Source organism: Deltaproteobacteria bacterium (assembly GCA_005879535.1).
In the GTDB taxonomy this organism is placed as follows: Bacteria; Myxococcota; Myxococcia; order Myxococcales; family 40CM-4-68-19; genus 40CM-4-68-19.
Genome location: VBKI01000032.1, coordinates 1 through 42,130, shown reverse-complemented (window position 1 = coordinate 42,130; position 42,130 = coordinate 1). Strand labels below are relative to the sequence as shown.

Annotated in this window: 31 protein-coding genes and 1 pseudogene; 12 read left to right on the top strand and 20 right to left on the bottom strand. The window is 68.5% G+C overall.

The window, feature by feature from the left end; genetic code table 11:
- Both E6J58_02050 and E6J58_02045 read right to left on the bottom strand, forming a co-directional pair.
- Nucleotides 1–1,279: hypothetical protein (locus E6J58_02050; protein ID TMB42316.1), on the bottom strand; the 1,279-nt coding region annotated here is incomplete at its 3' end.
- Nucleotides 1,276–4,230, bottom strand: coding sequence for a penicillin acylase family protein (locus E6J58_02045; protein TMB42315.1), 2,955 nt, complete (start codon nt 4,228–4,230; stop codon nt 1,276–1,278). The genes E6J58_02045 and E6J58_02050, both read right to left, overlap by 4 nt.
- A gap of 94 nt (nt 4,231–4,324) precedes the next feature.
- Here E6J58_02045 and tesB point away from each other — a divergent pair, with 94 nt between their 5' ends.
- From tesB to E6J58_02030, 3 genes are all read left to right on the top strand, one after another.
- Nucleotides 4,325–5,200 (top strand): acyl-CoA thioesterase II, encoded by an 876-nt coding sequence (gene tesB, locus E6J58_02040; GenBank protein ID TMB42314.1) that lies wholly within the window; start codon nt 4,325–4,327, stop codon nt 5,198–5,200.
- A 9-nt stretch (nt 5,201–5,209) separates the two neighbouring features.
- Nucleotides 5,210–6,961, top strand: a complete 1,752-nt coding sequence (locus E6J58_02035) for a DUF885 domain-containing protein (protein ID TMB42313.1) — start codon at nt 5,210–5,212, stop codon at nt 6,959–6,961.
- A 723-nt stretch (nt 6,962–7,684) separates the two neighbouring features.
- Complete coding sequence (locus tag E6J58_02030; protein TMB42319.1) at nt 7,685–8,080, top strand: LysM peptidoglycan-binding domain-containing protein; 396 nt, start codon at nt 7,685–7,687, stop codon at nt 8,078–8,080.
- 3 nt (nt 8,081–8,083) lie between these two features.
- On the opposite strand, the gene E6J58_02025 is transcribed toward E6J58_02030, so the two are convergent.
- Entirely contained in the window at nt 8,084–8,869 is a 786-nt protein-coding gene (locus E6J58_02025; protein TMB42312.1) for a hypothetical protein, read from the bottom strand.
- Between E6J58_02025 and E6J58_02020 the strand changes: the two genes are divergently transcribed.
- Nucleotides 8,868–10,643, top strand: coding sequence for a DUF885 family protein (locus tag E6J58_02020; GenBank protein TMB42311.1), 1,776 nt, complete (start codon nt 8,868–8,870; stop codon nt 10,641–10,643). The genes E6J58_02025 and E6J58_02020 overlap by 2 nt on opposite strands.
- A gap of 126 nt (nt 10,644–10,769) precedes the next feature.
- A complete protein-coding gene (locus E6J58_02015; protein ID TMB42310.1) occupies nt 10,770–11,246 on the top strand; it encodes a CHRD domain-containing protein in 477 nt (158 codons plus the stop codon).
- Nucleotides 11,247–11,663: 417 nt separating this feature from the next.
- Here the strand turns inward: E6J58_02015 and E6J58_02010 are convergent.
- From E6J58_02010 to E6J58_01980, 7 genes and pseudogenes are all read right to left on the bottom strand, one after another.
- A pseudogene (locus tag E6J58_02010) lies at nt 11,664–12,116 on the bottom strand (Rieske (2Fe-2S) protein).
- Nucleotides 12,064–12,573 carry a hypothetical protein gene (locus E6J58_02005; GenBank protein TMB42309.1) on the bottom strand — a complete coding sequence of 170 codons (510 nt, stop codon included), beginning with the start codon at nt 12,571–12,573 and terminating at the stop codon, nt 12,064–12,066. The pseudogene E6J58_02010 and the gene E6J58_02005 overlap by 53 nt, the downstream one beginning before the upstream one ends.
- Nucleotides 12,574–12,673: 100 nt before the next feature.
- The gene (locus E6J58_02000; protein TMB42308.1) at nt 12,674–16,396 is read right to left on the bottom strand and encodes a tetratricopeptide repeat protein; all 3,723 of its coding nucleotides are present in this window, start codon (nt 16,394–16,396) and stop codon (nt 12,674–12,676) included.
- Complete coding sequence (gene bcsZ / locus E6J58_01995; GenBank protein TMB42307.1) at nt 16,375–17,463, bottom strand: cellulase; 1,089 nt, start codon at nt 17,461–17,463, stop codon at nt 16,375–16,377. Before bcsZ ends, E6J58_02000 begins: the two co-directional genes overlap by 22 nt.
- Complete coding sequence (locus E6J58_01990; protein TMB42306.1) at nt 17,460–19,517, bottom strand: cellulose biosynthesis cyclic di-GMP-binding regulatory protein BcsB; 2,058 nt, start codon at nt 19,515–19,517, stop codon at nt 17,460–17,462. The genes bcsZ and E6J58_01990 overlap by 4 nt, the downstream gene beginning before the upstream one ends.
- The gene (gene bcsA, locus E6J58_01985; GenBank protein TMB42305.1) at nt 19,514–21,634 is read right to left on the bottom strand and encodes a UDP-forming cellulose synthase catalytic subunit; all 2,121 of its coding nucleotides are present in this window, start codon (nt 21,632–21,634) and stop codon (nt 19,514–19,516) included. The genes E6J58_01990 and bcsA overlap by 4 nt, the downstream gene beginning before the upstream one ends.
- Nucleotides 21,618–22,352, bottom strand: a complete 735-nt coding sequence (locus E6J58_01980; protein TMB42304.1) for a hypothetical protein — start codon at nt 22,350–22,352, stop codon at nt 21,618–21,620. Before E6J58_01980 ends, bcsA begins: the two co-directional genes overlap by 17 nt.
- Before the next feature lie 166 nt (nt 22,353–22,518).
- Here E6J58_01980 and E6J58_01975 point away from each other — a divergent pair, with 166 nt between their 5' ends.
- The gene (locus tag E6J58_01975) at nt 22,519–24,069 is read left to right on the top strand and encodes a hypothetical protein (GenBank protein ID TMB42303.1); all 1,551 of its coding nucleotides are present in this window, start codon (nt 22,519–22,521) and stop codon (nt 24,067–24,069) included.
- Between the two features lie 211 nt (nt 24,070–24,280).
- On the top strand, nt 24,281–24,571 hold the full coding sequence (locus tag E6J58_01970; GenBank protein ID TMB42302.1) for a hypothetical protein: 291 nt from the start codon (nt 24,281–24,283) through the stop codon (nt 24,569–24,571).
- A gap of 181 nt (nt 24,572–24,752) precedes the next feature.
- On the opposite strand, the gene E6J58_01965 is transcribed toward E6J58_01970, so the two are convergent.
- From E6J58_01965 to ilvB, 10 genes are all read right to left on the bottom strand, one after another.
- The gene (locus tag E6J58_01965; protein TMB42301.1) at nt 24,753–25,403 is read right to left on the bottom strand and encodes a superoxide dismutase family protein; all 651 of its coding nucleotides are present in this window, start codon (nt 25,401–25,403) and stop codon (nt 24,753–24,755) included.
- 58 nt (nt 25,404–25,461) lie between these two features.
- Nucleotides 25,462–26,361: a branched-chain amino acid transaminase gene (locus tag E6J58_01960; GenBank protein TMB42318.1), complete on the bottom strand. Its 900-nt coding sequence runs from the start codon at nt 26,359–26,361 to the stop codon at nt 25,462–25,464.
- A 95-nt stretch (nt 26,362–26,456) separates the two neighbouring features.
- Nucleotides 26,457–27,440, bottom strand: a complete 984-nt coding sequence (locus E6J58_01955; protein TMB42300.1) for an NADP-dependent ketol-acid reductoisomerase — start codon at nt 27,438–27,440, stop codon at nt 26,457–26,459.
- Nucleotides 27,418–29,178, bottom strand: a complete 1,761-nt coding sequence (gene ilvD, locus E6J58_01950; protein ID TMB42299.1) for a dihydroxy-acid dehydratase — start codon at nt 29,176–29,178, stop codon at nt 27,418–27,420. The genes E6J58_01955 and ilvD overlap by 23 nt, the downstream gene beginning before the upstream one ends.
- Nucleotides 29,178–30,254: a 3-isopropylmalate dehydrogenase gene (gene leuB / locus E6J58_01945; GenBank protein TMB42298.1), complete on the bottom strand. Its 1,077-nt coding sequence runs from the start codon at nt 30,252–30,254 to the stop codon at nt 29,178–29,180. The genes ilvD and leuB overlap by 1 nt, the downstream gene beginning before the upstream one ends.
- Nucleotides 30,251–30,823 carry a 3-isopropylmalate dehydratase small subunit gene (leuD, locus tag E6J58_01940; GenBank protein TMB42317.1) on the bottom strand — a complete coding sequence of 191 codons (573 nt, stop codon included), beginning with the start codon at nt 30,821–30,823 and terminating at the stop codon, nt 30,251–30,253. Before leuD ends, leuB begins: the two co-directional genes overlap by 4 nt.
- A 5-nt stretch (nt 30,824–30,828) precedes the next feature.
- The gene (gene leuC, locus E6J58_01935; protein TMB42297.1) at nt 30,829–32,259 is read right to left on the bottom strand and encodes a 3-isopropylmalate dehydratase large subunit; all 1,431 of its coding nucleotides are present in this window, start codon (nt 32,257–32,259) and stop codon (nt 30,829–30,831) included.
- Nucleotides 32,246–33,829 (bottom strand): 2-isopropylmalate synthase, encoded by a 1,584-nt coding sequence (locus E6J58_01930; GenBank protein TMB42296.1) that lies wholly within the window; start codon nt 33,827–33,829, stop codon nt 32,246–32,248. Before E6J58_01930 ends, leuC begins: the two co-directional genes overlap by 14 nt.
- A gap of 29 nt (nt 33,830–33,858) precedes the next feature.
- Nucleotides 33,859–34,428, bottom strand: coding sequence for an acetolactate synthase small subunit (gene ilvN, locus E6J58_01925; GenBank protein ID TMB42295.1), 570 nt, complete (start codon nt 34,426–34,428; stop codon nt 33,859–33,861).
- The gene (ilvB, locus tag E6J58_01920; protein TMB42294.1) at nt 34,428–36,176 is read right to left on the bottom strand and encodes a biosynthetic-type acetolactate synthase large subunit; all 1,749 of its coding nucleotides are present in this window, start codon (nt 36,174–36,176) and stop codon (nt 34,428–34,430) included. Before ilvB ends, ilvN begins: the two co-directional genes overlap by 1 nt.
- Before the next feature lie 242 nt (nt 36,177–36,418).
- Here ilvB and E6J58_01915 point away from each other — a divergent pair, with 242 nt between their 5' ends.
- The 5 genes from E6J58_01915 to E6J58_01895 all read left to right on the top strand — a co-directional run.
- The gene (locus E6J58_01915) at nt 36,419–37,900 is read left to right on the top strand and encodes a serine/threonine-protein kinase PknK (protein TMB42293.1); all 1,482 of its coding nucleotides are present in this window, start codon (nt 36,419–36,421) and stop codon (nt 37,898–37,900) included.
- Complete coding sequence (locus E6J58_01910) at nt 37,809–38,393, top strand: hypothetical protein (protein ID TMB42292.1); 585 nt, start codon at nt 37,809–37,811, stop codon at nt 38,391–38,393. Before E6J58_01915 ends, E6J58_01910 begins: the two co-directional genes overlap by 92 nt.
- Before the next feature lie 293 nt (nt 38,394–38,686).
- Entirely contained in the window at nt 38,687–39,934 is a 1,248-nt protein-coding gene (urtA, locus tag E6J58_01905) for an urea ABC transporter substrate-binding protein (protein TMB42291.1), read from the top strand.
- A gap of 1 nt (nt 39,935) precedes the next feature.
- Nucleotides 39,936–40,967, top strand: a complete 1,032-nt coding sequence (locus E6J58_01900) for a hypothetical protein (GenBank protein TMB42290.1) — start codon at nt 39,936–39,938, stop codon at nt 40,965–40,967.
- On the top strand, nt 40,964–42,130 hold a 1,167-nt coding region (locus tag E6J58_01895), incomplete at its 3' end, for an urea ABC transporter permease subunit UrtB (GenBank protein ID TMB42289.1). The genes E6J58_01900 and E6J58_01895, both read left to right, overlap by 4 nt.

The window sequence follows — 42,130 nt, the reverse complement described above, 5'->3', positions numbered from 1 at the left end:
CGATGGACGCCCCCGTCTTGTCCTTCACGCCGTCGGAGATCACCACGGCGTAATCCGTGTTGTCCTTCAGCGGCCGCGTGCGAAAGACCGACGTCGGGTCCGCCGCCGTGGCGCCGGCGGGCTGCAGCGCGATGGCCGGCGAGAAACCGGACTGCGTCACCTCGACCGGCTCGGTGATGTAGGTCGTCGGACTGACCTGCACGGGCGCGCCTGACGTCGGGATCTCCCAGAGCTGCACCGTGCTCGAGGTCACCGTGCTGGCGGTGATCAGGTCCGAAGTCTGCGCCAGGATCATTCCGGTGGTCGAGAAACCGTCGAGCGCCGCGAACCCGGCTGCCGCCGCGCTCGAGCACGCGCCCTGCGCGCTCAGTGTTCCCCCGGCGAGGGTGCACGCCGCGAGCGGCGTCAGCTTCCCCGTCGATGGATCGCGGAGAAGATCGATCGGGAGCGGGACGATCCCGCGCCCCGGATCCACTTCGACCACCGTCGCGGTGACGGGCGCGACGGTGAAGGCCGTCAGCGCCGCGAGCTCCTCGTGCGGGAAGACCTGGTTCACCGCTGTATAGACTCCGCCCAGGGTGTAGGCGTCGATGAGCGCATTGAGCTGCGCCGCTGCCGCCTGCGCTTCTGCTTCCGACCCTGTCTGTGCGCGAATGGCCGCGAGATCCTGATCGGTGACCAGCTTGTGCCCCTGTGCGACGAAATAGAACGTCGGCGCGGCGTGGATCTCCTCGCCCTCCTTCGTCTTGACCCCGTTGGGCCCGCCGCGAAGGCCGACGACGTACTGGCCGGGTGCCCAAGGCGCGCGATTGCGGTTGTGGATGCTGAGGACGCCATGATCTCCGGCAGAGACGTAGTTGGCGTCCGTGATCGGATCGATGGCGACGAGCCCGCCCGACGTCGCCGTCTTCAGGAACACGACCAGGTTCCCCGCGTTCACGCTCGCCGGGTCGAAGGTGGGGGCAGTTTTGGTAGCGACTCCGCTCTGTCCGACGGTGGTCTTGACCAGCGAGATGGTGACCGGCAGCTCCTGGTCGCTGGGAAAGCCTCCCTGGGAGTTGAAGAGATTGAGAAGCTCCTGCTGCGCCGCGGGAAGGGCCGGCGTTCCGGGAGGAGCCGGCGCCCGCGCGAGGTCGTTCGGAAGCGGAATGCTCGCAGTGGTCGGATCGAAGACCGCCGTGACGGCGGGCTGTGCCGCCGTCTGCGGAACGTTCCCAGGCTCGCCGCAGGCGGCCGCGAGGGCGAGTACGACGAGAGCGCGCGTCTTGGGCATGGTCATGGGGCGGTGAACCTCTGCGTGGAGAGGCCCTTGTTGTCGACCTGGTGTCCGTAGAGGAAGTCGAAGTACTGGTTCAGCACGTACATGTTGAGCAGCGTCAGCGTGTTCGTGAGCACGGCGGGGGCGTCACGCTCGGGACCCGGAAGCTGCATCTTCACCTGCGCGTTGGCCGCGGCCGGATCCATGACGGAGATGAACCGCAGGTTCGATCCGCTCGAATAGGCAAACGCCAGCGGGCTGGACTGCGAAGAATTCGGATTGCCGACGTCCACCGTCAGCGCGCCGCCAGGACGCGCATACGGACCGCCCGAGAAGGCGCCGGCGATGAGCGGGGCCGCCGCGCTCTGCGTCGTCAGCGTATGCACCCTGCCCCAGAGCCACTTCGTCGTGTCGGTGCCGTAGGCCGTCTGCAGCGTGCCGTAAGCGGTGAGGAGCGCCGTAATCGCCTGCTCCTGACAGGTATGGGCCTTGGTCTTCGACGGATCGAAGGTCCTGTCGACGTCGTCGCAGAAATGCGTGTCCGACGACGGCGTCGCCGCCTGGAGCATGTAGAGGATGGCGCGAATCTCCGCGCCGGTATTGCCGGAGAACGACTGGCCCGTCGCCGCCGAGACCACGGCGAAGTCGTCGTCGAAGACGTTGTGCAGCAACTTCTGTAGGAAGGTGTGGAAGAGAAGGCAGGCAGCGGAGTCCCTGAGCTGCGTGGCATCGGTGACGGCCGCGCTCTTCGGATCCATTCCCGTCAAACCCGTGGGGCAGTCGTAATTATCGCTTCCCCATTGCGTCAGCAGGCCGCGCGCGCTGGTGTAATTCACCTGGTTGACCACCGCCGTGGACGGGTAGAGCGGCTCGAACAGCTTGGCGAGAAGCACGGCATGATCGCTCTGGAGCTTCTGGATGTCGTCCAGCGAGACCTTGCCGCCGCCGGTGGTCTTCGTGCGCAGAACGTCCGCGATGCGCGCGTAACGGACGTCGGTGGGATCGGACCAATCGAAGCTGAGGTAGGAATACAACGACGAGTCGATAGAGCTTCCGAACGGGCTGAATGTGTGACCGGTGTACCCTGCCGGATCGCTGTTCGCCGTTGCGTAGTACCCCTTGAAGGGATTGACTCCCCTCGGCAGCTGGTTGTCCGGCACCCAGCACGGCCCGGGAACCGCCGGCGCCGTCACGCAGTCCGCGCCGCTGCCTGCGCCCCATTCTGCAGTTCCGTCACCGGGAAGCGGCAGCCACGGGAAGCGCGTCGTGGCCCACGGACGCAAAGGTACGATCGCGTGGGGGTCGTAGCCGATGTTCCCGGCGTCGTCAGCCAGGACGAAATTCTGCGCGCCGACAGAGTAGTTTTTCAGAGCGGCAAACGCGCTGTTCCCGGCTGCCGAGAGATCGCCCACAGCGTCGGCGTTGTCGAGATCGAGAAATGCCTTGATGTCCTGGGTCGTCTCGTGGCCGGTCCAGCGCATGCTGATGACGTGCGTCGAGTCTACCTGCGCGATGATCGGACCGTGCTGGCGCACGATCAGGACCTGGAACGGAACGTCCGAGCCGCCGCGGACCTTGATGGAATACGTGGCCACCGCAAGTGGCACGCCGTTCACGCACGGCACGGGCAATCCGCAACTGGCGAGCGTATCCTGGTACAGATCGGTTACGTCGTAGCCCACGACGGTGGCCCCCCAGGCGACGTGCTTGCCCCTGCCGATCAGCGCGCCGGGAATGCCGGGAAAGGCGCCGCCCAGGAGATTGAGACCGCTGCTGTCGCTCGCGGTCAGGCCTGCCAGATGGAACAACGGCGGATACTGCAGCGACAAGTGGGGATCGTTCGCCACCAGCGCCTGGCCATTCGCGGAATGCGCGGCATCAACCGCCCAGTTGTTCGAGCCCGCTCCCTCGCTGATCGAGCCGAACGTGGCTTTCATCTCGCTCATGCGGCCATGGATTTCGGCCAGGGCAGGCAGCCACGCCGTGAGGTCGCCATTCATTCCCGGCGCTGGCCGAGCGGGAATGTGCGGTACCGAGGAGTCGTCCGGCGCGAGCGTGAAGCCCTGGATCGGCTGCACCGGGCGGATGTACGCGTTGATCCGCCCTTGTTCGGGATGGATGACCGAAAACGTCTGGCCAAAGAGGCCATACGCAGTTTCCTCCTCGATCGTTTCCGAGAGCTGGAACTGCTGCAGCCGGCCAACGGCGAGCGTGTCCTCGGGCAACCAATCGAGGATGTCGTTGGGCGTGATGGCCGCCGAGATCTGGGCATACTCCTGCGGCATCAACGCGACGTTCTGCTTGAGGAAGGCGATATAGGCGTTCACCCCGCTGGCGAAGGCGTCCAGCTTGGCCCTCGTCGAGGCGTCCAGCGCTGCGACCAGCTTGTTCTCGATCCGATTGGCGTCCCGCGTAACGAACAGGGTGAGGATTTGCTTGTCCTGTCCGAGCTGCACCGAACCGACCAGCTCGGCGAGCTTTCCCCGCGCGATCCGCCGGAACAGATCCATCTGGAACAGCCGGTCCTGTGCCTGGATGTAGCCCTGCACCGCGTAGCAGTCGTTCTGGTTCGCGCAGAAGATGTGCGGGATGTCGTACTGATCGTACGTCACGTCGACGTTCCCGGTCAGGCCAGTGACGGTGTGCCCCGGAAGCGCCGTGCCCTGCGTGGTGAACGTCACGGTCTTCGTCTGCCCCCGCGCCGCGGCGGTGACCGTCACCGGCTGCGTCGAAGGCGGCGGGTGGTACACCACCGACGGCCCCTTGTCGCCGGAGATCGTTCCGGGAACGGTGGTCGACCACGTCACTTCGTTGGCGAGCTCCACCGGCCCGGCGGTGATGGTCACCGGACCGGATGCGGTCTGGTTTCCAGACGGAGTGATCGTGAGTGTCGGCTGAGGCTCGCTTCCCGCGCAGGCAGCGAGGACTGCGTACACCGCCGCCAACATCCGAGTGCGCATCGACGTCTCCATGAAAGTGGGGCTGCAGGAGTGGCCACAGAACTGTCGGGTTCTCTCCTTTTCCTTGGAAGTCGCCCGGTGTCAACTATCGTAGGACAATGTTCCGATGGACCCCGCGCTCGCCGACCTGATCCGCCAGCTCGATCTCGAGCCGCTCGAGGTGAACCTCTTCCGCGGTCAGTCCAGCGATCTGGGCGGAAAGAGCGTCTTCGGCGGCCAGGTCATCGGACAGGCGCTGGTGGCGGCGACGCGCACGGTGGAGGGCCGCGCCCCGCATTCGCTGCACGCGTATTTTTTGCTCCCGGGCGACATGGCCGCGCCCATCGTCTACGAAGTCGATCGGATCCGCGACGGACGCAGCTTCACGGCAAGACGCGTGCAGGCCATCCAGCACGGCCAGCCCATCTTGTCGATGCTCGCTTCGTTCCACGTCGCCGAGCCCGGGTTGGAGCACCAGGACCAGATGCCGCAGGTGCCGCCGCCCGAGTCGCTGCCCACCAGCGAAGAGACCCGCGATCGCTGGTTGGCGGAGTCAGGCGTGGAGCTGCCGGAGCGCTTGCGTGAGACGCTGCTGCGGCCGCGGGCGATCGAGTTCCGCCCGGTCCATCCATGGAACCCGCTCAAGCCGCGCGTCGCCGAGCCGCGCCAGGCATTCTGGCTCCGGGCCGTGGACCGGATGCCGGACGATCCGCTGCTGCACACCTGCATGCTGACCTACGCATCCGACTACAATCTGATTCCGACCGCTCTCCGTCCCCACGGTGTCAGCTGGATGCGCGGGGAGACCATCCTGGCGAGCATCGATCACGCGATGTGGTTCCACCGACCCGCGCGCGTCGACGAGTGGTTGCTGTACACGATGGACAGCCCTTCCGCGCAGGGCGCGCGCGGCCTCGCCCGCGGCTTGATCCACGACCGCGCGGGACGGCTCGTCGCCAGTGTCGCGCAGGAAGGGTTGATGCGGCGGGTGACGCGCAAGTAGGGTGCGCGGATGCTCGCTCTCGTTCTCGTTCTCGCCGCCGCTACACCCTTCCAGGAATCGCTCGCCGAGCTCGCCCGCAGCAAGGCGAAGGACCCGCAGAAGCTCCACCGGCTCTTCGATCTGGCGTGGCAGTACGACAACGCCGAGCATCCCGAGCTCGCGACCTCGCGCGGCGTCGCCGGTTACAACAACCGCTGGACCGACGAATCGCTCGAGGCCATCGAGCGACGCAAGCACGAGACGGTGTCGCTCGGCCAGGCGCTCTCCGCCATCGACCGCAGGAAGGTCGACGCGCAGGATCAGGTCAACTACGACCTCTTCCGCCGCGACGTCGACGACGACCTCGCCGCGCAGCGCTTTCCCCGCGAGCTGCTCGCCATCACGCAGCTCGCCGGACCGCAGTACCTCTCGAGCACGCTGGACATCATGCCGGCGCGCACCGCGCGCGACTACCAGGACATCGTCGCGCGCCTCGACGCCGTTCCGCAGCGCATGGCGCAGGTCGAGGCGCGACTGCGGCGCGGAGTGGAGACTGGCGTCGTCTCCCCTCGCGTGGTCCTGCGCGACGTCGCCGCTCAGCTCGATGCGCAAACGCCGGAGGATCCCCTGCAGGCCCCTCTGCTCAAGGCGTTCGCCAAGCTGCCGGAGGGGATTTCCGAAGAGGCGCGCACGGACGCCGTGCGCATCTACCGCGAGAAGATCGTCCCTGCGTACCGGAAGCTGCGGGAGTACTTCGTCTCCGCATACCTGCCGCACGCCCGCGAAACCGTTGCGCTCTCGGCGTTGCCGGAGGGCGTCGACTGGTACCTCGAGCGCGTCCGGCGCGAGACCACCACCTCGCTCACGCCGCACGAGATCCACCAGCTCGGCCTTTCCGAGGTGAAGCGGATCCGCGGCGAGATGGAGAAGGTGCTGGCGCGCGTCGGCTTCAAGGGGACGCTCGCGGACTTCGCCACTTTCCTGCGGACCGACGCACGCTTCTACTTCACCGATGCGCGCGAACTGGTCCGCGAGTACCGCGACATCGCCAAGCGAATCGATCCGGAGCTGACCCGCCTCTTCGGCAAGCTCCCGCGGCTGCCCTATGGAGTCGTGGAAATCCCTGCTTTTTCAGCACCTTCGCAGACGACCGCGTACTACCGCCAGGGCTCGCCGGAGGCGCATCGGCCGGGAAGCTACTTCGTCAACACGTACAAGCTGGATACCCGACCGAAGTGGGAGATGGAGGCGCTGACGCTCCACGAGTCGGTGCCGGGCCATCATCTGCAGATCGCCATCTCCCAGGAGCTCACGTCGGTGCCCGAGTTCCGCAAGACGTCGCGTTACGTCGCCTTCGTCGAAGGCTGGGGGCTGTACGCAGAGAGCCTCGGGCCGGAGCTGGGGATGTACCAGGACCCCTATTCGCAGTTCGGTCAGCTCACTTACGAGATGTGGCGCGCGATCCGTCTCGTGGTGGACACGGGGATGCACGCGCTGGGCTGGAGCCGGGACCAGGCGATCGACTACTTCCGCCAGAACTCCGCCAAGACCGAGCACGACATCGTGGTCGAGATCGACCGCTACATCGTCATGCCTGGCCAGGCGCTCGCATACAAGATCGGAGAGCTCAAGCTCAAGGAGCTGCGAGCGCTTGCGTCAAAGGAGCTGGGAGCGAAGTTCGACGTGCGCACCTTTCATGACGCAGTGCTCGGGAGCGGCGCGCTTCCCCTTGACGTTCTTGAGGAAAATGTTCGCGCGTTCATCGCCCAACAGCGGCGATGAAGGAGAAGCTGGACGCAAGGCGGGGTTTATCCGGTATGCTATGCCGCAATGCGACTCGCCCTTACTGCGCTCATTGCGCTCACGGCCGCCGCCGCTTCCGCCCAGGAAGGTGTCACCGCGACGGAAGGGGATGCTCCAGAGGAGGCTGAATCAGCGACGGCAGAGCCGGTGGGCCCTGCCCTCCTCTATACCCGGGAGCTGACGGACCAGGACCTGGCGCGAAAGTTCCGGGACGACCTGGCCTCGCTGGGCAGCGTGTCCATCGGCTTCGCCGACCGGGGGCGGGTGCTGAATGCCGTGCAGATGCCGCAGGATCCAGCCTGGATCGTCGAGCGGCCGAACGTCGCGTACGCGACGCGGGAGACGATCGACGCGCTGGCGCAGGTCTTCCGGTCCGTGCACCGCCGGTTCCCCGCCTCGGCGCCCGCCCGGCTCAGCCACGTGGGAGCCAAGGATGGCGGAAATCTGAGGCCGCACCGATCGCACCAGAGCGGCCGCGATGCGGATATCGGGCTCTTCTATCGGGGAGATCGCATCCCGCCGCGCGGTGTCGCCCGCGAGAGCGTGATGGATCCGGCGCGCAACTGGGCGTTGCTCCGGGCGCTGATCACCGAGACTGACGTCCAGCTCATCCTCGTCGACAAGCGGATTCAGGCGGTCCTGATCCGGTACGCGCTGGCCATCGGCGAGGATGCGCGATGGCTCGGGCAGATCTTCGGGCGCATCGTCAGGCACGCACGGAGCCACCGCGATCACTTCCACGTCCGGTTCTACGCGCCTCGTTCGCAGGAGCTGGGCCGGAGAATCCAGCCGCTGCTCGCGCTAGGCCCGGACGACAACGTGGTCCTCCACCTGGTGCGTTCGGGGAACACGCTCGGACAGCTCGCGGCGCGCTATAAGACGAGCGTCGTAGCCATCCGCAAGGCGAATCGCATCCAGGGGCGATCGGTCTTGCGGCTCGGGCAACACCTGGTGATTCCAGTGCGCAGCAACTGCACGGTCTGTCCGCTGCCCCCGCCGCTGGCCATCCCGCCGCGCTTGCTGCCGCCGGAGCGTTCCTCCAGCGTGGCGCAGTCGTGGGTGGGCGGGATCAACCCCGAGATGGCAACGGCCGAGTAAGGGCTAAAAGGCCCATCCCGCGCCGGCGGTCAGACCGAACAAACCAAAACCGTCGCTGAGGAAGTCATATCCGATCTGCGCTTGCGCCGAGAGATTGGGGTGCAGCTGCGGCAGCGGGTAGAGCACCGTTCCCATCAGGCCCACGCCGACCGGAGTCGGAGCGCCGCTGAAGGTATTCGGCATGAACGCAAAGGCCACGCCGCCGAGGAGCTGGACAGGGCCGGCCCTGTCGTAGCGCACTCCGGCACCGAGCTTGATCGGGAAGATCGTGCCTCCGGTCGGGAATCCCAGGGCGACGTCCCCCCAGGCGATCAGCGGCAGCTCGGGCGTCAGCGAGATCAGGCTGACCGCGCCGCCGGCGTGCAGGCCGAAGGCGCCCGAGCTGTTGCCCGCGCTGACGTTGTAGAACCCGACTCCGCCCCAGCCGATGTAGGGCGTGCGCCTGGTCCCGGCGATCAGCGATTCCGTCGGGGCGACCGAGCTCGCCGCGTCGGAGGCGGCCCTCGATGCGCGCTTGACGCAGGTGCCGTTGGAGCACACCTGCCCGGAGCTGCAGTCTGCGTCCTTGTTGCAGGAAGCAGCCTCTGCCGCCGCGCTCGCGAAGAGCGCCGCCCCCAGCGTCACCGCGGAGATCGACTTCCAGGTCATTCGCCCCTCCCTTTCGGCGCGAGGATTGCGCCCGACACCCAATAAATGACTGGCGGTGAAACTCCAGTTCCATGTCGGCCCGTCGTCCGCGAGTGTGCATCGGCGAAATGCCGGGCGGGCTGCTTCGTATCGAGACCTCATGCCCAGCGCTTTCGTCCTCGTCGCCGTCCTCGTCGCCCAGATCGCTCCCGGCACCGTCGATTCCCGGCGCCAGCAGCTCGCCGACCTCTTGTCCGAGCACTGGGAATACACGATGCGGACCAATCCGGAGTACGCATCGGTCCTGGGCGACAAGCGCTACAACGACAAGATCACCGATTTCTCCGAGAAGGCGATCTACACGGACATCGAGGCGCAGACGCAGTTCCTCGCCCGTTTCCTCGCCGTCGGCGTGCAGGGATTTCCCGAGCAGGAGGCGCTCAATCACGCGCTGATGGTGCGGCAGATCCGGGTGCAGCTCGAGGGAGTGCCGTTCAAGGACTGGGAGATGCCCGTCTCGCAGTTCGGCGGCATCCACATCAACGCGCCGCAGCTCGTCTCCGTCCTCTCCTTCGAGACGGTGAAGGACTACGACGACTACATCGCCCGGCTCCGGCTGCTTCCCATCGCGTTCGCGCAAATCACCGAGCTGATGCGCAAAGGCGTCGACGACAAGCTGGTGCCGCCGCGGATTTTGCTCGAGCAGGTGGCGCGGCAGTCGGCGAAGATCGCCGACGCCGAGCCGGAGGCGAACCCGTTCTTCGAGCCGGCGAAGAAGATCCCCGCGGGCTTCCCCGAGGCGGACAAGACGCGCATCCGCGAGCAAATGCTGGCCGCGATCCGCGACGGGATCCGGCCCGCGTACCAGCGCTTCACCAAGTTCGTCCAGGAGGAGTACGTCCCGAAGGGCCGCGCGGAGCCTGGCATCTGGGCGCTGCCGGACGGCGCCGCGCGCTACGCGTACGCCGTCGAGCAGTCGACCACGACGAAGATGTCGCCGGAGGAGATCCACCAGCTCGGCCTGCGAGAGGTCGCTCGCGACCGGGCGTTGATGCTGAAGATCGCGAACCGGCTCGGCTACAAGGATCTGAAGTCGTTCGACGCCGCCATCGCGAAAAACCCGGATCTCCATCCGAAGTCGCGCGAGCAGATGCTCGAGCAGTACCGGAAGTACATCGATCAGATGTCGGCGCGCTTGCCGCAGTACTTCGGGCGGCTGCCGAAGGCGAAGGTGGAGGTGATGCCGGTCGAGCCTTACCGCGAGAAGGAAGCCTCGGGCGCGCAATACGTCGACGGGACGCCGGACGGCAAGCGACCGGGCCACGTGATGGTGAACACCGGCGACTTCGAGAAGCGAACGACCGTCGACATCGAGACCACCGCGTACCACGAAGGCGTTCCCGGGCATCATCTTCAAGTGTCGATCGCCCAGGAGCTGCCGAGCTTGCCCCCCTTCCGGCAGCACGCGTTCTACGTCGCGTTCATCGAAGGATGGGGCCTGTACTCCGAGCGGCTGGGACAGGATGCGGGCTTCTTCCAGGATCCGTACAGCATGTACGGACACCTGCAGGACGATCTCTTGCGCGCGATCCGGCTGGTGGTGGACACAGGTTTCCACTTCAAGCGCTGGACGCGCCAGCAGGTGGTCGACTACTTCCACGCCAATTCCGGCATCGACGAGCCCACGGTGCAGAGCGAGACCGACCGGTACATGGCCTGGCCGGCGCAGGCGCTGGGATACAAGATTGGCCAGCTCAAGATCCTCGAGCTGCGCGATCGCGCGAAGAAGCAGCTGGGGGCGCGCTTCGACATCCGCGGCTTCCACGACGAGGTGCTGGGCGGCGGCGCCATGCCGCTGGACGTGCTGGAGAAGCGGGTGGACGGCTGGATCGCCCAGACCGGCCAGGCCGGGGTCTCGGGCACTGCGCTTCACTAGCCGGCCGGGGCGGTATCCGAATGGCGAGATCCGCGCCAGAATGAGCCGCATTAGCTTTTCCTGGGAACCTGCGGACCCATCGCGCACTCCAAGTGTCCGAGGCGGTTCGCACCCCGAGGAGAGACCATGAAAACGGCATTGATTTCTGCAGCCTGCGCGCTGGCGGCTTGCGGAGGGTCGTCAGGGCCAGCCACGAAGTTCACCGCGACAATGAGCAGCGCCAACGAGGTTCCGGCTTCGCCTCATCCGAACGCGTCGGCGACGGGAAGCGCGACGTACACAGTCAGCGGCTCGACCGTCAGCTACACGGTCACGTTCAGCGGTCTGTCGGGGAACGCCACCATGGGCCACATCCATGTCGGCACCTCGACCGAAGGCGGTACGGTGGTAGTGCCATTCACGCCGCCGGCCGCCACGTCGGGAACCTTCACCGGGTCGTTCACGGGTTCCGACGTGCGGGCGGGGACCACGCCGAGCCAGACCATCGTCGCCGGCGACATCAACTCGATGCTCTCCGCCATGCGCGCCCGCGGCACGTACACGAACATCCACACCAGCTCGAATCCGGCCGGCGAGATCCGGGGACAGAACCAGCCCCAGTAACCTCCCTCAGGCGCGGAACGTGGTGGATACGGTGACCGTCGTGCCGTCGAAGGCCACTACGTACCGGAGTAGGCCTCCTCCCGCCGGGCCCTGCACGAATCCGCCGGCGAGATTGAAGATCGAGCCGTGACACGGACAGTCCAGCTCGCCGGCTCCGGGCAGGACGGTGCACCCGAGGTGCGTGCAGATGGCGTCGATCGCCGCAACCGCATCTGGCCCGCTTTCCAAGGGGAGGCGGGTGATGAGCAGCGGGCTGGGGAATCCGGTCGGACGGCCGGCGACGATGCCTCCCACTGTCGCCAGGGCGGGAAAGTCCGCGATCGCAAAGCTGAACTCCCCGTCGCTGACGCGGAGATCCTTCAAGGCGCCCGTGCCGGCGAAGAGCTGAACGATGAGGTTCCCCTGCCCGTCGGGCGCCACCGGATAGGTTGCGAGATCGCTCTGTGCGGGAGGATTCAGGACGGTCCCGTCTCCGGCAAAGCGGGAGCCGTGGCAAGGGCATTCGGCCTCGCGATCTTCCGGGACCCACGCGACGGAGCAACCCTCGTGCGGACACGTCGCTCCCAGCGCGACGAAACCGGTACCAGTATTCGCGATCAGATATCCCCCAGGCTCGCCCAGCGGCTGGGCGATGACGGCGCCGCCGGCGGTCGACAACTCGGACGCCTGCGCCAGCGGGATCGTCACATCGCCATCGACCGGCGCGGGAACGCTGAGGGAACGGTTGGGCGAGATGCGGCGCACGCAGCCGACCTTCGCCGCCAGGGAGACGAGCGCCGCGGTGCGGATCATCGATCTTCGCGAGAAGTCGGCCATTTCAGTTGTCCGGGGCCCCGCTTTGGATCCACTGCTCGATCGCCGCCAACGCATCCGCGCACGTCGAGCCCGGCGCGTCTGCCGGCTGGCCGCCTCCGTACGTCGGATCGAGTGCCGAGGTCAGGCGCAGCTTGGTGAGCAAGAACGAGCCCTGCGGATCGCCGGCCTTCACCAGCACGAGTCCGCGGGCGCTTCCCAGCTGATTCGCGGCCGACGCGTTGACGAGGTTCGCATACGGGTGTCCGAAGAAACTCGGCCCACTGTTCACGTTCGCTGAGTCCGTGGCGTGGCAATTCAGCTGGCGGACGCCGCAGCCCACCTGGATGAAGTGCAAGTTGATGCTCGAGAACGTGGGCTGCAGAACGGGGCAAGTCCTCGTCCCTTCGATGCATGTGCCCTGCGCGCAGAACGCGGGCTGGGCGCAGTCGGGATCGATGGCGCACTGCGCCCGATCGACGCCGCCGATGCATCCGGCGACGAGAAGCGCGGCGATGGGGACGCGCAGCAACATCGAGCGCGCATATTAATGCGCACTCTGCGCGCGCGCCGGAGAATGAATGCGCTCCAGCGTAGGCGCAAAGCCGCACCTTCGGTGCGGCAGCGCCTAACCGTCAGAGTCCGGCGGCGCGCAGGACGACGCCGGCGCGAACTTCCTGGAACTCCGGCGCTCGCTGCACCGCGCCAGAGAGGCCCAGCTCGAATCCTCCGCCGAGGCCGATCCCGAGAAAGGCGCGCCCCGTGAACGAAAATCCGCCCTCCGTCTTGCCGGCATAGAACCCGCTGTTCGGATCGAACGGCAGGATCGGCGCGTGCGCTTCCTGGTACCAATCGTAGCCGGGCTCCGCCGCGGCGTCCCACCTCACCGCTCCCGGGTGTTGCCAGCGGAGGACGCCGGCCCCGTGGAAAAAACGCTGCGGGCTGAAGTAGCCGCCGTTGCCGAAGGTGAAGAAGCGCTGGTTGTTCTCGAACGCGAGCGCGGTGAAGGCCGGACCGAGCCGGAACTCTCCCAGCGGACCCGCTCCGAGCGCCAGCTCCGCTCCGCCGCCTCCGGCGAAGCGCCGGTTTTCGAGCACGCGCAGGCCGATCAGCCGTCCGCCTTCGCCGTACGCGTAGATCGACCCGATGCGGCCGTTCACCGAGAGATCGAGCCGGCCGCCTTGCAGGAGCACGCCGCCCCACAAAGTCCCGGTCGCCGGATCGCGGGCCGCCGCCATGGAGACGAAGCTGTCGGTGACGCTGCGGCTCGACCCCTCTGCCGCGACGAAGAGCGGACCCATGTTGCCGCGCAGTCGTACGCCGCCCACCGCCGCGAGGATGGGGAACCCGAGCGGCGTCGCACCGACATCGGCGACGAGATGGCGGCTCTCGAACGTCGCATGGAGCTCCGTTCCCAGCGCCCGCTGCGGGCCGGCGCCGCCCACCGCTCCGGTTCCGAAACGGGATCCCGCCGAGGCCGATACGGATCCCGCATCGAGCTGGACCTCGGAGATGCGCAGCGTGAGCCTGCCGGACAGCGCGATGGGCACCTCGACGTTCGCGGCGCCGCGATATTCGCTGAGCGCGCTCAAGCCCGGCTCACCCTTGCGCTGCCGGAATCCGACGTCGCCGCCGATGGCGGGGCGATGGCGGCTCTCGATACGCTGCATGTCGCGGGCGATCTCCGAGTGCAGGACCTCGGGATCGGTCCGCGCGGCGAGCCGCGGCGTTCCTTCCGGGTTCATCCCGCGGCCGATTCCTTCCTGCGGAATCTGCGTGGTCCGGAACACCTCGCTGCGCGCCAGTGCCGAGGCGCGGCGGAGCAGGCGCATGGCCTCGGCGTCGTCGCCCTCGCGTTCTTCGAGGTGGGCGGCGAGCTGCAGGAGCCTGGGATCGTCCGGTTGCCCGGGGGCGGTCGCGCCGCGCAGCAGCCCTCGCGCCTCGTCCACGTCGCCCCGCGCCAACGCCGTGTCGACTGCGCCTCGCAGCGCGTCGCCGTCGTTCGGAACCGCGCGCAGCACCTCGAGGTAGAGGCCGTGCGCCGCGTCCATGTTTCCCTCCTGCTCCCGGGTCCGCGCCAGCGCAGCGAGCAGCAGGGGGTCGCGCGGATAGTCGCGCAGCGCCGCGGACAGAGCAGCTTCCGCTGCGCGGAGATCGCCCTGCTCGCGCTGGCGATCGGCAAGCCGGACGGCATGAGCGACGCGGAGGTCGCCGAGCGAGCGGCGCTCTGCCGGCGTCAGCGAGGGATCCCGATCGAGGCCGCGCAGGATCTCTCCGAGGAAGGCGTCGTCGTCCGAGTCGAGCAGGGTCGAGGCGAGCTCCAGACGCGCGGCGCGCGTCGCCGCCGGACCGCGTGCCATGGCGTCGCGCATGAGCGCCGACGCCTTTGCGCGGTCGCCGATCTTCGACCAGGCGACGGCGAGCTGCGCGACGAGCTCGGGCTGTCCTTTGGCCTCCGCCTCCATCGCTTCCAGCTCGCGCACCGCCTCGTCCCGCCTTCCGGTGATGGCGAGCTCCAGCGCCGGCGGGATGCGGACCTGGAATTCCAGGCGGCGCCGAAGTGCCAGCACTGCCGGATCGCGCGGAGGCGGCGACAGGGACCGCAGGATCGCCAGGGCCTGGATATCCTGGTGGGCGGCAGCGAGCACGCGCGCCTGCGCCACCCGCGCTTCCGGCAGCTCCGGGGCAAAGCGCAACAAGGCGGCGACCGCGCTCTGCGCTTCGGGGAGGGCATTCAACTGCAAGAGGACGTTGGTGAGATCGTGCAGCACCCAGACGTCCGACGGATCGGCCTCGCGCGCTTCGCCGAGCTGCTGGCGCGCCCGGGCGAATTCGTGCGCCTGCCGGCTCTTCGCCGCCTCGGTGCGCAGCATCTCCGCGCGCAGCCAGCCGGCCCGATAGGAGTATTGCGGCGCCACCTTGGCGAGGCGTTCGTTGACGGGAATCGCCTCCTCGAACCGGCGCTGCTGCACGAGCAGACCGGCGAGAGCGCGCAGCGCGGAGGTCTCGTCCGGCACGGAAACCAGCACTTCGCGCAGATTCGTCTCCGCTTCGCCGGGCCGGCCGCTCTCGAGCATGAGGTCGGCGAGCGCCAGGCGCGCGTGCCAGCGCTCCTGTGGCACACCGCCGTCGATGGCTGCCCGCAGCGCGGCCTCCGCATCGTTGTCGCGACCCTCCTCCCGGGCGATGCGCGCGTCGCGCAACCGGGACCAGAAGACCACGCCCTGGAGCTGTCGCTCCCAGACGTCGCGTCGGTCGGGAACCAGCCTGCGGGCGCGCTCGAGGAGCTCGCGCGCCTTGGGGAAGTCCTCGTTGCGCTGCGCTTGCGCCGCCTGCTTCTGGGCGATCAGCGCCAGACCGAGCCGGGTGTCGGCATCGGCGGGAATCGAACGGAAGTAGGACTCGGCAGCAGTGAGATCGTCGCGGTCGAGCGCCGCGAACCCTGACTTCTTCGCCTGGGCAGCGCGGCGGCCGGCGATCAGCGCGCGGCCGTGCACTGCGTCGGGATCCTTGCCCGCCAGATCGAACAACCTCTGCGCCTCGCGCATGTCCCCGCGGTCCAGCGCGGCAAATCCTTCGCGGATCGTGGCCGCGTTTCGCGCCCGCTCGAGGTGGAGCTTGACCTCCATGTCCTTCGGGTGTCCCCTCAGCCAGTCGCGGTAGAGGGCGACGTCGCGCTCGGTCGGCGTGAGCCAGAGAAGCGCCTGCCGCCAGCCCGCGGCGGCGTCCTTGCCGATGGTCGGGTCGCGCGCCAGCGCCGCCAGCATGGTGATTCCCTCGCGGCGGGTCTCGTCGCGATACGTGAGGAGCTTCGCGAGCGCGAGCTTGTATCGGACCTCCGCGGGCGCGCGCCGCACCAGCCGTCGCAAGCCGTCGCGGGCCTCCTGCCACCCTTCCGGGGCGCCGCTGGCGGTCTGGTAGTACTCGAGCGCGAGATCTCCAGGCGGCCCTGCCGGGCCGAACAGCTCGCGGTATTTCGCCGCTCCTGCAGCCGGGTGGCCTTCGTGGATCAGCTTGCGCGCGTCCAGCAGCAAGGCGCCGAAACGGGGGCCGAGCTCGATCTGCCGTCGCAGCACGGGAACGTCGGGATGGTTGGGCGCCACCTTCTCGAGCCGCGCGAGCATCTCTCGCGCCTGCTGCATGCGGCCGGCGCGGGCGCTGAAGCCGCCGACTGCCGCGAGCGCCTCGGCATTGTCCGGCGCCACCTCCAGCACCTGCTTCCAGGCATCGTCGGCCTTGTCGGAGCGGGCCCGCGCCTGCCAGTACCAGGCGTTGCGGACGAGGCCGCCGAGAAGGTCGTCCGCGAGCGCCGCGGACGCCATCGCCAGGATGGCAATCAGCGTGCGCGCCCGAGGCATCGGGTCTCCCAGGCAGGTGCGAGCGAGCCGTCGCCGCCGAACCGGTAGCGCGACTCGCTGAATCCCTGCGCGAACAGGATGAGGTTCTGGTCGTAGTAGGCCGGCGGGTCGCCGTAGAGGCCGTCCTTGCGGGCCTCGGAGACGCGCGCCTCGAGCGCGCGGCGCGCGTCGGGGGGCGCGATGGGGATGAGCGCGGCGTAGAACCCCGGTGGAGCCGACCCGCGCGCGACGAGCGTGCGCGCGTCGATGCGTTCGGGCAACGCCGCCGTCTTCTCCAATTCGCGCAGCAGGCCCTGGGCAATGCGATCGAGCTGCGGATCGCGGTCGGGCATCGTGCCGACCCAGAGGTAGACACGGATGGCGTCGTAGCTGCCGACCCTGCCGTGCACCGGGTCTTCGACGAGCGTTCCCGCCTTGGCGAACGCCCAGTCGGGAGCAGCGCCACCCTGGGCGAAGAGGTGCAACATCTGCACCGAGCTTTGCAGCACGCGATCCCAAGGCGCGCCCAGCTGCGCGAACCTGCGCAGGAGCTGCGGCGGGGCATAGCTCGGATTGATCCGGAACCCCCCGCTGACGGAGAAGCCGCTCGGTCCGGGAAGGAGGATCGTGCCGAACTGCGGGGCCTCCGCGAGATCCCTGGAGGCGACGTTCGAGAGAACGCGCCGGCCGAGCGCCGTGTACCTGGCGTCCGCCCACAGCCGTCCTGCTTCCAGCAGGCTATAGGCGATCCAGAGATCGGCGTCGCTCGCTGAGTTCTTGTCGATTACGCCCCAGGTGCCATCGCGCCGCTTTCCCCAGTGCCAGGCCGGGAGGTTGCGCCCGAGATCTCCGCGGGCGAGGTTTTGCTCCGTCCAGGTGAGGAGGCGCTGGAACGATGCCCGGTCGTTGGCGACCAAGGCGAAGAAGAGCGCGTAGGCCTGCCCTTCCGATGTGCTCCGCTCCGATGCGCTGCGGTCGATCACGCGGCCGTCACCTGCGATGAACCGCTCCGAGTACCGGGTCCACAACGGCCACGAAGCGTCGCAGGGAGAGGCAGCGAGCAACGCTCCGGCGACCATGGCCATCATGCGGCCTCCCCGACGGTCAGCCGGGCGCGCATCCGCCGCGCCAGGAAGCGCCGGCCGTGCGCCGCCAGCAATACCGCGCCGACCAGCAGGACCGGCGGCAACGCCAGCCAATGCGTAGCGAGGAACCAGCGCGCCCGGGTCCAGGTATCGAGCTCGCCCCGGCCGAAGGCACCGCCGATGCGGAACATCGCGCGCTCGCCGTTGGTGAGCATGAGGAGATCGCCGCCGCGGCCGCGGCTCTGCGCGTATCCGAGGAAGTCCGCGAACCGCGGCATCGCCGTCCCCGTGATCACCACCGCGACGCGGCCGGGTGAGACGGGAGACTCGATGGCGGCGATGGCGGCGACATCGGCCGACCGCGAGAGGAGGTCCCCGGCGCGCTGCGCGTCGAGCAGCGGCTCCGGCCCGCCGAGCAGGTCGAGCGGCCGGAACGTGCGCTGCACCCGCGCTGACTTTCCCTGCAGCGCGATGGGCAAGGCGACGGACCAGCGGGAGATCAGCGCGTTGTCGTCGGGTGTACCGATGGCGAGGACGTCGCGGTCGCGCGGCATCTCGGACGAGGGAGGGAACGTCGCGCGCGTCGCCACCCTGCCCGTGATCTGCGCGAGCTGCCCGAGCACCGAGAGCGCCATTGACAGCTCGGCGGGAGACGGCCGCTCCGGCAGCACCACGGCGGTGTCGCCGAGATCCGGCACGCGCGTGAACGGAAAACCGTCGAACGCGAAGGCCGAGACGTCGGGAAGGTTCGAGAAATGGCTCAGGTGTTCCACGTGCAGGACGGAGTCGCCGGCGATCTCGACCCGCGGCGACTCACCGGACGTCCACGCGGGGACCGCGGCGCATGGATCGGGATCGGGATAGTGGACGTGGACGAGGAGCTGGTTGAACCCTCGCATGTGCTCTCGGGGAATGCGCAGCCGGACTCGCTGCGGCTTCCCGGGCGACGCCCGCGGCAACGTGGCGAGGAAGTATCCGTTGATCTCCGCGTCCAGCCGCGGCGGGAGCGCGCCGCGCGGGATCCGTTCTGAGTAGCCGAGGTCGAGCACCACGAACTCGGCGGGCCAGATCCACAGATCCGGAGCGACGCGGAACCGGACCGCCAGCGTTGCTGGGGTGCTGCCTTCGTGGGCGAACACGCTGCCCGACGGATACTGCGAGAACGGCACCGGCCGTCCGGAGGGCACCCAGCGCGGGGCGGAGTAGGGCGCCGCGGGCGGCTGCGGCGGAGGTCGCGGCAACATCGCCTCCGGTCCCGCCAGGCGCGCGCTGCGGGCGACGAGGCTCTCGACAGCAACCCGCAGTTCTTCGGCAGTGCGGCCGCCGATCACGAGCAGCTTCACGTTCGACTCGGGATGGGCGGGATGGTCGATCATGCGGATGGACGGGCCACGCGGCGGATCGATGCCCAGGCGCGATGCATCGGCGCTGCCGGCGACCAGCACGATCGCGCGCGAGTCGGGAAGCGTGCCGACACGCGCGTCGAAGGCGAGGGGGATCGGCGCATCGACCGCGAACCAGCTCGCCACCATGGCGGCGAGCCGCACTTCCTCGTGGGAAGGCGGATGGCCCAGCACGACCGGAACCGTCGCGCTCGTGTCGTATCCGCGGTCGAAGAACGGCAAGGGGAGCAACGCCATCTCGTTGGGGAGAGGCACCGGGTTCGCCTGCAGGACGACGCCGATCGAGCGGACCGCCGCCCAGGCACCCTGCCTCGCGACGCAGCGGCCTTCGCGATCGCGCAGCCGCAGCGAAAGCGTGTTGCGGTCGGCGAGCAAGGTGCGGGCGACAGGGATGTCCGGCGGGCGGGGATCGTCTCCGGTGAGGAGGGCGACCCGCTCGTCGTTCACCAGCACTTCCATCGACTCGATCGGGCCGGCGAACGCGATGCGGACCGCCGCGCCCGTCAGCTCCTCGTCGGCGCGGGCCGTGAAGGGAAAGTCCAGCGCGGGCACGCTGGAATCGCGCTGCGCACGCGTCGGACCGAGCTCCACGAATCTCTCCGCCCGAACCGCTCCGGCGCAGAGCAGTACGGCGGCGGCGGTCGCGAGCCTCATGCGTGCCCCCGAGCAGGCACCGGCAGGCGCGAAGGCAGCGCGCGGGGAGGTGGGCGCATCGACAGCGCGAGTGCGCGGCCGACTCCGGCCGCTCCGTGGCGGGCAATGGACAGCAACGTGAGCAGGGGCCGGTCGCGGCGGTGGCCGTCGGCCCAACCCAGCCAGGCATCCGCGCGCGAGAAGATGGCCCGGACGAGATGCGCTTCCTGCTCGAGGGAGAGCGACGTGAAGCGCACCCGAACGGAGCGGCCCCCGGCGTCGAGTACCTCGGCGGGGAGCGGCTGCTCCGCATCGAAGCAAAAGAGAGAAAGCCAGACCTGCTCGCGCTGGGACATGGGAACTGGCGCGCGCAAGGTGACGCTGGCGCCATCGCGTCCAAGGTCGCGGGTCTCCGCGGCTGCCGTCGTGCCGTCGGCGAAGCGGAGCATCGCCGGGAGCCGCGCCGGCACGCGCTGCGCGGCGCGGACCTGCGGCCGCTCGCACGCCGCACCGATGGCTGCCGCGAGCACGATCAGGTTGTGCAGCGCCCAGGCGGCGTTGATGGCGAGCGAATCGAGCTCGCCGTCACCCATCCGCAGCTTCCAGGCTCCGGCGGCGATGGCGGTCAGGTTCACGGCCGCGAGCAGGATGTAGGGCAGCGCGATGCGGCCGTCGAAGTACGGGACGTCGACGCGGCCGCCCTTCGCGGTGACGTTGAACTTCCCGGTGCGGGGCGCGATGAGCGCCAGCGTGGTGGGAATGGCGGTGTACCAGGCGAGGCACGTCTCGTAGACCTCGGACCAGAACGAATGACGGAAGCGGCCGTGGATGCGCGCGTTGCACGCCGTGGAATGGATCAGGTGCGGCAGGCCGTACGCCACCGCCGCGAGCGGCAGCGCGTTGAAGATGTGCCAGCCAAACACCAGGTAGCCGACCGGAGCCAAGAGGAACACCAGCCGCGGTACTCCGGAGAAGAAGTGCAGCATCGCGGCGAAGTAGCTGAGACGCTGGGAGAGCTTGAGCCCGCGCCCGAACATCGGGTTGTCCACGCGGAAGATCTGCGCCATTCCCCGAGCCCAGCGGATCCGCTGCCCGACATGTGCCGCCAGGGTCTCGGTGGAAAGACCGGCCGCCTGGGGAACGTCGAGATAGGCCGTCCGCCATCCGCGCCGGTGCATCTTCAAGGCGGTGTGAGCGTCCTCGGTGACGGTCTCCACCGCGATGCCGCCGACGTCGTCCAGGGCGCTGCGGCGGAGGACCGCGCACGATCCGCAGAAGAACGACGCGTTCCAGGTATCGATGCCGGGCTGGATGACGCCGTAGAACAGCTCGCTCTCGCCCGGCACGCGCGGAGCGGTGCCCAGGTTCCGGCCGAACGGCTCCAGCGAGTAGAAGTGGTGCGGCGTCTGCACCAGCGCGAGCCTGGGATCGCGCAGGAGCCATCCCATCGTGGTCTGCAGGAAGGACCGGACGGGCACGTGGTCGCAGTCGAAGATCGCGACGAACTCGCCGTTGGTCTTGCCCAAGGCGTGGTTCAGGTTGCCGGCCTTTGCGCGGGCATTGTCGGGTCGCGTGACGTACCCGACGCCCGCCTCGGCGGCGAACTCGCGGAATCCCGGACGGCGGCCGTCGTCGAGGACCCAAACGCGCAGGCGGTCGCGGGGCCAGTCGAGCGACGCCGCGGCGAGGACGGTGGCGCGTACGATGTCCAGCGGCTCGTTGTAGGTGGGAATGAAGACGTCCACGCTCGGCCACGATGCGAGATCGTGCGGCATCGGCACCGGCTTGCGCCGGAGACCGGCGATCGACTGCGCATACGCAAGCAACAACATCGCGCAGGCGTACAGCTCCGCCGCGAGGAGGATGCCGCTGAGCACGGCGTCGAAGGACCAGTCCGACGACAGCGTCGTTCCCAGGCGCCACCAGAGGTAGCGGCCGGTGGTCGCCACCGACAGCAGCACCAGGGAGAGCGTGGCGAGTCGACCCTGCGAGCGGCCGAGGATCAGCGCGGCGACGACGAGCGAACCGGCGAGGGCGAACTGCGTGCGCAGATCGAGCGGGGTGACGACGAACAGCGTGATGCAGAGCCCGGCGAAGATGGCGGCCAAGGCTCGCGGGATGTCACTCGACCCACGCATGCCGTTCGGTGGCCCTCCCCCCCGGGTGGAGCTCCTTCGCCAAGGCGTCCAGATCCGCCACCACCTGCGCGGCAGGCGCGAGATCGCGGACGGCGCGGTGCTCGAGGAATGCGTCGTGGAGGGCACGGTCTTCCTGGATGACGGTCGCGAGCACGCGCGGACCGAGCGCGCGCCGCATCGCCGCGAGGACTTCGCGATCGGTTCGTCGCCGGCCGTCGAATGCATTGACCAGCCAGCGGGCGCGCGGCTTGCGCCAGGAGCGCATCCGCGTCCGCACCAGGAGCGCTTCCATCTGTGGCACCGCCGCAAGGCAGGTGGCGTCGGGGCGAGCGACCACCAGGAGCTCGTCGGCCTCGCTCAGCACATCGGCGGGAGGAGGCGAGCCGGTATCGACGAGCAGGACGTCCCGCTCGAGGGCGAGATGCTCGATGCAGCCGGAAGGATCGCGTCCTTCGGATCCGAACCAGGCGGTGAGCGCGCCCTTGGGATCGACGTCCACGGCGCCGGCACGCGCACCGGCCTGCGCGAAGGCCCGGATGAGATTCGCGCAGAGAGCGGTGCGCCCGACGGAAGGAACCAGCGAGACGAGCCCGATCGTGACGACCCCCTGTCGTTGCTCCGTCCGACGGACCGGTGCGGGCGCTGCCGCCCTGAAGTCGCGGTAAGCGAGCCCCGGCACGCGCAGATGGCGTAGCAGGTTGCGGACGTCTGGCGTCAAGGTCCCTCCGGGTAAGGCAAGGCTAGAGACGACGGTGCGGGATCAAAAGGGTCGGGCGTTCGCGCGAGCGCCCTCGCGTCCGTGTGTCGCACGGTCGGGGGAGTGGTGGTGTGAAACTCGCGGGCCGCTGCGCGGATGAGCAGGTTCCGCCCACCCGGAGGCATGAATGTGGAAATCTTTTCTCCTCGGATTGGCTGCCGCTTGCGCGTGCGGCCCTATCGAGCAAAACGGGATCAGTCCTTCGACGGGCTTCGCCAATGACGGCGGCGTTCCGCCGGACGGCGGCGTCGTGGCGGACGGTGGCGTCGCGGCGGACGGTGGCGTCGGCAGCACGGATGCCGGCGTAGCGGACGGCGGCGCAGCGGCTGCGCTGGACTGCAGCGGGGTGATGCCTGACAACCTCGGCGCCGCGGTGACCGTAACGACGCCTCACGGCCGCCAGGACGTGTGCTGGAACGCCACTGGAGATCTCAGCGGCAACGTCGCCGGAGAGGCGCATCCCGGATCGATGGGCGACAACTGGACCGGCACGTGGCACGTCTGGAATCCGGGCGGCACGGAACGCGGCAGCTTTTCCAGCGTTGGCGGAGACGTCTTTGGCCAGCAGGACGGCTTCCAGAGCACACAGGGCAACCAGCATGTCGCCTGGTCGGCGAACGGCCAGGCGGTGCGCCGCTCGGCCCTGTCAGATAAGTGTTCCGAGGAGGCGTTCTACTCCTCGCTCGGCGGCTCGCTGGTGCTCGAGCGCTGCGGCTCGAAGCTGAACGCATACCGGTTCGACACGCAGGGCGCGCGCGCCGCGTCGATCGAGGTCGGCCAGGCGAACAACGCGGCCGCCGGCGTGATCGACGCGCAAGGGCGGGCGCTCATCGTGATCGCGCACGGGAACGGATATGCGGCGCGCTGGTACGACCTGAACCTGTCCGCGATCTCTGCCCCATTCGATCTGTCGCCGAAAGGGAAGTCGAAGCCGATGGTGCGGCCGCTGGTGGGCGGCGGGGCAGGGATCCAGATCGACGGGTCGTGGGTCACGACGGTGCGCAGTGGCGTGGGCGCGGCAGACAATCCGCCCTCCTGGCTTTCGTCACATCGCAACTACGATCTGCAGATCATCCGGCAGGGCCGCGCATACGCGCTGATCCCGCGCGACGACGTTTCCCCGCACGACACGCTCGATCTGTACTCCGGCGCGGGCGATGGGCCCGGACGGGACCGTCATCGGCCACGCGGGCGAAGGCGGCTGCACGCATCCATTCTGGAGCGGCTTACTGCGGTAGCGGATTTTTTGCGTTCCCCACGAATCGGCGGGCCGGCGCGGCCATCATTCTGGCCCAACCGGCTCGTTTTCTGCCCATTGACTTCACAATGCCCGGCAATTGAGTGTGCGCTGTGGGGGATGACCGATGAACGGCGCTCACTCGCCAAACTGGCTCCATCGAACGCACCAACGCTGGAAGGTTGCCGTGTTTGGCCTCGGGATCGGCATCGCCTCCCTTCTATGGGTCGCCAGTTACGCAATTTCGACGGGGACGCATCCGCTTTGGCTGCATCTCGCCGGTGTGATGGCGATGGCAGGGGCTTTCCTCTGGTTCGTGTCATCGGTGAGGTGTCGGGCTTGCGGGAAATCTGTGTCAGGTTGGGCACTCACGAAAGTCCCCCTGCCGGCATGGTTCCCGTCGTTGGCGCGGCTCCAGCAGTGTCCTCTTTGTGGAGATGATGGAGTGACCGCTGAGTAGCGACGTCGTCGCCGGCGAGAAGGGTCTCCGCGGCGAGCTTGCACGACTGCGTATATGGTGTCCCCAAATCTCGGCAAATGCGAAGCAAGAAAGGCATACGCTTTGTGTATGCAGCAAGTGTCCGAGCGGCTCGCCCAATGCATTTCCTTCTGTAACCAAGCTTATCTAGGTAACGGCGGATTCTGAGGCGACATGCCAAAGGAACAAGCAGACGCGATCCGTGATCCCATCGCAAGAGATACCTGGTCTTATCTCGGTAAGGATGGCCTTCGTCATACCGTCGAGATCGTTGTTGGACGGCCGATTGAGATGACGACTGGCGAAATTCCAGTTTGGGCCTGCCCTCTCTTTGTCGAGGGCATGACCCAGGGCGTGAAGAACATGAAGGGAGTCGGTCCCGTCGATGCGCTTCTGAATGCAGCGACGATCGTAAAGTCCCAGAAAGTCAAGCACGTCAGACCGGGAATGGGCGGCGGCAACTAGCGGATACGCAATTCGACCATGCGCGAGGGCACGGCGAGGCCGACGAGTAGGGCCACCACAGCATACGCAGTGGCCGAATACACCGCTGATTCGCGCACAGCAGCGCGCGTCAACACGTCAGCGCGAGGATGGCGCCGGCAACTAGCCCCGCATCGCGTCGGTCACCTTCTTCCTGAGCGTCTTACTGGCCGGCCTGGAGCACGCCGCAGGCGATGCGATTTCCAGAGTTGCCTGCCGGATCCGACTGCAGATCGTCCGCCTTCTCGTGGACGACCACCGCGCGGCCGGATGCATTGTCCATCGTCAGGTCGGACACGGTCACGGCCAGCAGGCCGCGGCCGCTGGAGCTGACCTTCATGTTCCCGAGGTCGCCGCCGTGGCGGACTGGCGTGTTCGCGCCGCCGTGGTGCGCCGCCGACTTGGGATTGAAGTGAGGGCCGGCGTTCTGGGCAGCAGGGTCGCTGCAATCGCCGTTCTCGTGGATGTGCACCCCGTGCTCGCCGGGCGTGGCATTCTGCACCTCCACCAGGACCACGACGCCGGATCCTCCCGGAGTGACACGCGCGATGCCCGACACGTTGCTGCTGCTGCGCGGCTCGAGCCTCGCCGTCAGCACCGACGGCGTCGTGCCCGGCATCCCGGCGTCCGGCGCGCCCATCGCGCCAGCATCGCCGTACATTCCGCCCGCGTCGAAAGTTCCGAACATGCCCGCGTCGGACGAGACGGTGCCGGCGTCCGCTCCGCCGGCGGTGCCGCCCGATGGCGCACCCGTCGTGGACGTCGTAGTGGCGCAGCCGCAAGCGAGGATCAGGAGCAGCGTCGCGTACCGCATGAGCACCTCCGGAAACGGGGCGCCGAACCTAGCAGGTCCGGCGCCGTTGTCGACCCGGTCAGCTCACGAACGTGAGCCAGGACGCAGAGCGGGGATGCTCTCCACGCACCACCGCGTGGTACGCCTGCTGCAGCGCCCGCGTGACGGGCGTTCCGCGGCCGGAGCCGATCGGACGAAAGTCGATCTCCCGCAGCCCGATCACCTCCGCCGCGGTCCCGGTCACGAAGACCTCGTCGGCGATGTAGAGCTGGTCGCGGGAGACCGGCTGCTCGACAACTTCGTGGCCCAGATCGCGCGCCAGCGTCATGATCGAGTCGCGGGTGATGCCCTCCAGGATGGCCCCGGGAGGCGGCGTGACCAGGCGCCCGCGGCGCACCACGAAGATGTTCTCGCCGGTGCACTCCGCCACCATGCCCTGCGCATCGAGCATGATCGCCTCGTCGAATCCGAGGCGCAGCGACTCGGTCTTCGCCAGCACCGAGTTGGGATAGTTCCCGCTGATCTTCGCCTTGGTCATCATCACGTTCGGGTGGTGACGGGTAAAGGTGGAGACGTTGGCGCGAACGCCCTGCTCCAGCGCCTCTGCCCCCAGATACGCCTTCCACTCCCAGACGGCGATGCCCGCGTACGCCTTGCCGCCGTCGACCGTCAGGTTCCAGCCGCCTTCCGCGAGCCAGATCAGAGGGCGGATGTAGCACTCCTCGAATCCGCTCGCGCGGACCACGTCCGTGCAGCCTGCGGTCAGCTCCTCCAGACCGAACGGCAGCTCGCGCCAGCCGAGGACGCGCGCCGAATGGATCAGCCGCTCGACGTGCTCCTCGAGCCTGAAGATGGCCGGCCCTCGCGCCGTGCGGTAACAGCGGATCCCCTCGAAGGCCGCCACTCCGTAGTGGAGCGCGGGCGTGAGGAAGTCCAACCGCGCCTCCGAAGGCGAGACGAGCTTGCCGTTCAGCCACATGCGCGGAGGACCGGCCGCCGTCGTTCCTCTGGATCCGGCGGTCGACCGGCCTTCGAGCTCCGTACTCTGGACGCGTTCCACCCTGCCTCCGGCTCTTACGCCTGTGCAGCGGGACGCGGCTTGCGCGGCGCCTCGCTGGAGTCCTTCTTCGCATCGCGCAACCAGCTCATCAGCTCGCGGATCCGGCGACCAACTTCCTCGATGGGATGCGCCTTCGCTTCGGCGCGCAGCTTGTCGAACGACGGCCGCCCGGCCTGGTTCTCCAGGATCCATTCGCGCGCGAACTGCCCGGTCTGGATCTCGCGGAGGATCTTCTTCATCTCCGCCCGCACGCCCTCGTTCACGATCCTCGGCCCGCGGCTGTAGTCGCCGTACTCCGCCGTGTCGCTGATCGAGTAGCGCATCCAGCCCAGGCCGCCCTCGTACATCATGTCGACGATCAGCTTCAGCTCGTGCAGGCACTCGAAGTACGCGCTCTCCGGCTGGTACCCCGCCTCGACGAGCGTTTCGTACCCGGCGACGACCAGCGAGGAGATGCCGCCGCAGAGCACCGTCTGCTCGCCGAACAGATCGGTCTCGGTCTCCTCGCGGAAGGTGGTCTCCAGGACCGCGGCGCGGGTCGCGCCGATGCCGCGCGCGTACGAGAGCCCGAGCGCCTTGGCCTGGCGCACCATGTGCCCCGGCGCCTTGGGAGCGATGAGGACGACGTCGACTTCCGGCGGCGGCTTGATCTGCCCGTAGTGGATGTTGAATCCATGCGCGAAGAAGAGCGCCTTGCCCGCCGTGAGATGAGGCGCGATGTCCTCCTCGTAGATCCTCCTCTGCTTCTCGTCGGGCGCGAGCACCATGATCAGGTCCGCCTCGCGCGCCGCCTCGGCCACGGTGAGGACGGACAGGCCCGCCGCCTGCGCCTTCTGGCGCGACTTGCTCTCCTCCGGAAGTCCGACGCGGACGTCGACGCCGGAGTCCTTGAGGTTGAGCGCGTGCGCGTGACCCTGGCTGCCGTATCCGACCACCGCGACCTTGCGGCCGCGGACGAGGTCGAGGGTTGCGTCCTTATCCGTGTAGATGGTGGCCATCGTTCACTTCCTTCGCTTCTGCTTGCGTGGGACTGCTGCTTGCGGAACTTGCGGAAACAGCGGGAACCTGCGTGACCGCGCCTTCGGCGGCCGAAGAAACCAGAGCGACGTACTTGGCGAAAACGCCGGAGGTGTAGCGCGGCGGCGGCGGCTGGAAGCCGCGCATCCGCGCTGCCAGCTCGGCGGCGGAAAGCTCGACGGACAGCGTGCGCCGCTCCACGTCGAACACCACGCTATCGCCCTCGCGCAGGGCAGCGATGGGCCCGCCGACGGCCGCTTCCGGCGCGACGTGCCCGACCATCAGGCCGCGAGTCGCGCCGCTGAACCGGCCGTCGGTGAGCAGCGCAACGGATTCGCCGAGGCCCTCGCCAACGAGCGCAGCAGTGACGCCCAGCATCTCGCGCATCCCGGGACCGCCGCGCGGGCCCTCGTAGCGGATAACGACGACGTCCCCGGCCCGGATGCGCCGATCGCGGACCGCGGCGAAGGCGTCCTCCTCGCGTTCGAAGACGCGGGCCGGGCCGCGATGGAACGTCCGCTCGTGCCCCGCCATCTTCAGCACGCAGCCGTCCGGCGCGAGGTTGCCGCGCAGGATCACGAGGCCACCGGTCTTGCGCAGCGGTTCGCCGTGGGGGCGCACCACGTCCTGGCCGGGCGGCTCCGTGGCGGCGTTCGCATGCTCCTTCCAGGTCTTTCCGTCGGCGGTGGCTGCATCGCCGTGGAAGCGATTCGCTTGGAGGAGGCGCTGGACGATCAGCGGCACGCCGCCTGCGCGGTCGAGATCCACCGCGGTGTACCGCCCGCCAGGCTTCAAATCCGCAATCAGAGGAGTGCGCCGGCTGACCTCGTCGAAGTCGTCGAGCGCAAGCGGAATCCCCGCCTCCCGCGCCAGCGCCAGCAGATGCAGCACCGCGTTGGTCGATCCCCCGGTGGCGGCCACCGCCGCGATGGCGTTTTCGAACGACGCACGCGTGATCACGTCGGCCGGCGTGCGATTCTCGCGCAGGAGCCGCACGAGATCCGCTCCTGCGGCGCGCGTCGCATCGTCCTTGCGCGGGTCTTCCGCCGGAATCGTCGCGTAGCCGGGCGGCGAGAGGCCCAGCACCTCCATAGCCAGCGCCATGGTGTTCGCGGTGTACTGGCCGCCGCAGGCGCCGCTGCCCGGGCAGGCCACGTCCTCGAGCTCCTTGAGACGCGCGAGCGGGAGGTGTCCGGCGGCGTGCGCTCCCACCGCCTCGAACACGTCCTGGATGGTCACGTCGCGCCCGTCGAAGTGTCCTGGCGCAATCGACCCGCCATAGAGCAGGAGCGAGGGCAGGTTCAGCCGCAGCAACGCCATCGCGCCGCCCGGGATCGTCTTGTCGCAGGCAACCAGCGTTACCATCGCGTCGAAGAGATGCCCGCGCCCGACCAGCTCGATGGAGTCGGCGATCACTTCCCGGCTCACCAGCGACGCCTTCATCCCTTCGGTGCCCATGGTCACGCCGTCACTGATGGCGATGGTGTTGAACTCCATCGGCGTGGCGCCCGCCGAGCGGATGCCCTCCTTCACCCGCTCGGCCAGGCGACGCAGGTGGAAGTTGCAGGGCATCGTCTCCGTCCAGGTGCTGGCGACGCCGACGATGGGGCGCGAGAGGTCCGCGTCGGTGAAGCCGATCGCCTTGAGCATCGACCGCGCCGGCGCCCGGTCGGGGCCTTCGGTGATGGCGCGGCTGTGGGAGCGCGGATCTTCGGCCATCAGCGTGACTCCTTGTGCCGCGACAGCGCGTGGACGACGGCATCGCCCACCTCGACAGTCTTGCAGGTGCGATCGTCCCGGTCGGCCACGTCGGCGGTGAGCGCCCCGGTCTCCAGCGCGGCGCCGATGGCGGCGTCGACCGCGGCGGCCTCGTCCTCGAGATGCAAGGAGTGGCGGAGCAGCAGCGAGACGCTCCCGATCGCTCCGTAGGGATTCGCAAGCCCACGGCCGGCGATGTCGGGCGCCGAGCCGTGCACCGGCTCGTACAGTCCTGGTCCGCGCTCTCCGAGCGATGCCGAGGGCAGCATCCCGATCGAGCCGCCGAGCACGGCGGTGAGATCGGTGAGGATGTCGCCGAACAGGTTCTCGGTGACGATGACGTCGAAGTCCGCTGGCCGCTGCACGAGGCGGAGCGCGCAGGAGTCCACGAGCTGGTGCTCCAGGCTGATCCGGGGATACTCCTCCTGGACGATGCGCGTCGTCACCTCGCGCCACAGCCGGGAAGTCTCGAGCACGTTCGCCTTGTCGACCGACGTCAGCCGGCCGCGGCGCGACTGCGCAAGCCGCGCTGCGACGCGGACGACGCGCGCGATCTCGTCCTCGCTGTAGGTGCAGTGGTCCTCGGCCCAGGCCGCCTCGCGGCGCTTCTCGCCGAAGTAGATTCCGCCCGTCAGCTCGCGGACGATCAGCACGTCCACCCCGCGCAGCACCGCCGGCTTCAGCGGCGACGCCGCAACGACGCGCGGATGCGGCGAGGCAGGCCTCAAGTTCGCGAACACGCCGAGCGCGCGCCGCAGCTCGAGCAGTCCCTGCTCCGGCCGGACCGGCGATGAAGGGCCCCACCGCGGTCCGCCGACGGCGCCCAGCAGGACGGCGTCGGCGCCGCGGCAGAGAGCGGCGGTCTCGTCCGGCAGCGGTACACCCGTTCGCTCGATGGCGACTCCCCCGACGGTTGCCTCGCGAAGATCGAATGCGTGCCCGTACAGCTCGCCCACCGCGGTGAGGACGCGTACCGCTTCCGCTGTCACTTCCGGACCGACGCCGTCGCCCGGCAAGACCGCGATTAGCGCCCTCATCCTTGCTCCTTCTCGTATGCGGCGATCGCGTCTTCCTGCTCGAGAAGGTACCCGAGCTCGTCGACGCCCTGGAGCAGGCAGCGGCGGGAAAAGGGGTCGATGGCGAAGCTGACGCGGGCGTCGCCGAACGCGAGCGTGCACGACTCGAGATCGATGCTGACGCGCACCCCCGGCGACGCGAGCAGGATCTCGTGCGTCGCCGGATCGACGATCACCGGCAGGAGCCCGTTCTTGAGCGCGTTGCCGCGGAAGATGTCGGCGATGGACGAGCTGACCACGGCGCGGAAGCCGTAATCGAGCAGCGCCCAGGGAGCGTGCTCGCGCGATGACCCGCAGCCGAAATTCGCTCCGGCGACCAGCACCTGCGCGCCGTGGGCCTCGGGCCGCGAGAGCGGGAAGTCTGCCCTCGGACGGCCCTGTTCGTCGTACCTCCAGCCAGCAAAGAGCCAGCGGCCAAGGCCGGCGCGCGTGGTGCCCTTGAGATAGCGCGCCGGAATGATCTGGTCGGTGTCGATGTCGGCGCGGGCAAGAACGGCGGTCCGGGAGTCGAGCTTGCGGAAGGGTTGCAGCGCCGTCATCGCAGAAGCTCCCGCGGGTCGGCGATGGCGCCGGCAATCGCAGCCGCTGCGGCGGTCAGTGGGCTGGCGAGGAAAGTCCGCGCACCGGGACCCTGGCGCCCTTCGAAATTGCGGTTGCTGGTACTGACGGCGGACTGTCCCCGCCCGACCTGATCGCCGTTCATCCCGATGCACATCGAGCACCCGGGCTCGCGCCACTCCGCACCGGCATCGCGAAAAACGCGATCCAGGCCCTCTGCCTCGGCCGCCTTCTTCACCTGCCGGGATCCGGGCACCACCAGCGCGCGGACCCCTGCCGCCACCTTCCTTCCTCGCAGAACCGATGCCGCAGCGCGGAGATCCTCGAGGCGCGCGTTGGTGCAGCTTCCGATGAAGACGACGTCGATAGGATGGCCGATCAGCGGCTGTCCCGGCCGCAGGCCCATGTAGCGGAGCGCCCGATCCAATGCCGCCCGATTCGCGGCGTCAGTGGCGGACCCCGGATCCGGCACCTCGCCGCGAATCGGGACGGACATTCCCGGATTCGTTCCAAAAGTGATGGTCGGCTCGACGGCGCTGCCGTCGATCTCGACCGTGCGATCATAGATCGCTCCCGGATCGCCGGGTAGCGTCAGCCAGCGAGTGAGCGCGCGATCCCAGTCCGGGCCCTGCGGCGCCCGCGGCCGCCCGGCCAGGTACTGGAACGTGACGTCGTCGGGCGCGATGCAGCCGGCGCGGGCTCCGGCCTCGATGGACATGTTGCACACCGTCATCCGCTCTTCCATCGAGAGCGCCCGGATGGCGCTTCCGGTGTACTCGATGACGTGGCCGGTGCCGCCGGCGATGCCGATGCGGCCGATGATCGAGAGGATGAGATCCTTCGCGGTGACACCCGGCCGCGGCCGGCCTTCGACCCGCACTTGCAGCGTTCGCGGCCGCCGTTGCAGCAGGCATTGCGTGGCCAGCACGTGCGCCACTTCGCTGGTGCCGATCCCGAAAGCAAAGGCGCCGAAGGCCCCGTGCGTGCTGGTATGGCTGTCGCCGCAGACGATGGTCATCCCCGGCTGCGTCAGACCCAGCTCCGGCCCGATGACGTGCACGATGCCCTGCTGCTCGCTGGAGAGCGAGTGCAGCTCGACGCCGAACTGCGCGCAGTTCGCCTCCAGCGCGCCAAGCTGCGCCGCGCAGTCGCGGTCCTCGATGACCAGCTTCGTGCCCCGCGGACGCGGCGTGGTCGGCGTCGAGTGATCCATGGTCGCGAGCGTCCGGCCGGGACGTCTCACGCCGATGCCGCGCTCGCGCAGCACCGAGAATGCCTGCGGCGAGGTCACCTCGTGCACGAGGTGGAGATCGACGTACAAGACCGCTGGCGCCTCGTCCGTCTCCGGACGGACGAGGTGCGCGTCCCAGAGCTTGCCGAAGAGCGTGCGCGGCTCAGACTGCGCCACACACCACCTCGGGCTCGGGGGGCGTCTTGCGCTGCAGGCGGCCCGCGGAGATTCGGTTCACCACCTCCAGGTAGGCCTCGGCGCTGGCGAGGACGATGTCGGTGCTCAGGCCGCGCCCGCGATAGGTGCGGCCCTCGTGCTCGACGACGACGATCACTTCACCCTGCGCATCCTCGCCGGCGCTGACGCTCGCGATGGTGAAGTCGCGCAGACGCGCTTTCACGCCGGTGATGCGCTCGATGCACTTGAAGACGGCGTCGACCGGACCGTCGCCGGTGGCCGCCTCGTCGAGCTTCCGCCCGTCGCGGGTGAGGAGCGACACGGCGGCAGTGGGAGGCGTGCCGGTGCCGCTGACCGCGTTGAGGCTCGCCAGCTCCCAGCGGCGCGCCGTCCCGTTCTGGAAGAGGCCGACGAGCAGCGCGTCGAGGTCGCCGTCGTAGATCTCCTTCTTCTTGTCCGCGAGCCGCTTCAGCTCCTCGAATACCTTGTCGATCTGCTCCGGCTCGAGCTGGTAGCCGAGATCGTGCAGCCGCGCGTTCAGCGCATGGCGGCCGCTGTGCTTGCCGAGCACGAGGTTGCTGCTCTTGAAGCCGACGTCCTCGGGCCGCATCACCTCGTACGTCTGCTGGTGGTTGATCATCCCGTGCTGGTGGATGCCGGATTCGTGGGCGAAGGCGTTCTGCCCGACCACCGCCTTGTTGCGCGCGACGTGGAATCCCGTCGCTCCCGCCACCACCCGGCTCGCCGAGCAGAGCTGCTGCGTACGGATGCCCGTGCGCAGGCCGAAGAAGTCGTGGCGCGTGCGCAGCGCCATCACCACTTCCTCGAGCGAACAGTTCCCGGCGCGCTCGCCGATCCCGTTGACGGTGCACTCCACCTGCCGCGCCCCCGCCTGGAGCGCCGCCAGGCTGTTGGCTACCGCCATGCCGAGATCGTCATGGCAGTGGACGCTGAGCACCACGCGGTCGATGCCGCGGACCTTGGCGCGCAGGTTCTCGATGATGGCGGCGAAGTGCGAAGGCACCGCGTACCCGACGGTGTCGGGGATGTTGATGGTCGTGGCGCCCGCCTCGATGGCGCGCTCCACCACTTCGACGAGGAAGTCCGGCTCCGTGCGTGCCGCGTCCTCGGCGGAGAACTCCACGTCGTCGCAGCGCTCGCGCGCGTACTCGATGGCGCCGGTGGCGACGCGGACCACTTCCGCTTGCGTCATCCGCAGCTTGTGCTCGCGGTGGATCGGGCTCGTGGCGAGGAAGACGTGGACCCGACGGCGCGACGCGGGCGCCAGCGCCTTGAGGACGGCGTCGATGTCCGGCCGGTGCGCGCGCGCGAGCGCGCAGATGACGGGGCCCTCCACTTGCCGGGAGATCGCTTCCACGGCCTGGAAATCGCCTGGCGACGCGACGGGAAATCCGACTTCCATCACGTCCACGCCGAGCGCCGCGAGAGCCTTCGCCACCTGCATCTTCTGCGAGAGGTTCATGCTCCCGCCTGGGGCCTGCTCACCGTCGCGCAGGGTGGTGTCGAACACGATCACCCGGTCGCTCGTCTCGTTCCCGTTCCTGTTCATCCGCGTCGCTCCTGCTTCTGGTTTGAAAGTCATGCGGCTACCCCGTCATCCGATTCGGACGCTTCGTCCTGCGCGCCGCCCCCCGGTCCTCGCTGCATCGCCACCGCTCCAGTGCGCACCAGCTCGAGGATCCCGAAGGGGCGCAGCACCTCGACGAGCCCGTCGAGCTTCTCCTGCGTCCCGGTGGTCTCGACGATCACCGACTCGGGACCGAGGTCCACCACACGGGCGCGGAAGGTCTGCACGAGCTGAAGCAACTCGGGGCGCCGGTTCTGCGCGGCGCGCACCTTCACGAACGCCATCTCGCGCGTGACCGACGGCGCGTGGGTCACGTCTTCGACCGAAAGCACGTTGACGAGCTTGTAGAGGTTCGCCTCCAGCCGCCGGGCGGTCTCGTCGTCCGCACGCACCACCACGGTGATGCGGGAGATGCCTTCCCGTTCGGAGCGGCCGACCGTGAGCGACTCGATGTTGAACCCGCGCCGCCGGAACAGCGAGACGATGCGGTTGAGGGTCCCGGGCTGATCTTCGACGTAGACGATGAGCGTCTGCGCCGTCCTCCGGCCACTGGGAATGGAAAACGCGGAGTCGTGCGGCATCACTCCTCCTCGGCGAATGCGGGTCGCCGGATCATCTCGCGCAGGTCGGTGTTGGCCGGCACCATCGGGTACACCGAGTCTTCCTGCTCGACGCGGAACTCGACCACCACCGAGCCCGCCTCGGCCCGGGCCCGCTCGACGGCCTGAGGGATCTCCTCCCTGCGCGTGACGCGGAGTCCCGGCAAACCGTGCGCCTGAGCCAGCATCACGAAGTCGGGGCTGCGCAGCGGCGTGGCGACGTACCGGCGGTTGTAGAAGAACTCCTGCCACTGTCGGACCATCCCCAGATAGCCGTTGTTGACGATGGCGATGTTGAGCTTCAGGCCTTCCTGCGCGCAGGTGATCAGCTCGCAGGCGGTCATCTGGAACCCGCCGTCGCCCGCCACTACCCAGATCTCGTCGTCCGGTCGGGCAAAGCGCGCGCCCATCGCCGCGGGAAGCGCGAACCCCATCGTGCCGAGGCCGCCCGAGGTGATCAGCGACCGGGGTCGCTCGTGCTTGTAGTACTGCGCCTCCCACATCTGGTGCTGGCCGACGTCGGTCACGACCAGCGCCTTGCCTTCCGTCAAGCGCCAGAGATCGTGCAGCACGTGGGCGGCGAAGAGCTTCCCGCCCGAGGGAACCGACTGCACGTCGCGGCGGGCCGCTTCGCTCCGCCGGGCCGCGATGCGATCCAGCCAGGGCTTGCGCGTTCGCGCCTGTACGACCGGAAGCAGCGCCTCCAACGTCCGCCGCAGGTCTCCCGGCAGGGCGACGTCCACCCGGACGTTCTTGTTGATCTCGCTGGGGTCGATCTCCGCGTGGATCTTCTTCGCGTTCACCGCGTACGTCTGCAGCTTGCCGGTGACCCGGTCGTCGAAGCGCATCCCCAGCGCGACCAAGAGATCTGCTTCCTGGATCGACGTGTTCACCCAGGCTTCACCGTGCATCCCCATCATGCCCAGGCTGAGCGGATGCGATGCCGGGAAGCCTCCGAGGCCGAGCAGCGTGGCGGTCACCGGAACGCCGGTCTTCTCGGCAAACTCGCGCAAGAGCGCCGTCGATCCCGACGCCAGAACGCCCTGGCCCGCGAGGATCAGGGGCCGCTCGGCCGCGTCGATCAACAAGGCTGCCCGGGCGATGGCGTCGGAAGTCGGCGTCGGAATCGGGCGGCTGCGCGCCGCCCGCGTCGGCAACCGCGCGTCGAGGCGCGCCACTCCCTGCTGCGCGTCCTTGGTGATGTCCACCAGCACCGGACCCGGCCGGCCGGAGCGGGCGATGAAGAAGGCCTCGCGGAGGGTGGGGGCGACGTCCTCGGCGCGCGTGACCAGGTAGTTGTGCTTGGTGATCGGCAGCGTGATGCCGGTGATGTCCGTCTCCTGGAAGGCGTCGCTGCCCAAGACCGTCGAAGGCACCTGCCCCGTGATGCAGACGATGGGAGAGGAATCCATCATCGCCGTCGCGATGCCGGTGACGAGGTTCGTCGCGCCCGGTCCGGAGGTGGCGATCGCCACTCCGACTTTGCCCGACGCCCGGGCATAGCCGTCGGCCATGTGGGCGGCGCCCTGCTCGTGCCGGACCAGGACGTGCCGGATGGGATAGGCCGGCATCGCGTCGTAGGTCGGCATGATCGCGCCGCCCGGGTACCCGAAGACGACGTCGACGCCTTCGCGCACGAGAACTTCCCAGACCATCTGCGCGCCCGTCCTCTGGACCGGTTCGGCGTCGGGGCTTCGGCTCTGCTGTGCAACTGCGGGCTGCGACGACATGCGGACCTCGGGGGCAAAAAAAAGCCCCCGCACCGGGTCGGGTGCGGGGGCCAGGTTCCTTCCGGAAATCTTCCTCGGTCAGGACGGCGGCCCGCACCCGCTGCTAATGAGCGGAAGCAGTCCGACGACGCCAAGAAGGAGCGAGGAGCGAAGCTCCGGCGCGGAAGCGAAGAGGACGGCGGCGCGCGGGAGCCGGGATTTCATGGCGCACATGGGTAGCGCCCCTTGCCGCGGTTTGTCAAATGCGTTCGCAGGGATGGGCCCCGGTTCACCCAATCTTCACATCCGGGCCGCCGTTCCGACGAATTCGTCGCTTCCCTCGGTCGAAATGGCAGGATCGTCGCAACCTTCCAGCACAGCTGCATAGATTCAGTATGATGCGCGCCCTTCCTCAGGGTGACTCCGTGGACCCCGGAGACTTCGGCGGCAACGCGCGGTTCCAGGTCCTCTCGCGGCTCGGCGCGGGACCGATGGGTGTGGTCTATCGCGCCCGCGATCTCGCCCAGGGCCGCGACGTCGCGCTGAAGACGCTGCAGCGGTTCGATCCGGCGGGGCTATACCGGTTCAAGCACGAGTTCCGCTCGTTCGCCAACGTCTCGCACCCGAACCTCGTCACCCTCTACGAGCTCATCTCGGACGAAGACCGCTGGTTCTGCACCATGGAGCTGTTGGAGGGCGTCGATTTCCGGCGTTGGATCGCCAATGGCGACGTCGACCGGCTGCGCGACGCGTTCCGGCAGCTCGCGCTCGGCGTCGAAGCCCTCCACGCGACTGGACGCCTGCACCGGGACATCAAGCCGTCGAACGTGATGGTGGATAGCCGAGGCCGGGTCGTCCTCCTCGACTTCGGTCTGGTGAGCGCCCGGCGGTCCGCGTCGGCAGGCGATTCGATCCTCGATCCGATGGGCGGAACGCCGCCGTACATGTCACCGGAGCAAGCCGGCGGCGCGGAGTTGGGCCCGGCCTGCGATTGGTACAGCGTGGGCGCGATGCTTTACGACATCCTCGCCGGGCGGCTGCCCTTCGAGGGCACGGTGATCGAGGTGCTCGACGCAAAGATCCGGCGAGAGGCGCCTCCGTTGCGTCGCGACGGCATTCCGGAGGATCTCGCCGAGCTTGCGACCGCGCTCGTCCATCGGAACCCCGACGAGCGGCCGAAGGGCTCGGAAGTGTTGCGACGGTTGCGAAGTGCCCACGTCCCGACCGGCATGCCCGCGCAGGGGCCTGCACCGGTCTTCCTTGGGCGGCAGTCCCAGCTCGAGGCGCTGGAAGCCGCGCAAGCACGAGCGCGCGAAGGCACGCCCGTGACCGTCCTCGTCCAGGGTCGTTCGGGCATGGGCAAGACGACGCTGGTCGATCGCTTCCTCGGCCGCATTCGGGCGGACCCTCGGGCAACCGTGCTGGCCGGCCGCTGCTACGAGCGCGAATCCGTCCCCTACAAGGCGCTCGACAGCGTGATCGATTCGCTCTCGCAGCGATTGCGGCGTCTGGGGGACCAGGCTGAAGTGCTGCTGCCGAGCGACATCCATTCCCTGGTGCGCCTGTTCCCCGTGCTGCGGCAGGCCCCGGCGGTGGCGACCGCGTCCAGACCCGCCGTCGAGATTCCGGACCCCCAGGAGCTGCGACGCCGAAGTGCGGCTCGCTCGAGAGCAGTGGGTGACCGGCGGCTTCGACATCCAGCACATGCTCCTGTTGCTCGGCGAGGCGTTCGTCGACCGCTATGAGGGCGACGGCCACGCCGCCTGGGCGCGCGTCGACGCGGCCTGGCCAGCGTTCGAACAATCGATGCTGGGTCGCGTGCGCGTCGTGCGGTCACAGATGGTGCACGTCCGCGGCGCCAGCGCGCTCGCGGCGGTGGCGGATGCACGCGATCGGGCCGCGAGAAGTGCTCTCCTGAACGTCGCGGATCGGGCTGCGCGCGAGCTGATGAGCGATCCCATCGCCGCGTTCAGGCCGGCGGGCGAGTTGCTCCGCGCCGGGATCGCAGCCCTTCGTGGCCAGCCGGAGCGGGCTCTCATCCTCCTCGAACGGGCCGCGAGCGAGTTCGATACCGTCGACATGGCGCTCTACGCCGCCGTCGCGCGACGCCGCCACGGCGAGTTGTCCGGCGGTGAGGCCGGTGCCGCTCGCATCGCGGCCGCGGACACGTGGATGGCGCGTCAGGGAATCCGCAGTCCCGAGAGCTTCAACCGCATGCTCGCCCCTGGGTTTACATAGCGCAAGCGACGAATTCGTCGGTCGCCCACCGGGAAACCACGAAAACGTCAGCCGTTCGCCCGGCCAACTGCACGACCGTGAACCATCGCGCGCGGACCGACGCACGGTTTGTCGAGGACGCGCGCGACGTTTTTGTCGTCGCGGACCCATGCATCCGACGATTTCGTCGGGCGACTTCTCCAGCTTCGGCGGCTCGCACGAATGAAGGGCAGCCGTCGCCGCGCCGCGGCAAGTGGTCCCGCTGTTGCACTGACCGGGCGCAGGTCCGACCGGGCCGAGGAGAACCCCAACCCATGTACACCCGGAAGCTCATCTTCATGCTGTCGTCCGTTCTCTGCGCCGTCCTCTTCGGCGCGCCGCCGGCTCGCGCCGCGGAGACCATCAAGGTCGGCATTCTGCATTCGCTGTCGGGAACGATGGCGATCAGCGAGACGTCGCTCAAGGACGTCGCGCTGATGACCATCGACGAGATCAACGCCAAAGGAGGCGTGCTCGGCAAGAAGCTGGAGCCAGTGATCGTCGATCCCGCCTCGAACTGGCCGCTGTTCGCGGAGAAGGCGCGCCAGCTGCTGACCAAGGACAACGTGGCGGCGGTGTTCGGCTGCTGGACGTCGGTCTCGCGCAAGTCCGTGCTGCCGGTGTTCGAGGAGCTGAACGGGCTCCTCTTCTATCCTGTCCAGTACGAGGGCGAGGAGCTGTCGCAGAACGTCTTCTACACGGGCGCGGCGCCGAACCAGCAGGCGATCCCCGCGGTGGAATACCTGATGTCCAAGGAAGGCGGCGGCGCGACGCGCTTCTTCCTGCTCGGCACCGACTACGTCTACCCGCGCACCACGAACAAGATCCTCCGGGCCTTCCTGAAGTCGAAGAAAATCCCGGAGAGCGACATCCTGGAGACGTACACGCCGTTCGGCCACAGCGACTACCAGACGATCGTCGCACAGATCAAAGCGTTCGGCGCCGGCGGACACACGGCGGTGATTTCCACCATCAACGGCGACTCCAACGTGCCCTTCTACAAGGAGCTCGGCAACCAGGGGCTCAAGGCCACCGACATCCCGGTGGTCGCGTTCTCCGTCGGTGAAGAGGAGCTGCGCGGCATCGACACCAAGCCGCTGGTCGGCCACCTCGCGGCCTGGAACTACTTCATGTCTCTCAAGAACAAGACGAATGCCGAGTTCATCAAGATGTGGAAGGCATACGTGAAGAAGAACGGGCTTCCCGGCGGCGATTCGCGCGTGACCAACGACCCGATGGAAGCCACCTACGTCGGCATGCACATGTGGGCGCAGGCGGCGCAGAAGGCCGGCAGCGTCAAGGTCGACGACGTCCGCAAGGCGATGGCCGGCCAGACGTTCGTGGCGCCCTCCGGGTTCACGCTGAAGATGGACGAGACGAACCACCACCTGTGGAAGCCGGTGTTCATCGGCGAGGTGCAGGGCAACGGGCAGTTCGACGTGGTCTGGAAGACGGACAAACCGATCCGCGCCCAGCCGTGGAGCCCGTTCATCGCAGGCAACGAGAAGCGGGCGGGGCGCTAGGATGAGAATCGCCGTCATCTGCACCGTCGCGCTCGCCGCCGCAGCGGCTCCGGCCGCAGAGCTCACCCTCGGACCCAAGACACTCTCCTATGGAGTCGGGGTCCGCGTCGGAGGCGGCTACGTCGACACCACGCCCGCGCAAGGAGTAAGCGTCAACACGCTGGACGTGCGTCCGTACATCGCCGGCCAGTTCGCGCCCTGGCTGAAGTTCGCGGGGAACCTCGACCTGAACAACGCCGATGGCGGCACCATCCGCGTGCTCGACGCCATCGCGCAGTTCGAGCCCAGCGAGCTCTTCAACGTCTGGATGGGACGCTTTCTGCCACCGTCGGACCGCGCGAACCTGAGCGGGCCCTACTACCAGAACGCCTGGAACTATCCGACGACCGTCAACGGATATCCATCGATCTACGCCGGCCGCGCCGACGGAGCAGCGCTGTGGGGCCAGCTCAACCACGGACAGCTCAAATACCAGGCGGGCGTCTTCACGCTGGACACCGCGGTACCCGTCGGTCAGGCCATCTACGCCGGGCGGGTGGTCTTCAACTTCCTCGATCCGGAGCCCGGCTACTACAACTCCAGCACCTATTACGGATCGAAGGACGTCCTCGCGCTGGGAGGCACGATTCAGTACAAGAAGACCATCGATACGGCCGGCGACAAGAAGATGCTGGGGTTCAACGTCGACCTCCTCTTCGAGAAGAAAGTCATCGCCGCGGACGTGCTCACGCTCGAAGGCGCCTACTACAACTTCGACCAGGGCAACGATCTGGGCAAGGAAGGCTGGAGCGCCTTCGGCCTTGCCAGCTGGCTGTTCGCGTCGAAGATGGGTCCGGGCCGGGTCCAGCCGATGGTACGTTACCAGCACGCCGTCGCGGCATTGGGTGGCGACCCGACGCGGACCGTGGATGTCGGCCTCAACTACATCCTGGACGGGCACAATGCGCGCATAGGACTGGCGGTGCAGAACACCAATCCGCCGGCCGGGTCGAGCGTCACCGGCGTGCAGCTCGGCATCCAGTTCCAGGAATGACGGCAGGCTTGATCACGGCGGTCGTGCTCGCGGTCAGTCTCGACGCGAGCACGCTCGACAAGATCGCTCGAGGCAGCCAGGCGGACCGCCAAGGGGCGGTCTCCGCTCTGGCTGAAGCCGGTGATGCAGCTGCCGTTCCGGTGCTTCGCGCGACGCTGGAGGGCCGCCTCTATGCGGGGCCCGAAGGACCGGTCCTCATCGACGACGGTGGAAGGCTGCGGGACGCTCTCACCGGCGCTCCCGCAGCGTCGCGTGACGACCTGGAAAAAGTGTCACTTTCCGCGCCGGATCGGGCGGAGCGCCTGGAGGCTGCGCGCTCGCTGCAGCAGGCGCCGGATCCCGACGTCCTTCCCGCCGTCGAGGGCGCCCTGACGAAGGAGAAGGACAAGGAGGTCCGCGAGGTCCTGCTCACCACGCAGGCGATGCTCGCGCTCTCGGCGTCCGAGCCCGCCCGCCGGATCGCCGCGGCACAGCAGCTTCGACGGGTGCCTGGATCGACCAGCAAGCGGCTCTTGGCGCAGCGGCTCGCGGTGGAGAGCGATCCCGCCGTGCTCGCCGCGCTGAAGGACGCGACCGGGAGCGTGGAGGCCTCGCTCAAGCGGGCAGAGATGGTGGGGCTGCTCTTCAGCGGTCTCAGCCTCGGAAGCGTGCTCCTCCTCGCCGCCCTGGGCCTCGCCGTCACCTTCGGGCTGATGGGCGTGATCAACATGGCGCACGGCGAGCTGCTGATGATCGGCGCGTACGCCACCTGGCTGGTGCAGACGCTGTTCCGCCGCCAATGGCCAGGTCACTTCGGTTGGTACCTGGCCGTCGCCGTGCCCGCCTCGTTCCTCGCGGCGGCCGCGGTGGGAGCGCTGCTGGAGCTGACCGTCGTGCGCAAGCTCTACGGTCGCCCCCTGGAGACGCTGCTCGCCACTTTCGGCGCGAGCCTGCTCCTGATGCAGGCGGTGCGCAGCGCCTTCGGCGCGCAGAACGTGGAGGTGGCCAACCCGGACTGGATGTCGGGCGGCATCACCGTGCTCGCCGGGCTGGTCCTGCCCTTCAACCGCATCGCCATCCTGCTCTTCGGTTCGTTGGTTCTCCTGCTCGTCTGGATACTTCTCTCCCGCACGCGCCTCGGGCTCTGGGTGCGCGCGGTGACGCAGAACCGGCAGCGCGCGGCA

What these genes read in the sequence shown, in the direction of transcription:
- E6J58_02020 (TMB42311.1), top strand. Translation starts at nt 8,868, where the DNA reads ATGCCCAGCGCTTTCGTCCTCGTCGCCGTCCTCGTCGCCCAGATCGCT.
- bcsZ (TMB42307.1), bottom strand. Translation starts at nt 17,463, where the DNA reads ATGATGGCCATGGTCGCCGGAGCGTTGCTCGCTGCCTCTCCCTGCGAC.
- E6J58_01955 (TMB42300.1), bottom strand. Translation starts at nt 27,440, where the DNA reads ATGGCCACCATCTACACGGATAAGGACGCAACCCTCGACCTCGTCCGC.
- E6J58_01965 (TMB42301.1), bottom strand. Translation starts at nt 25,403, where the DNA reads ATGCGGTACGCGACGCTGCTCCTGATCCTCGCTTGCGGCTGCGCCACT.
- E6J58_02015 (TMB42310.1), top strand. Translation starts at nt 10,770, where the DNA reads ATGAAAACGGCATTGATTTCTGCAGCCTGCGCGCTGGCGGCTTGCGGA.
- bcsA (TMB42305.1), bottom strand. Translation starts at nt 21,634, where the DNA reads ATGCGTGGGTCGAGTGACATCCCGCGAGCCTTGGCCGCCATCTTCGCC.
- E6J58_01930 (TMB42296.1), bottom strand. Translation starts at nt 33,829, where the DNA reads ATGAACAGGAACGGGAACGAGACGAGCGACCGGGTGATCGTGTTCGAC.
- E6J58_02025 (TMB42312.1), bottom strand. Translation starts at nt 8,869, where the DNA reads ATGAGGTCTCGATACGAAGCAGCCCGCCCGGCATTTCGCCGATGCACA.
- ilvN (TMB42295.1), bottom strand. Translation starts at nt 34,428, where the DNA reads ATGCCGCACGACTCCGCGTTTTCCATTCCCAGTGGCCGGAGGACGGCG.
- E6J58_02005 (TMB42309.1), bottom strand. Translation starts at nt 12,573, where the DNA reads ATGTTGCTGCGCGTCCCCATCGCCGCGCTTCTCGTCGCCGGATGCATC.
- leuB (TMB42298.1), bottom strand. Translation starts at nt 30,254, where the DNA reads ATGAGGGCGCTAATCGCGGTCTTGCCGGGCGACGGCGTCGGTCCGGAA.
- E6J58_02045 (TMB42315.1), bottom strand. Translation starts at nt 4,230, where the DNA reads ATGGAGACGTCGATGCGCACTCGGATGTTGGCGGCGGTGTACGCAGTC.
- ilvB (TMB42294.1), bottom strand. Translation starts at nt 36,176, where the DNA reads ATGTCGTCGCAGCCCGCAGTTGCACAGCAGAGCCGAAGCCCCGACGCC.
- E6J58_01970 (TMB42302.1), top strand. Translation starts at nt 24,281, where the DNA reads ATGCCAAAGGAACAAGCAGACGCGATCCGTGATCCCATCGCAAGAGAT.
- E6J58_01900 (TMB42290.1), top strand. Translation starts at nt 39,936, where the DNA reads ATGAGAATCGCCGTCATCTGCACCGTCGCGCTCGCCGCCGCAGCGGCT.
- E6J58_02035 (TMB42313.1), top strand. Translation starts at nt 5,210, where the DNA reads ATGCTCGCTCTCGTTCTCGTTCTCGCCGCCGCTACACCCTTCCAGGAA.
- E6J58_01960 (TMB42318.1), bottom strand. Translation starts at nt 26,361, where the DNA reads ATGTGGCTGAACGGCAAGCTCGTCTCGCCTTCGGAGGCGCGGTTGGAC.
- E6J58_01975 (TMB42303.1), top strand. Translation starts at nt 22,519, where the DNA reads ATGTGGAAATCTTTTCTCCTCGGATTGGCTGCCGCTTGCGCGTGCGGC.
- E6J58_02000 (TMB42308.1), bottom strand. Translation starts at nt 16,396, where the DNA reads ATGCCTCGGGCGCGCACGCTGATTGCCATCCTGGCGATGGCGTCCGCG.
- tesB (TMB42314.1), top strand. Translation starts at nt 4,325, where the DNA reads ATGGACCCCGCGCTCGCCGACCTGATCCGCCAGCTCGATCTCGAGCCG.
- E6J58_01915 (TMB42293.1), top strand. Translation starts at nt 36,419, where the DNA reads ATGCGTTCGCAGGGATGGGCCCCGGTTCACCCAATCTTCACATCCGGG.
- ilvD (TMB42299.1), bottom strand. Translation starts at nt 29,178, where the DNA reads ATGGCCGAAGATCCGCGCTCCCACAGCCGCGCCATCACCGAAGGCCCC.
- E6J58_01990 (TMB42306.1), bottom strand. Translation starts at nt 19,517, where the DNA reads ATGAGGCTCGCGACCGCCGCCGCCGTACTGCTCTGCGCCGGAGCGGTT.
- urtA (TMB42291.1), top strand. Translation starts at nt 38,687, where the DNA reads ATGTACACCCGGAAGCTCATCTTCATGCTGTCGTCCGTTCTCTGCGCC.